This is a genomic window from Pseudoalteromonas sp. PAR1 (genome assembly GCF_947311895.1).
Taxonomy (GTDB): Bacteria; Pseudomonadota; Gammaproteobacteria; order Enterobacterales; family Alteromonadaceae; genus Pseudoalteromonas; species Pseudoalteromonas lipolytica_C.
On sequence record NZ_CAMZMY010000020.1, the window covers coordinates 1 to 57,671 of the forward strand.

General features: G+C 40.3%; 43 protein-coding genes (1 of these 43 running past the window's edge). 37 read left to right on the forward strand and 6 right to left on the reverse strand.

Annotated elements, in window-relative coordinates:
• Window positions 1-234 precede the first annotated feature (234 nt).
• The 19 genes from QL229_RS15520 to QL229_RS15610 all read left to right on the forward strand — a co-directional run bounded on the left by QL229_RS15520 (window position 235) and on the right by QL229_RS15610 (window position 28,978).
• On the forward strand, window positions 235-630 hold the full coding sequence (locus tag QL229_RS15520; RefSeq protein WP_138557581.1) for a hypothetical protein: 396 nt from the start codon (window positions 235-237) through the stop codon (window positions 628-630).
• A gap of 125 nt (window positions 631-755) precedes the next feature.
• Window positions 756-1,217: a GAF domain-containing protein gene (locus QL229_RS15525; RefSeq protein ID WP_135924823.1), complete on the forward strand. Its 462-nt coding sequence runs from the start codon at window positions 756-758 to the stop codon at window positions 1,215-1,217.
• On the forward strand, window positions 1,214-1,492 hold the full coding sequence (locus tag QL229_RS15530; RefSeq protein ID WP_135924820.1) for a hypothetical protein: 279 nt from the start codon (window positions 1,214-1,216) through the stop codon (window positions 1,490-1,492). Before QL229_RS15525 ends, QL229_RS15530 begins: the two co-directional genes overlap by 4 nt.
• 14 nt (window positions 1,493-1,506) lie before the next feature.
• The gene (gene proQ, locus QL229_RS15535) at window positions 1,507-2,157 is read left to right on the forward strand and encodes an RNA chaperone ProQ (protein WP_138557580.1); all 651 of its coding nucleotides are present in this window, start codon (window positions 1,507-1,509) and stop codon (window positions 2,155-2,157) included.
• A gap of 26 nt (window positions 2,158-2,183) precedes the next feature.
• Window positions 2,184-4,208: a carboxy terminal-processing peptidase gene (gene prc / locus QL229_RS15540; protein ID WP_135924815.1), complete on the forward strand. Its 2,025-nt coding sequence runs from the start codon at window positions 2,184-2,186 to the stop codon at window positions 4,206-4,208.
• 175 nt (window positions 4,209-4,383) lie between these two features.
• A complete protein-coding gene (gene nhaC, locus QL229_RS15545; RefSeq protein ID WP_135924812.1) occupies window positions 4,384-5,865 on the forward strand; it encodes a Na+/H+ antiporter NhaC in 1,482 nt (493 codons plus the stop codon).
• Between the two features lie 45 nt (window positions 5,866-5,910).
• Complete coding sequence (gene pepN / locus QL229_RS15550; protein ID WP_281547156.1) at window positions 5,911-8,505, forward strand: aminopeptidase N; 2,595 nt, start codon at window positions 5,911-5,913, stop codon at window positions 8,503-8,505.
• Window positions 8,505-8,726: a DUF2835 family protein gene (locus QL229_RS15555; protein ID WP_135924807.1), complete on the forward strand. Its 222-nt coding sequence runs from the start codon at window positions 8,505-8,507 to the stop codon at window positions 8,724-8,726. The genes pepN and QL229_RS15555 overlap by 1 nt, the downstream gene beginning before the upstream one ends.
• A 310-nt stretch (window positions 8,727-9,036) precedes the next feature.
• The gene (locus tag QL229_RS15560) at window positions 9,037-11,121 is read left to right on the forward strand and encodes a DUF1302 domain-containing protein (RefSeq protein ID WP_135924806.1); all 2,085 of its coding nucleotides are present in this window, start codon (window positions 9,037-9,039) and stop codon (window positions 11,119-11,121) included.
• Window positions 11,122-11,133: 12 nt separating this feature from the next.
• Window positions 11,134-12,498, forward strand: coding sequence for a DUF1329 domain-containing protein (locus tag QL229_RS15565; RefSeq protein ID WP_138557613.1), 1,365 nt, complete (start codon window positions 11,134-11,136; stop codon window positions 12,496-12,498).
• A gap of 124 nt (window positions 12,499-12,622) precedes the next feature.
• On the forward strand, window positions 12,623-13,627 hold the full coding sequence (locus tag QL229_RS15570) for a YCF48-related protein (protein ID WP_138557578.1): 1,005 nt from the start codon (window positions 12,623-12,625) through the stop codon (window positions 13,625-13,627).
• Window positions 13,627-15,951, forward strand: coding sequence for an MMPL family transporter (locus tag QL229_RS15575; protein WP_138557577.1), 2,325 nt, complete (start codon window positions 13,627-13,629; stop codon window positions 15,949-15,951). Before QL229_RS15570 ends, QL229_RS15575 begins: the two co-directional genes overlap by 1 nt.
• A 212-nt stretch (window positions 15,952-16,163) precedes the next feature.
• The gene (locus QL229_RS15580) at window positions 16,164-21,002 is read left to right on the forward strand and encodes an NAD-glutamate dehydrogenase (RefSeq protein WP_138557576.1); all 4,839 of its coding nucleotides are present in this window, start codon (window positions 16,164-16,166) and stop codon (window positions 21,000-21,002) included.
• A 114-nt stretch (window positions 21,003-21,116) separates the two neighbouring features.
• Window positions 21,117-22,127 carry a quinone-dependent dihydroorotate dehydrogenase gene (pyrD, locus tag QL229_RS15585; protein WP_138557575.1) on the forward strand — a complete coding sequence of 337 codons (1,011 nt, stop codon included), beginning with the start codon at window positions 21,117-21,119 and terminating at the stop codon, window positions 22,125-22,127.
• Between the two features lie 119 nt (window positions 22,128-22,246).
• Window positions 22,247-22,777 carry a cell division protein ZapC domain-containing protein gene (locus QL229_RS15590; protein WP_138557574.1) on the forward strand — a complete coding sequence of 177 codons (531 nt, stop codon included), beginning with the start codon at window positions 22,247-22,249 and terminating at the stop codon, window positions 22,775-22,777.
• Window positions 22,778-22,955: 178 nt separating this feature from the next.
• Entirely contained in the window at window positions 22,956-25,073 is a 2,118-nt protein-coding gene (gene rlmKL, locus QL229_RS15595; protein ID WP_138557573.1) for a bifunctional 23S rRNA (guanine(2069)-N(7))-methyltransferase RlmK/23S rRNA (guanine(2445)-N(2))-methyltransferase RlmL, read from the forward strand.
• Window positions 25,066-25,299: a glutaredoxin family protein gene (locus tag QL229_RS15600; protein WP_138557572.1), complete on the forward strand. Its 234-nt coding sequence runs from the start codon at window positions 25,066-25,068 to the stop codon at window positions 25,297-25,299. The genes rlmKL and QL229_RS15600 overlap by 8 nt, the downstream gene beginning before the upstream one ends.
• Before the next feature lie 14 nt (window positions 25,300-25,313).
• Window positions 25,314-27,224 carry an ABC transporter ATP-binding protein gene (locus tag QL229_RS15605; RefSeq protein WP_135924787.1) on the forward strand — a complete coding sequence of 637 codons (1,911 nt, stop codon included), beginning with the start codon at window positions 25,314-25,316 and terminating at the stop codon, window positions 27,222-27,224.
• An 11-nt stretch (window positions 27,225-27,235) separates the two neighbouring features.
• Complete coding sequence (locus tag QL229_RS15610) at window positions 27,236-28,978, forward strand: DUF3466 family protein (protein WP_138557571.1); 1,743 nt, start codon at window positions 27,236-27,238, stop codon at window positions 28,976-28,978.
• 86 nt (window positions 28,979-29,064) lie between these two features.
• Here the strand turns inward: QL229_RS15610 and QL229_RS15615 are convergent, their stop codons facing one another.
• Complete coding sequence (locus QL229_RS15615) at window positions 29,065-29,574, reverse strand: DUF2062 domain-containing protein (protein WP_135924782.1); 510 nt, start codon at window positions 29,572-29,574, stop codon at window positions 29,065-29,067.
• Between the two features lie 360 nt (window positions 29,575-29,934).
• On the opposite strand from QL229_RS15615, the gene QL229_RS15620 reads away from it, so the two are divergent.
• The 7 genes from QL229_RS15620 to tcdA are packed head-to-tail and all read left to right on the forward strand — an operon-like array spanning window position 29,935 to window position 37,000.
• Window positions 29,935-31,818 (forward strand): DNA internalization-related competence protein ComEC/Rec2, encoded by a 1,884-nt coding sequence (locus QL229_RS15620; protein WP_138557570.1) that lies wholly within the window; start codon window positions 29,935-29,937, stop codon window positions 31,816-31,818.
• 59 nt (window positions 31,819-31,877) lie between these two features.
• On the forward strand, window positions 31,878-33,620 hold the full coding sequence (gene msbA / locus QL229_RS15625; protein ID WP_135924777.1) for a lipid A export permease/ATP-binding protein MsbA: 1,743 nt from the start codon (window positions 31,878-31,880) through the stop codon (window positions 33,618-33,620).
• On the forward strand, window positions 33,620-34,597 hold the full coding sequence (lpxK, locus tag QL229_RS15630) for a tetraacyldisaccharide 4'-kinase (protein WP_138557569.1): 978 nt from the start codon (window positions 33,620-33,622) through the stop codon (window positions 34,595-34,597). The genes msbA and lpxK overlap by 1 nt, the downstream gene beginning before the upstream one ends.
• Window positions 34,587-34,784, forward strand: a complete 198-nt coding sequence (locus tag QL229_RS15635; RefSeq protein ID WP_036968654.1) for a Trm112 family protein — start codon at window positions 34,587-34,589, stop codon at window positions 34,782-34,784. The genes lpxK and QL229_RS15635 overlap by 11 nt, the downstream gene beginning before the upstream one ends.
• Window positions 34,772-35,527, forward strand: coding sequence for a 3-deoxy-manno-octulosonate cytidylyltransferase (gene kdsB / locus QL229_RS15640; protein WP_138557568.1), 756 nt, complete (start codon window positions 34,772-34,774; stop codon window positions 35,525-35,527). The genes QL229_RS15635 and kdsB overlap by 13 nt, the downstream gene beginning before the upstream one ends.
• A 3-nt stretch (window positions 35,528-35,530) precedes the next feature.
• Window positions 35,531-36,205, forward strand: a complete 675-nt coding sequence (locus QL229_RS15645) for a TIGR01621 family pseudouridine synthase (RefSeq protein ID WP_138557567.1) — start codon at window positions 35,531-35,533, stop codon at window positions 36,203-36,205.
• The gene (gene tcdA / locus QL229_RS15650; RefSeq protein WP_138557566.1) at window positions 36,206-37,000 is read left to right on the forward strand and encodes a tRNA cyclic N6-threonylcarbamoyladenosine(37) synthase TcdA; all 795 of its coding nucleotides are present in this window, start codon (window positions 36,206-36,208) and stop codon (window positions 36,998-37,000) included.
• A 3-nt stretch (window positions 37,001-37,003) separates the two neighbouring features.
• On the opposite strand, the gene QL229_RS15655 is transcribed toward tcdA, so the two are convergent.
• The 3 genes from QL229_RS15655 to QL229_RS15665 all read right to left on the reverse strand — a co-directional run bounded on the left by QL229_RS15655 (window position 37,004) and on the right by QL229_RS15665 (window position 40,043).
• Entirely contained in the window at window positions 37,004-37,417 is a 414-nt protein-coding gene (locus QL229_RS15655; protein WP_135924768.1) for a SufE family protein, read from the reverse strand.
• A gap of 13 nt (window positions 37,418-37,430) precedes the next feature.
• Window positions 37,431-38,645, reverse strand: coding sequence for a SufS family cysteine desulfurase (locus tag QL229_RS15660; RefSeq protein WP_138557565.1), 1,215 nt, complete (start codon window positions 38,643-38,645; stop codon window positions 37,431-37,433).
• A gap of 111 nt (window positions 38,646-38,756) precedes the next feature.
• Entirely contained in the window at window positions 38,757-40,043 is a 1,287-nt protein-coding gene (locus QL229_RS15665) for a citrate synthase (protein WP_135924762.1), read from the reverse strand.
• A 408-nt stretch (window positions 40,044-40,451) separates the two neighbouring features.
• Here QL229_RS15665 and sdhC point away from each other — a divergent pair, with 408 nt between their 5' ends.
• The 9 genes from sdhC (at window position 40,452) to argA (ending at window position 51,838) form a co-directional block, all read left to right on the forward strand.
• Entirely contained in the window at window positions 40,452-40,829 is a 378-nt protein-coding gene (gene sdhC, locus QL229_RS15670; protein WP_075593614.1) for a succinate dehydrogenase, cytochrome b556 subunit, read from the forward strand.
• Window positions 40,820-41,167 (forward strand): succinate dehydrogenase, hydrophobic membrane anchor protein, encoded by a 348-nt coding sequence (gene sdhD / locus QL229_RS15675; RefSeq protein ID WP_135924759.1) that lies wholly within the window; start codon window positions 40,820-40,822, stop codon window positions 41,165-41,167. Before sdhC ends, sdhD begins: the two co-directional genes overlap by 10 nt.
• Complete coding sequence (sdhA, locus tag QL229_RS15680; protein WP_135924757.1) at window positions 41,168-42,940, forward strand: succinate dehydrogenase flavoprotein subunit; 1,773 nt, start codon at window positions 41,168-41,170, stop codon at window positions 42,938-42,940.
• 10 nt (window positions 42,941-42,950) lie between these two features.
• Entirely contained in the window at window positions 42,951-43,667 is a 717-nt protein-coding gene (locus tag QL229_RS15685) for a succinate dehydrogenase iron-sulfur subunit (RefSeq protein WP_135924754.1), read from the forward strand.
• Between the two features lie 84 nt (window positions 43,668-43,751).
• Window positions 43,752-46,571 carry a 2-oxoglutarate dehydrogenase E1 component gene (locus tag QL229_RS15690; protein WP_135924751.1) on the forward strand — a complete coding sequence of 940 codons (2,820 nt, stop codon included), beginning with the start codon at window positions 43,752-43,754 and terminating at the stop codon, window positions 46,569-46,571.
• Window positions 46,572-46,574: 3 nt separating this feature from the next.
• Window positions 46,575-48,086 (forward strand): 2-oxoglutarate dehydrogenase complex dihydrolipoyllysine-residue succinyltransferase, encoded by a 1,512-nt coding sequence (gene odhB / locus QL229_RS15695; protein ID WP_135924749.1) that lies wholly within the window; start codon window positions 46,575-46,577, stop codon window positions 48,084-48,086.
• A gap of 177 nt (window positions 48,087-48,263) precedes the next feature.
• Window positions 48,264-49,430, forward strand: coding sequence for an ADP-forming succinate--CoA ligase subunit beta (sucC, locus tag QL229_RS15700; protein ID WP_135924747.1), 1,167 nt, complete (start codon window positions 48,264-48,266; stop codon window positions 49,428-49,430).
• Window positions 49,430-50,302, forward strand: coding sequence for a succinate--CoA ligase subunit alpha (gene sucD, locus QL229_RS15705; protein WP_036968616.1), 873 nt, complete (start codon window positions 49,430-49,432; stop codon window positions 50,300-50,302). The genes sucC and sucD overlap by 1 nt, the downstream gene beginning before the upstream one ends.
• 195 nt (window positions 50,303-50,497) lie before the next feature.
• Window positions 50,498-51,838, forward strand: a complete 1,341-nt coding sequence (gene argA, locus QL229_RS15710) for an amino-acid N-acetyltransferase (RefSeq protein WP_135924744.1) — start codon at window positions 50,498-50,500, stop codon at window positions 51,836-51,838.
• A 74-nt stretch (window positions 51,839-51,912) separates the two neighbouring features.
• Here argA and QL229_RS15715 read toward each other — a convergent pair whose 3' ends face one another.
• Complete coding sequence (locus QL229_RS15715; protein WP_138557563.1) at window positions 51,913-52,983, reverse strand: DUF3083 family protein; 1,071 nt, start codon at window positions 52,981-52,983, stop codon at window positions 51,913-51,915.
• Window positions 52,984-53,211: 228 nt separating this feature from the next.
• On the opposite strand from QL229_RS15715, the gene glnS reads away from it, so the two are divergent.
• Window positions 53,212-54,879, forward strand: a complete 1,668-nt coding sequence (gene glnS / locus QL229_RS15720) for a glutamine--tRNA ligase (RefSeq protein ID WP_281547157.1) — start codon at window positions 53,212-53,214, stop codon at window positions 54,877-54,879.
• 90 nt (window positions 54,880-54,969) lie between these two features.
• On the opposite strand, the gene QL229_RS15725 is transcribed toward glnS, so the two are convergent.
• Window positions 54,970-57,363: a TonB-dependent receptor gene (locus QL229_RS15725; protein WP_138557562.1), complete on the reverse strand. Its 2,394-nt coding sequence runs from the start codon at window positions 57,361-57,363 to the stop codon at window positions 54,970-54,972.
• Between the two features lie 154 nt (window positions 57,364-57,517).
• Between QL229_RS15725 and QL229_RS15730 the strand changes: the two genes are divergently transcribed.
• Window positions 57,518-57,671, forward strand: the 5' portion of a protein-coding gene (locus tag QL229_RS15730) for a YaeQ family protein (RefSeq protein WP_281547158.1). The gene runs 374 nt beyond the window's last position; 154 of the gene's 528 nt are visible here — the first part of the coding sequence; it begins with the start codon at window positions 57,518-57,520; the stop codon falls past the right edge of the window.

The following is a 57,671-nucleotide window of genomic DNA, read 5'->3' on the forward strand; positions in this document are numbered from 1 at the left end:
TGGTCGAATGCACCGGTCTTGAAAACCGGCAGGGGTTTGTAGCCCCTCTAGGGTTCAAATCCCTATCTCTCCACCATCATTGAAGCCGCTGAATTTATTCAGCTTCAGCGGCTTTTTTGTTTCTACAGCCTTTCCTCTGTTTTACAAATTACGACTATTGTCGATATTTCGCATTTCAACCACTTAGTCCATGCTTTACGTATCTCGTATTATCTTTGTGAAATTAGGGAATTTATGAAACATCGTTTAGCAAAGAGTGTAGGACTTTCATTATTATCGCCCGTTATCGTAGGTTGTATCCTCGGCCTTTATTATGCTTTTACCTTAGATGGTAATGGGCTGAGTATTTTTTTTAATCTACTTGTCAGTGCAATCGCTAATGCGCACATTGTGGGTCTTACAATGGCAGCGTTTGTAGTACCGGGTTATTTACTTATGTATAAATATGCAAAAGTAAACTATTCGGGTGTTTTGACACTGGGATTATTAGGTGGGGCAATTTTTAGTTACTTGTTAAGTGCAACTACAGGGATGGCATTTGTAATCAATGCAGTTATGTCTGCCTTAGCAGCAGGGCTGTTTTTATTTGGTTTAAGACAGGGGTTAGCAACCCAATCTCCACATCAATAGCAGAATATTTAATCAAGCTAGCTTATTTTAAGGGCAAATTGTTTTTTTTTGCCCTTAAAAGGTTTCATTTATTGCTTACAAAGAGTACCTTTAGCTACTGTATGTTTAATAAGAAGTAGTTTGGTATGCAAAAGCAGGATTTTTACCAGTCATTAGTTAAACAAGCTGAATCACTAATTGCAGGTGAATCAAATGTCATTGCAAATATGGCTAATTTAAGTGCGTTGTTGTTTACCTCTTTAGAGGATATAAACTGGGCGGGCTTTTATCTAATGGATTCTCCCGAAGAATTAGTGTTAGGGCCGTTTCAAGGCAATCCAGCATGCATCCGTATTCCAGTAGGTAAAGGGGTATGTGGGACTGCTGCACAAACACAACAAACACAATTAGTTGAAGATGTTCACGCATTTGCAGGTCATATTGCATGTGATGCAGCATCAAATTCTGAAATTGTTGTACCTGTTTTTAAAGATGGTAAAGTGTTTGCTGTACTTGATATTGATAGCCCGAGCATTGGCCGTTTTGATACTGATGATCAAGCTGGTTTAGAAGCATTGGTAAAATGCTTTGAGGCAAATCTAAAATGAAAGATCTGCTAAATGTGCAAGATTACCTTTTTGCGATTCACGATGTAGGTGATTGGGAAGGGGAAGAAGAAGTTGTTGCTGAAAGGCTCAACGACTTGATTCACATGGCTTGGGATCGTCTACCTGATGACCTTGACTGTGAATCAATTGATGAAATTATTAATGGTATTTGGGAACACCTTCGCGGTGATTTAGCGCTTATTGAAGCGGACTTCGAAGAGTTGACCGACTGGGTAACACACTATGTCGATTCATCACTTGATGAAAAGATGTAATAAAAGGTTCTAACATGGAAACCACAAACAAGCTAAAAGATATTAATGAAGTACTGGATTTCTTATACCAAGAATTTCCGCAATGTTTTAAACAAAAAGACGGCATTCAACCGCTAAAAGTAGGTATTTTTAAAGATATCGCTGAGCGCATTGAAGGTTCTGAGAAAGTAAGTAAAACTCAGGTTCGTCAAGCGCTAAGAAAATACACCTCTAATTGGCGTTATTTAGAAGCAGTAACTAAATCTGAGTTTCGTATCGACCTTGATGGTAATCAAGACGAAAAAGTGGAACAAGAACACGTTGAACATGCACAAAAAGCGTTAGAAGAAAGCCGTGCAAAAATGGCTAAACGCAAAAAGCAACAACGTCCACGCAAAGACGGTGACACAAAATCTTACAAAAAGAATACGGGTCATCATGCAAAATCAGCTGAAAAAGGCGCTAAAGTTAGCAATAAGCCTGCAAAAGCTGCACCTGCAAAACGTTCTGGAAAAGTTGAACCTTTACCTGCCTCTGAGGTCAAGGTAAATAGCAAAGTTAAAGTTAAACTTGGCCAAGCACTTGTTAATGCGGTTATTACTGAAGTGAACAAAGATGAGGTTCATGTTGAGTTAGTAACAGGGATGCAAGTTAAGACCAAAGCAGACAGCCTGTATATCATTTAATAGCTGTAAAAATTAAGGAGTTGTGTATGAGTAATAAGTTTACGCTCATTCCGTTAGTCGCTGCCCTGTTTTCAGGTTCATTATTGGCATCTACAGACAATCTAACTGTTGAAGATTTGCCTATTCTTAAGCAAGAAAGCCAGCATAGTACGGCTAGTAAACGGGTGACAAACTTATTTACTCGTGCACACTACAAACCTATTCGTTTTAACGACGAATTATCTGAGCAAGTTTTTGATCGTTACATCGAATCCCTTGATTTCAACAAAAGTGTTTTTTTAGCTTCAGATATTGCATCATTCTCGCAATATAAAGACCAGTTTGATAATGCACTTTCGACAGGGAAGCTTGGGTTTGCTTTTGATATTTTTAACTTAAGCTTAAAACGACGTTTTGAGCGTTATGATTATTCATTGTCATTACTTGATAAAGAAATGACTTTTGATAAAGAAGATGAATACATGTTCGACCGCGAGGACGCGAGTTGGGCAACAACTCAGGCTGAGTTAGATGAGTTATGGCGTCAACGAGTTAAATATGATGCGTTACGCTTAAAAATGACAGGTAAAGATTGGCAAGGCATTAAAGATGTTTTAACCAAGCGTTACCACAATGCGCAAAAACGCTTAGTACAAACAAATAGTGAAGATGCGTTTCAAATTGTAATGAACTCGTTTGCACGAAGCATCGAAGCGCATACTTCTTATTTATCTCCACGACGTGCTGAACAATTCAAGATGGATATGGACCTTGAGTTAGAAGGTATCGGCGCAGTCCTTAGTTATGATGAAGATTACACAGTAATTCGTAGCCTAGTACCGGGTGGTCCAGCAGATAAGTCAGAGCAAATTAAAGCTGATGACCGTATTATTGGTGTTGCCCAAGAAGGTGAAGACTTTGTTGATGTTATCGGTTGGCGCTTAGATGATGTTGTTGAGCTTATAAAAGGTCCAAAAGGCACCAAAGTACGTTTACAATATCTAAAAGGTGCAGATGCTCACGGCACTCCTAAAGTGGTTGAAATAACCCGTGATAAAATTCGCTTAGAAGACCGTGCTGCCAAATCAAATGTGTTTGAAGCAAAGTATTCAGATTTAACCAGTAAAATCGGTGTGATTGAAATACCAGGCTTTTACAATAACCTATCACAAGATGTAAAAGTTGAGCTTGCTAAATTAAAAGAAGCTAAAGTTGATGGTATTATCATCGACTTACGTCAAAATGGTGGTGGTTCTTTATATGAAGCGACACAACTTTCTGGTTTATTTATAGATCAAGGCCCGGTCGTTCAAATCCATACACTAAATAATCGTATTGAAGAGCAAAAAGACCGTGATGGTGTGACTTTTTATGATGGCCCATTAACGGTATTAGTTGACCGCTATAGTGCCTCTGCCTCGGAAATTTTTGCTGCGGCAATGCAAGATTATGGTCGTGCAATTGTGATTGGTGAGCAAACATTTGGTAAAGGCACTGTACAGCAGCATAAACCGCTTGGCCGTGCTTACGATTTATATGATCATCCATTAGGTAGCGTGCAATATACGATTGCAAAATTCTACCGTATCAATGGCGGTAGTACACAGCACAAAGGCGTGATACCAGACGTATCTTTCCCTTCAGCTATCGATCCTGCAGAATGGGGCGAAAGCCAGCAAGATAATGCACTACCTTGGGATAGTATCATCCGTGCTAAATACAACTCAGTTGATAACCTAAAACCAGCTATCTCTTACGTTAATAAGCTTCATGATGCACGTATTGCAAGTGAACCTGAGTTTGGTTATGTGTTTGATGACATTAAGCGCTATCAAGAAGAGAAAGACCGTAAGACTATCTCACTAGTTGAAGCTGACCGCTTAAAAGAGAAAGACGAAGGTGAAGAGCGTGCGTTAGAGCGTGCGAATGAACGTTTAGTTCGTCTGGGTGAAAAGCCAGTTGAGAAACTAGACGACTTACCTGATGTGCTTGATGATTTAGACCCATTCTTAGAAGAAGCGGCTCTGATCACTCAGGACTATATTAAATATGGTCGTATCGCGAAAAAATAATTAGCAATTTTTTAGCAAAATTGTTCAATAAAAAGGCGCTTAGGCGCCTTTTTTGCTACCTAAAACAGGTCATCTTGTTATAATGAAAAATCTGATAGCCTTAAACTATAAGGGTTTGAGGCTTATGAACAATAATAATTAAACACGCCATATAAGACGTGTAGGAGACTATCTTTTGAATTCAGTTGAAGATAAACCTGTTAAACAGGCCAGCTTTTTGGACGCCCTGATCCCAATTTCAGTGCTGGTTTGCCTGCTAGGTGCAGCAGTTTACTTATTCGGTGATAACTCATCATCGGGTCCAAATCAAATCGCATTATTATTTGCCACCTTTACTGCCGCATTAATTGGCTTAAAAAATGGTTATACCTGGAAGAAACTAGAACAAGCCATGATTGAAGGGATCACTTTGTCTCTTGGTGCAATCATCATTCTTTTGATGGTCGGTGCTTTAATTGGTACTTGGCTACTTTCAGGCACTGTACCAACCTTAATTTACTATGGTTTACAGATCATTAATCCAAGCTGGTTTTACGCAGCAAGTTGTTTAATTTGTGGCATTGTTGCGATGAGTATCGGTAGCTCATGGACTACAGCTGCGACCATTGGTGTTGCACTGCTTGGTGTCGCAACAGGCCTTGGCCTTGAACAAGTTGTTACTGCGGGTGCGGTTATTTCTGGTGCTTACTTTGGTGATAAGTTAAGTCCATTATCAGAAACCACTAATTTGGCTCCTGCTGTTGCGGGAGCTGATTTATTTGAACATATTCATCATATGCTCTGGACAACAGTGCCAAGCTTTATTATTGCGTTAATTATTTTTATTTTTATGGGATTTAATGCAGGTGGTTCGACAGAAGCTGGTCGTATTGATGAAATCGTTAACTTATTAGAGCAAAACTTCAATATTGGCTTTGAGATGCTAGTGCCGTTAGCTGTATTACTTTTCTTAGCAATCCGTAAGATGCCAGCATTTCCTGCGATTTCTATCGGGGCAGTATTAGGTGCGATTTGGGCGATGTTATTTCAATCAGATTTAATAAATAGCCAAATTGATGCATCACAAGGCCACGCGATTGGCTATTTTAAACTAGTTTGGACAACCTTCTTCGACGGTTTCAGTATCGATACTGGCGATGAAAAAATGGACTCACTATTAAGTGGTGGCGGTATGGCAGGCATGCTAACAACAACTTGGCTGATTATGACAGCCTTGATGTTCGGCGCTATTATGGAAAAAACCGGTTTACTTGATATGTTCGTAAAGAGCATTTTAAAAATAGCAAAAAGCACAGGCTCGCTTATTACTGCCACTATCGCAACCTGTATTGGTACCAATGCGGTAGCAGCTGACCAATATATTGCGATTGTTGTTCCTGGTCGAATGTTTAAAGACGAGTACGAAAAGCGCGGTTTGAAGCCAGTTAACTTATCTCGCACATTAGAAGATGGCGGTACAATTACAAGCCCACTTATACCTTGGAATACCTGTGGTGCTTACATGCAGAGTGTTTTATTAATAAATCCATTTGATTACGCTATGTATGCATTCTTTAATTTAATTAATCCATTCTTAGCGGTTGTTTACGCCTATTTAGGTATTAAGATTTTACGTATTACCCCAAAACACGTTAAACAAGAAGCTAGCGCTGAATAATAAACTTAGGCCCTGTATAGTTGCAGGGCCATTTTGGAGCCAGTTATGTCTGCTACGAGTAAACCTCAAGCTCAATATTTAAAAGATTATCAAGCCCCTCAATTTTCAATTCAACATATCGATTTACGCTTCGAATTAGCGCCTTTACAAACGTCAGTACAGTCTACAATGACAATCAATCGTACTGATGAAAGTAATTCGGACCTTGCTCTTGATGGTGTTGATTTAACGCTTATCTCAGTAGTGGTTGATGATAAAGCCTATGATGATTATACACTCGAAGATGAAAAACTAATCATTCATAACCTACCAGAAAACTTTATTCTGAAAATAGAAAACCATATTGATCCGCAAACGAATACTTCACTAGAAGGTTTGTATTTGTCGGGTGGTGCTTACTGTACGCAATGTGAAGCCGAAGGTTTTCGAAAAATTACCTATTACCTCGACCGCCCTGACGTACTTGCCAGTTTTGATGTGACTATTATTGCTGACAAAAAATATACTCACCTGCTCTCAAATGGTAATCAAATTGAGGCTGGTAACTTAGATGACGGTCGGCACTTTGTAAAATGGCAAGACCCATTTAAAAAGCCTAGCTACTTATTTGCATTAGTCGCTGGTGACTTTGATGTGCTACGTGATCATTATACAACCAAGTCAGGTCGCAATGTTGAATTAGCGTTATTTGTTGATAAAGGAAATTTATCAAAAACACCTCATGCTATGACATCTCTCAAAAAATCAATGCGATGGGATGAAGAGCGCTTTAACCTTGAATACGATTTAGATATTTACATGATTGTCGCTGTTGATTTCTTCAACATGGGCGCGATGGAAAATAAAGGTTTAAATATCTTTAACTCTAAATGTGTTCTGGCGAATCAAGAAACAGCAACAGATAAAGATTACCATACAATTGAATCCATAGTCGGACATGAGTACTTCCACAACTGGACAGGAAACCGAGTTACATGTCGTGATTGGTTCCAATTGTCTTTAAAAGAGGGATTGACTGTTTTCCGCGATCAAGAGTTTAGTAGTGATATGGGGTCGCGAGCACTCAATCGAATTGATGCGGTTAAAGTAATGCGAACGCACCAATTTAGTGAAGATGCGGGGCCAATGGCACACCCAATTCGCCCTGAAAAAGTCATCGAAATGAACAATTTTTACACGGTTACTGTGTATGACAAAGGGGCTGAAGTTATTCGTATGATGCATACCTTACTGGGAGAAGAAAAGTTCCAACAAGGTATGTCATTGTATTTTGATCGTCATGACGGACAAGCTGTTACCTGTGATGATTTTGTTGCTGCTATGAGTGATGCATCAGGTATCGATTTAACGCAATTTAAGCGTTGGTATAGTCAAGCTGGTACGCCAAAACTTAATGTAGAACAAGTTTACGATGAACAAAAGCAGACCTTCACACTGAGCATTGAACAGTTTGCTCCTGATAATCAACCTGACAATGCCTTATTGCATATTCCGTTTGCTATTGAGCTTTTAGACAGTGTAGGGCAGTCACTACCTCTTGTGATTAATAACCAGCCACAAGATTCGGTATTAAATGTCACTGAAAAAACGCAACAGTTTGTTTTTGAAGGTATAAAACAGCGTCCAGTCGCAGTGCTGTTAGAGGACTTCTCTGCGCCATGCATTGTTAATCAAAACACTTCTGCTGCTGATCTTTTACATATTATGCGTTTTGCCCGTAGTGACTTTTCGCGCTGGGATGCCCAACAACGCTTATTTACTAATGAGATGAAACAAGCTGTTGCATCTGGTGATGCTAACTTATCAGATGAAATAATTAATGCGCTTAAAACACTTATTGATGAGCGAGATGGTGATCTTGCACTAATTGCAGAACTGTTAAAACTACCCAGTTACGATACTTTAGCCGCGGAATACTCAACCATTCCTGTGGATGACATCATCGCAGTGCAAAATACCTTTGAAGCGCAAATTGCAAGCAGTTTAGCTGACTCTTTTGTTAATTGTTATAACGCTCTGTTGGATGATGGATCAACCTCTGCAACTGCTGTAGCCATACGTGCTCTTAAACAAGTTTGCTTGTACTATTTAGCTAAAACAAATCACAACTCAGTAAATAGCTTAATTAATGAGTCTGCTCACAGTAGTAATATGACGAATGTATTGGCAGCATTAAGTGCTGTTGTGAAAGCTAACCACCCATTGTGTGACACATTACTTGATGAATTTGATGCAAAATGGCGTCATGATGTACTTGTAATGGATAAATGGTTTGCACTGCAAGCGATGAAAGAGACAGCGAGCAGTATTGAAGATATTAAAGCTCTTTATAATCATCCAAGCTTCGATTTTGGAAACCCAAATCGTGTACGGGCATTAGTTGGCAGCTTTAGTCATTTTAATATTACCCAATTCCATCGAGCTGATGGTAAAGGTTATGAACTTTTGGGTGACTTATTAGTTAAATTAAATGATATTAACCCTCAAAATGCATCGCGAATGCTAACCCCATTTATGTCATGGCGACGTTACGACGAAAATCGTTCAGCAGCTATAAAAGCGCAGTTAATGCGTTTAGCAAATTTAGAAGGGTTAAGCGATGATTTATTTGAAAAGGTTGAGAAAGCACTTGAAAGCTAATGAGAGAATACTATTTTGCTTTGTACCTTAGTTATGCTGAATGTCTTGATTACTATCATGGTAAATATAAGTCTGTTCAGGTAACAGAAGATGGCGGTAAAATCGTACGATTCGATGCTCGTTATTTACGCCCGCACATTTCTTCTTTAGGAATAAGAGGGCGCTTTCGGCTAACATTAACCGATGAAAATCAGTTTATAAAATTAGAGAAAGTGAGTTAAAAAAGCAGCTATAGCTGCTTTTTTATTACTCAGTTCCCAGTAAAAAAGCCTCATTTGTAGTTATTTTCTTGCTCTTCAAAATAGTAATTTTATTATATTTTTGTTAATTCGATTTGTTCTATTGTTAATTTACGTGTATAAAATATCTGGTATGACGTCTTACCAATACGTAAACGTCACATTTTTAAATAAATATTAACCGATTGAACGCGTTCTATATTGTATTTTTATTGTTTCGCTTCTATCGTTAGAAAGATACTAAAAACAACAATTTGATCACAGAACAACCCGTTACAGGGGGATGAACACAATGATAAAACGATCGCTTTTTGTTAAAAACAAAATAGCTTTGGGACTCGCGGCGGCTACACTCGGAATCTCAAGTACATCTTTGCATGCAGCAAACTTCGAGTTAGGGGACTTTGACGTACGTTTTGACTCTAACTTTTCTTATGGTCAAAGCATTCGTGTTGAAGACCGAGATTTTAAACATATAGGTAAAAGTAATAATCCTTCATTTGATTGGACGGGTTATCATTCTGCGTTAAATCCTATTTATTCTTCTGCGGATGTTTGGAACCAACCTGGTGCCTACTCTAATAATGGTGATGCAGGGAATTTAAATTTTGATAGTGGCGATTCATTCTCAAAATTATTAAAGGGCAACCACGAGTTATCAATTAGTAAAGATAACTATGGTTTCTTTACACGCTTTATGTATTTTTACGACTTTGCATTGATGGATGGCGATTTTGCATATAGCAATCCTACATCAGGTAACAAAGTAGACCCATGTGACGATGATGACACTAAAGAACAAGTATGTGCTGATTTACGTTTATTAGATGCGTACGTTTGGGCAAACTTCGATTTAAATGAAGGTCGTAACCCTCTGTCTATTCGCTTAGGTCAGCAAGTTGTAAACTGGGGTGAAAGTACCTTGATTTCTCATGGTATAAACGTTAACCCAGTTGATATCGATCGTTTAAAAGCGCCAGGCGCTGAGTTAAAAGAAGCCTTTATCCCTGTGGGTATGCTTTGGGCATCTCTTGGCATTACAGATAACTTAACACTGGAAGGCTTTTACCAATATGAATGGCATGAAACACGTCTTCCAGCTGCAGGTACGTACTTCTCGACTAACGATTTCGCGTCAGAGAATGGTTATCAGCAAAATATTCAACTAGGTTTTACATCAAACCCAGATATCGATTTAGCATTCTTAACAGAAAGCTTAAACAGCTTAGACGATATTGTGCGTTCGCAAGGTGTTGATCCAACATCTGCGCAAGGTCAAGCTATGATGGCGCAAATGTATTTAGCTTATCCGACTAAAGTAGCTCTTAAAGGTAAGGGCAGTGCGGGTAAAAATGAGCCAGATGATGGTGGTCAATATGGTTTACGTTTAGGTATGTTTTTACCTGAATTAAACGATACTGAAGTGGCTTTATACCACATCAATTACCATAGCCGACGCCCAGTAATTTCTGGTCAAGTGTCTAATTTTACAGCTGGTGCTATCGCGGCCGATATTGGTATGTTGTTATCTACAGAAATCACTGAAGATAATGTAACTAGCTTACAAGCATTCACCAAAGGCCAATTAGAATACCCTGAAGATATTAAGCTTTATGGTATCAGCTTTAATACATCATTAGGCGAGACTGCTTTCGCTGGTGAATTTGCATTCCGTCAAGATGAGCCACTACAAATTGATGACGTAGAGCTTCTTTATGCGGGTATGCCAGAACAACTAGCCGTGGCTGGAATTCGACCTGACTTTGCGGGTATTTCGCAAATGAGTTTGGGTGATGCTACAAGTGTTGTAGGTCCTGGTGAAGTGGCGCAAGGCTTTATATTACGTAACACAGCACAATTACAATTTACAGCAACGCATCTATTTGGCCCATCATTAGGTGCAGACAGCTGGGCGGTTGTTGGTGAAATCGGTGGTGTGCGCATTAATAATATGCCTGAATACGATGAGCTGCGTTTAAACGTTGCTGGTACGGGTCGAAGCGGCATTATGCAGGGGCCACTGAGCGATGATTATTCAACCCTTCATATGGGTTTATCGAATGGTCCTGAAACGAATCCGTTCCCAACAGCATCGGCATGGGGTTATCGTTTAATCGCTAAAGGTGATTACTATAACATTTTCAACGGTGTTAACTTCTCGCCACGTTTTGTGTTCTCACATGATGTGAATGGTATTACACCTGATCCGATGTTCTTATTTGTTGAAGACCGTAAATCACTCGGTGTAACGATGAACTTCAACTATCAAAATGCGTGGTCATTCGACTTTAGCTATAACTCTTTCTGGGGTGGTGGCGCGACGAATACATTCTCTGACCGCGATTATGTTTCATTTAATATTAAATATTCAATCTAAGGGTAAATTATGATTATTAGAAAACCTACCCTCATTGCTGCAGCTTTTTGTAGCGTTTTCGCAAGCTCTAGTGTACTTGCAAAAATTACTGCTGATGAAGCAGCACGTTTAGGTAATGACTTAACGCCAATAGGCGCAGAAAAAGCAGCTAACAAAGATGGTTCAATTCCAGCTTGGACGGGTGGTATCATAACCCCTCCTGCAGACTATAAACCAGGCATGCACCACCCAGACCCATTCGCTGATGATAAAGTGTTGTTCACCATCGATAAGTCAAACGTTGATAAATATAAAGAGTACTTGAGCCCTGGTCAGGTTGAATTATTCAACACTTATCCAGACACGTTTAAGATGAACATTTATCCAACGCGTCGTAGTGCGTCTTATCCGCAGTTTGTTTATGATGCGACTAAAAAATACGCTACGACAGCCGAGTTAGTTGAAGGTGGTAACGGTATTAAAAACACAGCTGTGGGTGTACCTTTCCCAATTCCTAAAGATGGTTTAGAAGCAATTTGGAATCACCTTTTACGTTTCCGTGGTTTATCAATTGAACGCTCTGGTGGTCAAGCAGCACCAACAGCGTCAGGCTCATATAATTATGTTGGTTTTGAAGAACAACTTTTAGTTGAATATTCATCACCAGATGCAACGCCAGAAAAACTGCAAGAATCTAATATCTTGTTTAAGTTTAAGCAAAAAGTAACTGAGCCAGCTCGTCTAGCAGGTACTGCGTTATTAGTTCATGAAACTATGGACCAAATCTTAACGCCACGCCAAGCATGGACATACAACTCAGGTCAGCGTCGAGTTCGTCGTGCACCTAATGTTGCATATGATGCACCAGGAACAGCGGCTGATAGCTTACGTACCACTGATGACTTTGATATGTTCAACGGTTCTCCTAACCGTTACAACTGGACATTAAAAGGTAAGCAAGAGCTTTATATTCCATATAACAGCTATAAACTTCACAGCGATAAGTTAAGCTATGATGATATCTTGCAAGCTGGTCACATTAACCCTGAATATGTTCGTTACGAAAAGCACCGTGTTTGGGTTGTAGAAGCAAACCTGAAAGAAGGTACGCGTCATATTTATAAGAAACGTGTTTTCTATATTGATGAAGATAGCTGGCAAGTACATGTAACGGATATTTATGATAACCGTGACCAAATGTATCGTGTAGCAATGGCACATGGTCTTAACTACTATGAAGTACCGACTCATTGGAGTACGTTAGAAGTTTATCATGACCTTAACTCACGTCGTTACCTAGCAATTGGTTTAGATAACCAAGAAAAAATGTATGATTTCTCACAATCATTCAATGATAACGAGTTCACTTCAAGCGCTTTACGCCGCGAAGGTCGTTAAACAATCTAAGGCACCTGACTTCAGGTGCCTTTTGCAATTCGCGTAAGTCATCAAGACACGCAATTGGTTTTCCCAGTGGCTTTTTTGACTTCTCTTTTTATCTTTTCGAAGGCGATTTATCTTTATGAAGTATTTGCTTTATGCCTGTCTTGCTTATAGTGCTTCATGTTTTTCTCAAGACATGCCCACACCGCAACAAGCGATTAGTGCCGTTAATGCAAACAAAACTCTACTCACTGACATCGAATTGGTCGGTGAAAAACTGGTTGCTGTTGGTAAACATGGTGTGGTTATCACTAGTACTGACGCACAAACATGGCAGCAAGCCAGTGTACCAACTCAAGTATTACTCACCGCGGTTGATTTTTATAATGACGAATTAGGCTGGGCTTGTGGCCACGATGCCACTATTATCAACACCGTGGATGCTGCTAAAACTTGGCAGTTACAACAATCTTTACCAAACATGGATAAACCATGTTTAGATATTCTTTTTACATCTGAAAGCAATGGTTATGCAGTGGGTGCATACGGCATGTTTTTTGAAACCACTGATGGTGGCCAAACATGGGAGAAACGTTTTTTAGATAGCTTGTTATTTGAAGATGATCGCGACTATTTGAATGATTTAAAAGAAACAGATCCTGAAGGATATGAGCTTGAGACCGCATCAATTTTGCCGCATTTTAATCGTATAGTGAAAACTAAAGACCGATTAATCTTAGCAGGTGAAATGGGGCTAATGGCCGAAAGTGTAGATAATGGCCAAACATGGCAACGTCTTGAAGAGATTTATATGGGCTCTTTCTTTACGTTTGCGTCAACTGCAGATCAGGGTGGTGAAGACCTAGTTGCAGGTTTGCGTGGCAATATATTTACTCGTCAAGCAAATAGTGATCAGTGGTTACCAATTCAAAACACTAATTATGCCACCGTCAACAGCGCAATAAACCACAATAACGAATGGCTTTTATTTGCCAATAGTGGAGTTATTTTTCATGTTAAGGGTGATCAATTATCAGAAGAGCAAATGGCCGATGGCAAATCATTGCTCGACGGTGTTGTGTTTCAAGACAAACTAATTATGGCTTCAGAAAATGGCATTAAAGTGAAGGAGTTGAATCCGTAATGCGTGGTTTATTAGACTTTTTAGAAAGAGCGGTATTTCGTCATCGCTTGTTCGCAATTATTTCCTTTGCTTTGATCACCTGTTTTTTATTATTCAAAGCAACACAAATTCAATTAGACGCCTCGTTTAATAAAAATATCCCTCTTAATCATGAATACATGAAAGTATACACCAAACACGAAAAGCAATTTGGTGGAGCAAACAGCATTTTGATTTCTGTCTGTGATGCAGATGGTGATATTTTTAATGAGGAATTTTTCACCCAACTTAAAGCAGTTCATGATCAGCTTTACTTTATTCCGGGTGTAAATCGTCCGTTAGTTAATTCAATCTTCGCACCGAGTGCGCGTTTTGTTGAAGTGGTTGAAGATGGTTTTGCTGGCGGTCCAATTATTCCAGCAAACTTTACCGCTGATAAACGTGGTCTTTCGGTTGTAAAAGAAAACATCGAAAAAGCAAAAGTCGTTGGCCGTATGATTGCCAGTGACTACTCGTGTGCAATGGTAACAGCCCAGTTACTCGAGACTGATCCGCAAACACAAGAAAAACTCGATACATTAGCCTTTGCTGAAAAACTAGAAACACAAGTTCGTGAACCGTTAAGTACTGATAAAGTCAGTATCCATATTATTGGTTTTGCGAAAATGGCAGGGGATGTAGCAGAGGGTGCTAAAGGCGTACTGTTATTTTTTGCAATCGCGATTGCTTTTACCTTTGTGATGGTTTGGCTGTTCTGCCACTCTTTAAAACTGACAATTTTACCGATTGCCTGTTCAATCATTGCCGTTGTTTGGCAGTTAGGTTTGTTATCAACCTTGGGTTTTGGCTTAGACCCTATGTCAATTTTGGTGCCGTTTTTAGTGTTTGCGATTGGCGTAAGTCATGGTGTGCAAATGATCAATGACATCGGTAAAAAAGTGACGTCAGGAAGCTCAACCCGGGTGTGTTGTCAGGCAAGCTTTAGAGCACTTTTGATTCCAGGTGGAATCGCGCTGCTATCAGACACAATTGGCTTCTTAACCTTACTCACCATTGATATTGGTATTATTCGTGAACTTGCCATCACCGCAAGTTTAGGTGTGGCTGTGATTATTTTCACAAACCTCGTATTGTTACCAGTGTGGGCATCGTATATGCGCTTTGAAGGCTCAGTGCATATTCAAGCAGGAACACACTCAGACAAACCGAATTTCTTAGATAAATTGCGTGAACTGTTAGTAAAAGCGACGGACCGTAGAACCGCCGGTTTAATTATTGTGCTTACAGCGATATTATTTGCTGTGGGTTATTGGCAAGCTGACAAAATGCGCATTGGTGATTTACACGCAGGTGCGCCGTCTTTGCATCAAGATGCTCGCTACAACCAAGATACCTTCTTAATTTCAGATAAATACACGATTTCATCAGATATCCTAAAAGTGATTGTAGAAGCGTATCCTGCTGCTTGTACTGAGCATGATGTGATGGAGCGTATTAGTCGTTTTCAATGGCAGATGGAAAACGTTGCAGGGGTGCAATCAGCAGTGAGTTTAAGCTCAGTTGCGCAATCTGTGAATGCCGGCTTCAACGAAGGTAACCTTAAATGGCAAAGCCTGCCGCGCAACACGGCAAGTTTAGTGCAAGCAACATCGCGCGTTGAAACAAGCTCAGGTTTACTCGATGGTAACTGCTCTGTAATGCCAGTGATTATTTTCTTAAATGACCACAAAGCAGAAACTATTGACCATGTAGTAGCGAAAGTTAAAGAGTTTGCTAAGGCTGAAGAAACGGATGAGTTGAAGTTTAAGTTAGCATCAGGGCCTGTGGGTGTAATGGCTGCAACCAACGAATCTGTATCAGCTGCACAGCTACCTATGATGCTTTACGTTTACGGCGCCGTAATCCTGCTATGCTTAATTAGCTTTAGAAGTGTTAAGGCAACGGTTGCGGTTGTATTACCTCTGTATATCGTATCAACTTTAGCGCAAGCCTTGATGGTACAACTTGAAATAGGTTTAACGGTATCGACACTACCAGTTATCGCTTTAGGTGTTGGTATTGGTGTTGATTATGGGATTTATATACTGTCATCAATGATGGGGCAGCTAAAACAAGGTGTGGCACTCGAAGTGGCTTATCGCAATGCATTAGCAGAGCGTGGTAGCGCAGTGTTATTCACGGGTATTACCTTAGCCATTGGTGTTAGCACATGGATTTTCTCTGATCTGAAGTTCCAAGTAGATATGGGTATTCTTTTGACCTTCATGTTTTTGGTTAACATGCTGGGCGCAGTACTACTTTTACCTGCAATTGGTAGCTTCCTCTGGACTGACCAGAAAAAATAATGTGAATAATTGTGCTCCAATATGGCCAGTAATGGCCATTTATATCTATATTTTGTGAATAGATGACCAAATAGCTGAAAAGCTTAAAATGATTTCATCGAAAAGGCTGTTTATTAGCTGCAAAAGAGTTAGAATTTACCTGACTCCACGCTAATAAATGGCTGTACAAATATTCTACTAATCGATAAGTAGTATAGATTAAGGAACATACAATGACACGAAATGAAGGGCAAGCCTCGGTTATCTTAGATAATGTCTGTAAGCTGATCCAGAAAAAAGTTCACGCTGATAATGTGTTACTCGTTGAGAAATTCGCCAAAGCCTTGTACAGCAATATGTCTAAAGAGGATTTGGCACATCGCAACGATAGTGACTTATATGGCGCTGCACTAAGCCTATGGAACTCGCTAGAAAAAAATAACTCTGATGACGCGGTTGTCCGTGTCTTCAATCCAGAAGTAGCAAAAGATGGCTGGCAGTCATCGCACACTATTGTTGAAATCATCGCGAAAGACATGCCTTTCTTAGTTGATTCTGTGCGTATGGCCATGACTCGCGAAAACATCTCTTCTCACTTATTACTTCACTCTCCACTGAAAATCCAACGTGACAAAAATGCTAAAATCACGGGTATTTCAAGCTTAAAAGCAGAGCAAGAATCAACGTCAACAAAAACGGTGTTCTTTATCGAGATTGATCGCCAAACAGATGCAAAAGTTATTGAGTCTTTCAAAAAAGAACTTGAGTCTGTGTTAGTTGACGTATCTATCGCTGTAGAAGATTGGCAGCCAATTCGTGAAAAGCTAATTGCTGTAACGAAGGATTTACCTAAGCGTCATCATAATAATAACGAAAGTGAAGTTGCTGAAACGGTTGAGTTTTTAGACTGGTTAGCAAAAGATAACTTTACCCTAATGGGTTATCGTGAGTATGAACTGTCGCCTGTACAGGGTGATTATCAATTAAAAGGTAAAAAAGGTACTAGCCTTGGTCTGATGAAAAACACAGACGAAGAGCACAGCCGTTTACTTTCTGAATTACCAGAAGTTGCACGTCAAGAAGCGCGTAGCAATAATTTACTGATTTTAACGAAAACTAATTCAGTGTCTCGTGTTCACCGTCCTGCTTATATTGACTATGTGGGTATCAAGCGTTTTGACGAGGAAGGTAATGTAATTGGTGAAGACCGTTTCCTTGGTTTATTCTCTTCGAGTTTCTACAACAACAGCGCCGCTGATGTTCCGGTACTGAAAAGTAAAATTAATCGCATTATGGAAATGTGTGACTTTGCTAAAGGCACCCATGCTTATAAAGCGGTATTAAATATCCTAGAAACATATCCACGTGATGAACTTGTGCAAGCACGTGAAGCCGAACTACTTGAAGTTGCTATGGGCGTACTACAAGTACAAGAGCGTGATATGTGCCGTATTTTTGTGCGTAAAGACGCATATGGCCGTTTCTTCTCTTGCATGGTCTATGTACCGCGTGAGCGCTATAACACGGCACTACGTCGTGAAACGCAACGTATCTTAGCTAACGCATTTAATTCTGACGACAAAGTCGAATTTACTACTTTCTTCTCTGAGTCAACATTAGCCCGTACTCATTATACGGTGCGTGTGACTGACAATAATATTGAATATAACGTGAAAGACATCGAAAACAACCTAATTGAAGCTGCCCGTACTTGGGAAGATAGACTCCAGTCTGCACTACTTGAAAGTGCAGGTGAAGCACGCGGTAAAGAACTAAACCGTAAATATGCACAAGCATTTGCAAGTGCATATAAAGATCAGGTTTTACCAAGTGCTGCGGTTGTTGATATCGAGAAACTTGAGCTTCTTAATGACGAAAACAAACTTGAAATGTTGTTCTATCGTCCACAAGAAGAAGCAAATACCAATGTTGTTCGTTTAAGCTTATTCCATAAAGATGAGCCAATCCACTTATCTGACGTCATGCCAATGTTAGAAAACTTTGGCTTACGTGTAGTGGGTGAAACGCCTTACTCAGTTAAAACGACAGACGGTAAAATTAATTGGATCATGGATTTCACCATGCTAATTGACAATAAGGGCATTGCTGACTTTGATAAAGTATCTGCTCGTTTCCGTGCTGCGCTTACTAATGTTTGGAATAACCGTTTAGAAAACGATGGTTTCAACCGTTTAGTTTTAATGGGTGGTTTAACCGGTCGTGAAGCGTCTATTCTTCGTGCATACGCTAAATACATGCGTCAAATTGGTGTAACTTTCTCGCAGACTTACATCGAAAGCACATTTGCAAATTACCCACATATTGCTTCGCAAATCGTTAACTTATTCACTAAAAAGTTCTCAGTTAAGAACCCTGGTAGTGAGAAGACGCTTGAGAAGCTAGTTGCACAAGTAAATCTTGAACTAGAAAACGTAGCAAACCTAGATGATGACCGTATCATCCGTTTATACGTTGATATGATCAATGCAACTCTTAGAACGAACTTCTTCCAAAAAGAAGCGGATGGCCAATTTAAGTCATATGTATCGTTCAAGGTTCAGCCTTCTATGATCCCAGAAATGCCATTACCACTGCCTGCGTTTGAGATCTTCGTATACTCGCCGCGCGTTGAAGGTGTGCATTTACGTGGTGGTAAAGTTGCACGTGGTGGCCTACGTTGGTCTGACCGTCGTGAAGACTTCCGTACTGAGGTACTGGGTCTTGTTAAAGCGCAACAAGTTAAAAACACGGTTATCGTGCCAGTAGGTTCGAAAGGTGGTTTCGTATGTAAACAGCTACCGACAGACCGTGAAGCATTCTTCAAAGAAGGCCAAGAGTGTTACAAAATTTTCATCCGTGGTTTATTAGATATCACAGATAACATCGAACGTGGTGAGATTGTTCCGCCAGTTGATGTTGTTCGTCATGATGAAGATGACCCGTATTTAGTTGTTGCTGCCGATAAAGGTACTGCGACTTTCTCTGATATCGCAAACGGTATCGCAAATGAATATAACTTCTGGCTAGGTGATGCATTCGCATCAGGTGGCTCAGTAGGTTATGACCATAAGAAAATGGGTATCACAGCAAAAGGTGCGTGGGAGTCTGTTAAGCGTCACTTCCGTGAAATGGATATTGACTGTCAAACAACTGATTTCACTGTTGTAGCTATCGGCGACATGGCGGGTGACGTATTTGGTAACGGTATGTTGCTTTCTAAGCACATTCGCTTACAAGTGGCGTTCAACCACATGCACATCTTTGTTGATCCAAACCCAGATGCTGCAACATCTTACCCTGAGCGTGAGCGTTTATTTAATTTACCGCGTTCTTCTTGGGAAGATTACAACAAAGACCTTATTTCACAAGGTGGTGGTGTATTCTCTCGTGCGGCTAAATCAATTAGCTTAAGCCCTGAAATGAAGAAAATGCTTGGCACTAAAAAAGCGAGCATGACACCTAACGAATTAATCAAAGCAGCTCTAATGATGGAGTTTGATTTACTTTGGAATGGTGGTATCGGTACTTACATCAAGAACTCTAAAGAGACTGATGCAGATGTTGGTGACCGCGCAAATGATGCTCTTCGTATTAACGGTTCTGAGCTTGGTGCGAAGATCTTAGGCGAGGGTGGTAACTTAGGTGCTACTCAATTAGGTCGTATCGAATTTGCAGCTAAAGGCGGTCGTGTTAACACTGACTTCATCGATAACGTAGGTGGTGTTGCGTGTTCAGATAACGAAGTAAACATTAAGATCTTACTTAATGGCTTAGTTGCTGAAGGTGACTTAACGCGTAAACAACGTGATGAGCTACTTTATGCTATGACCGATGAAGTATCGCAACTGGTTCTAAAAGATTGTTATCGTCAAACGCATACCTTATCGATTACACAGTCAAAAGGCACATCAACACTTAAAGAAAAAGTACGTTTTATCCATGCCCTTGAAAAAGATGGCAAGTTAAATCGTGCGATTGAGTTCATTCCAACTGATGAAGAACTTGCAGAGCGCGCAGCAGCGGGTAAAGATTTAACTCGTCCAGAACTATCTGTACTAGTTTCTTACGCGAAAATGGTACTTAAAGAGTCTTTAGTGGTTGATGAAATCACTGAAAACCCTTATTACCGTCAGTTGTTGGTTAATTCATTCCCGGTACCACTTCGTGAGAAGTTCAACGATGCAATGGATAACCACCCACTTCGTAAAGAAATTATCGCAACAAAACTTGCCAATAATATTGTTAACGATATGGGCCTTAACTTCATGGTTCGTATGCACGAAGAAACAGGTGCTAACGAAGCAGAAATCGCGCTTTGCTATTCAATTGCAAAAGAAGTGTTCCAGATGCCAGAAACATGGTCATCAATTGTTGCACTTGATAATAAGATCCCAGCAGCTGTACAAACAGAAATGCTCTATCAGTTACGTCGTACGGTTCGTCGTGCAACACGTTGGTTCTTACGTCATCGCAATAAAGCACAAACGATTGAGCAAGCAATTGAGTTCTTTGCACCAACATTTGCTGATTTAAGTGAAAACTTAAATAGCTACATGGTTGAAAAAGAAAGCGAGCGTTTGGTTAAAGCAGCTGAGAAGCTAATTGATAGCAATGTACCAAAAGCACTTGCGACACGAGTTGTGTCTCTATCAAGCCTATTCTCTGTAATGGACTTAGCTGAAATTGCTAATAATTCAGAACGTAGTATTGCTATGGTATCTAACACGTACTTTAAGTTGGGTGCGCGTATGGGCTTACATTGGTTCCTTGACCAAATTACTAACCAACCGGTTGCAAATCACTGGCAAGCACTTGCTCGTGCTTCTTACCGTGAAGAGCTTGATTGGCAACAACGTACATTATCGGCTGTGGTACTTAATAGCTTTGCAGCAGACAGCAAAGACATAGATGCACAAATTGATGAGTGGATGGATAACCAAGATCTACTTCTACAACGTTGGAAACAGATGCTATCTGAATTCAAAACATCGCAAAGCCATGATTTTGCGAAGTTCTCAGTAGCACTTCGTGAACTAATGTTGTTAAGCCACAACTGTGACACTTCCAAATAAGTGAAAAGTCGTTAAAATACATACCCCAGCTCGCTGGGGTATTTTTTTGCCCTTAATTTGCAATGGTCCGTTTATAAGCGGCTACCTTGTTTATTTTTACCTAAGGAACAAACCATGTTTTATGATCTAGCTCGCCGTTTTATGTTTACCCGTGATGCGGAGTGGGCTCATGAATTTGCACTTAATAATTTACGCCGATTTGCTCATACTCCATTGAGTGCAGCGTGGTCTCAATCTGTCCCTAATAAACCAGTTAACTTTTTGGGTTTAGAATTTAAAAATCCAGTAGGTTTAGCGGCAGGCTTAGATAAAAATGCAGAGTGTATTGATGCATTTTCACAAATGGGTTTTGGCTTCGTTGAAGTGGGTACTGTTACTCCTCGCCCTCAAGCTGGTAACGATAAGCCGCGTATTTTCCGTTTACCAGAATCAAATGCGATCATAAATCGTATGGGCTTTAACAACAAAGGCGTTGATAACCTAGTTAATAACGTAAAAGCGGCGAAATATGACGGTATTCTAGGTATAAATATAGGTAAAAATAAAGATACACCAAACGAGCAGGGTAAAGATGACTACATTCATTGTATGCGCAAAGTATTTGAGCATGCATCGTACATCACAGTAAATATTTCTTCACCAAATACTCCGGGTCTTCGTGATTTACAATATGGTGAAGCGCTTGATGACTTGCTACAAAGCTTAAAGAATGAACAACTTGATTTAGCTGCAAAGCATAACAAACAAGTGCCTATGCTTGTTAAGATCGCCCCAGATCTTGATGAAATACAAATTGCGCAAGTTAGTGAGTCATTGATCAACAATAAGATCGATGGTGTTATTGCTACAAACACCACACTTGAGCGTGCGGCAGTACAAGGCCAACAATATGCAAACGAAGCGGGCGGTTTATCTGGCCAACCAGTACGTCAGCGCTCAACCCACGTGGTTAGTGAGCTGAAGCGCTTAACTGATGGTAAGTTACCTATCATTGGTGTGGGTGGTATTGATGATGCAGAATCTGCAAAAGAAAAATTTGCAGCGGGTGCCGACCTTGTACAAGTTTATACTGGCTTTATTTATAAAGGCCCAGAATTGGTAAAAACGATCCTTAACGGCTTATAAGGATCAGTTATCTAAGCATTTGATCATTAATAAAATGTTCTAAAAAAGTATTTTATTAATGGTCAGGCTTAGCTATAATTTATGATTAATCGCACAGAATTCTAAGTTAGGGAGGAGACATGTTACAAGCATCGAAGCAATGGAAATGGCTTGCTTGTGCAAAAAATAATCGTCTTTTGGTTGACCTTGACCAAGATATGCAACTGTGCACACCTTACAAATTACGCCAACTTACTGATGCTGTTTTACAAGAGCCAAACTTCAGTCTTGAAGATGCTGCATTTTATCAGCAAGTTTATCAATATCTTGAAACATTCTCATTATGGAGTCCGGCAGAGCTTTGCCAAATTGCTCTTAACGCTACAGCAGTTAAATTTCATTTGAAGCCAGTACTTGCAAAGAGTTGGTTTTTTCATGAATACCAGGGTAGCCAGCCAAGTGTTGAAGCGGTTGTAAAGTTATACTCTAAGGCACAAGATGGTGAGTTTTTAATTGTTGATCATTCACCAGAAGCATCTGTTTGCATTAATCTGAGCGCACACTTTCAGTTAGACGAAAATCTATCTCTAGAGCAGTTTGAAGCCATCAAGGTTCTAAATAATCGTATCCATCCTGTTTATATTCAACAAAAACAGTTTAAATCGGCATAGGGCGTGTTGACCTTTGTGAATTAAAATATGTTCACTTTAGCGGCAATTTAATCGCGGCGAGAGATTCGCAACCTAGTGGGCTAAGTAAAAATCTAGCTAATATCCCTGCAAATGTTGGCGTTTTTGTTCGCCAAGCTATGCTATAATCCCGCGCAATTAGCATTTAAGGGTTTTTACTTTGCAATTTATCGCACTTACTTCTATCGGAATAGAAAATTTACTTGTTGATGAGCTTACAGCACTTGGTGCAGAAGTCTCTAAACAAACCGTGGGCTCTGTACGTTTTGAAGCAGATAGCTTGTTAGCACAAAAAATTTGTTTATCGAGTCGCTTCGCCACTCGTATCATGATGCTGATAGAAGAGAAAGAAGGCGTTAAAGACAAAGAAAGCCTTTATCAATTTGCACGACTACAGCCTTGGCAAGAGTGGTTTGGCCCAAAACAAACTTTCGCTGTTGATTTTAGTGGTACTAACAACGATTTAAAAAATACCCAGTTCTCTGGTCTTGTCGTAAAAGATGCGATTGTTGATTATTTTTCAGATCTATTTGAACAGCGCCCAGATGTTGATAAGTACAACGCTAATGTGCGTGTTGTAGCAAGATTAAATCGCCAAGGTGTTGCGCTTTATATTGACTATTCAGGTCCACGTTTATCTGAACGTGGTTATCGTCAAGACCAAGGTAAAGCACCGATTAAAGAGCATTTAGCTGCAGCACTTGTAAAGCGAAGTGGCTGGCTTGAAAATGTACAACAACCTTTATTTGATCCATGTTGCGGTGCTGGTACCATTTTAATTGAAGCAGCAAGCATGGCTCGTAATGAAGCCCCTGGTTTATTCCGCGAAGGTTTTGCATTTGAGCGCCTACCAAGTTTCCGCATCCAAAAATACAAAGAGTTAAAAGCAGAACTAACAGCTCAAATTACTGATCCAAAGCTTTGGCTTATTGGACATGATATTGATGCTGGTGTAATTAAAAAAGCACAAGAAAACGCGGAACGCGCAGACCTTGGTAATGTAATTAAATTTAAACAAAGCGATGCAACAAAGCTTACCTCAGTTGCTAAGCTTCCTGGTGTGGTGATTTCAAACTTACCTTATGGTGAGCGTTTAGGCTCGATGGCAGAGTTGGTTAACTTACACCGAAGCTTAGGTGTTGGCTTCAAAAAGCACTTTAACCATTGGAAGCTTGCTTTACTTGGCACCGACGAAAGCCTATTTAAGTTATTAAAGCTTGTTAAATTAAAACGCTATAAGTTCAAAAATGGCCCGTTAGATGTGGTGCTAAATTTATATCAACTTGACGATAAACAAGTCGAGCTAAGCAAAGAAGATAAACCAGCTCTTAATTTTGAAGGTTCAACAGCATTTGCAAACCGCTTAAAGAAAAACAAGCAAAACTTGAAAAACTGGTTAAAGCAAAATGAAGTAAGCTGTTATCGTGTCTACGATGCGGATATTCCAGAATATAACGTTGCAGTTGATGTGTACGATGATTCAGCGGTTATTTTTGAATATGCCGCACCTAAAGAAATCGATGACACTACGGCACAAAAGCGCTTACAAGATGTGATTAGCCTGACCGCTGAGCAGTTAGAAATTGCGCCAGAGAATATCGCAGTTAAAGTACGCAAAAAGCAAAAAGGCGAAGAGCAATATACTAAGGTATCAAAACAAAATCGCACACAAGTAGTCGAAGAGTTTGGTGCTAAATTTAAAGTAAATCTATTTGATTATTTAGATACAGGTTTATTCTTAGATCACCGTTTGGCTCGTCGTTATATTCAACAAAACGCACAAGGTAAACGTTTCTTAAACTTGTTTGCTTATACGGGCAGTGCATCTGTTCATGCTGCGATAGGTGGTGCCAAAGCAATTACTACCGTTGATATGTCAAAGACCTATTTAAAATGGGCGCAAGAGAATTTCGCGCTTAATGACTTGAGCAATACTCGTTTTCGTTTTGAGCAAGCTGACTGCTTGAAATGGCTTGAATACGCACAAGGTCAATATGATTTAATTTTCTTAGATCCACCGACGTTCTCAAACTCAAAACGTATGAAAGACGCATTTGATGTTCAGCGCGACCATATCAAGCTCCTTACTTGGGTTAAAAAGATTTTAAGTCCAAATGGCACGCTTATATTCTCTAACAACAAGCGTGGCTTTATCATGGATGAAGTTGGTTTAATGGGGCTTGGCTTAAAAGCAGAGAATATTTCTGACAAAACTTTATCGCCAGATTTTAAACGCAATAAGCAAATTCATAATAGTTGGCTTATTACACATGGCTAGTTTTACCTTGTATCACACAGATGGCTGTCATTTGTGTGAAATGGCAGATGAATTATTAGTTGCAGCAAACGTTTCCTTTGCTGCAAAAGATATCATGGATAGTGAACAGCTTATCGCGCTTTACCAAACCAGTATTCCGGTTGTTGAAGCTCATCAAGGCGAAAAATTATTTTGGCCTTTTGATGCACAGCGATTAGCGCAATTTATTGCTGATAATAAAGAATAAGAGTAGTAATCACGATGGATTTAATCAGAATAGCCAAAGCGCAACTCGCTTATGGTACGCATCCGTTACTAGATGATGCTGATGCAGTTATTGAGTCGGGTGAGCGTGTATGTATTGTTGGTCGTAACGGTGCAGGTAAATCAACATTACTTAAAGTACTTGATGGCCAAGTTATCTTGGATGATGGTGAAATAAACCAACTAAGTGGTATACGAATTTCGCGTCTAGAGCAAGATCCACCAAAGGGGGCTGCAGGCTCAGTATTTGATTATGTAGCGCAGGGTATGCCAGATATTGCTAACTTATTGATTGAATATCACCAAGTTAGTAATCAGATGCAAACAGACTATAACGATAAGTTACTAAATAAGTTAGAGCGCTTATCAAATCAATTAGAAACAGTTGACGGCTGGCGTTTTGATACGCGTATTCAACTTGTGTTATCGCGCCTAGAGCTAGATCCAGAGGCTAAACTTGAATCATTATCAGGCGGTTGGTTACGTAAGGTTGCTTTAGCAAGGGCCCTAGTTAGTGAGCCTGATTTATTGCTACTTGATGAGCCTACCAACCACTTGGATATGAGTAGTGTTATTTGGCTCGAGCAATTTTTAAAAGAATTTAAAGGCGGTATCGTTTTTATTTCTCACGACCGTGCGTTCATTCGCGCAGTAGCTACTCGCATTCTTGATTTAGACCGCGGAAAACTGATTTCATATCCGGGTGATTATGCAACATACCTTGAACAAAAAGCGCATGATTTAAAGGTAGAAGAAACGCAAAACGCGCTATTTGATAAACGCTTAGCCGAAGAAGAAGCGTGGATCCGCCAAGGTATAAAAGCCCGTAGAACACGTAATGAAGGACGCGTTCGCGCATTAAAAGAGTTGCGTAAAGAGCGCAAGCAGCGAGTAGAGCAGGTTGGTAAAACAGATTTCAACATTGAAACTGCTGAGCGTTCAGGCAAACTTGTTTTTGAAGCGAAAAACATAAGTCATGCATTTAAAGACAAAGTGATCGCTAAAGACTTCTCTACACTTGTTATGCGTGGCGACCGTATTGGCCTTGTAGGCCCAAATGGTATAGGTAAAACAACACTGCTTAAAATTTTATTTGGTGACTTAACACCAGATAGCGGAAGTGTTAAGCAAGGTGTTAATTTAGAATTTGCCTATTTTGACCAATATCGTCAAAAGCTTGATGAAGAAGCCACAGTACAAGACAACGTAGCTGAAGGTAAGCAAGAAGTGATGATGGGCGGGCGCTCACGTCATGTACTTGGTTACTTACAAGACTTCTTATTTCCACCGGCAAGAGCCCGCACACCTGTAAAAGCACTCTCTGGTGGTGAGAAGAACCGCTTGTTACTTGCAAAGCTATTTTTAAAGCCGTCTAATATTTTGGTACTCGATGAGCCAACCAATGACTTAGATATCGAAACATTAGAATTACTTGAAGATATTATTAACCAATATCAAGGTACCGTGCTTATTGTTAGCCATGACCGCGAATTTATAGATAATACCTGTAATTCAGTCTGGGCATTTGAAGGTGATGGTAAGATTACCGATATTATTGGTGGCTACAGTGACTATGAGGCTTATGCTGCCTACTTAGTTGAGCAAGAGAAACAACAACAGCAACAAACTAAGCAAGAAAAACCCGTGGTGCAAAACCAAGATAAACCACAAAAGAAAAGTAATAAACTCTCTTACAAATTAAAACTTGAATTAGAGGAATTACCCAGTAAAGTGGAACAACTTGAAAAAGCGCTCGATGCTCAGCAAGTTGTGGTCAATGACCCTGACTTTTTTAAGCAAGATGCTGCAATTACATCAGAAGCATTGAACCATTTAGCCCAGTTAGAGTCTGAGCTTGAAGCCGCTTTTGAGCGCTGGGAAGAACTCGAAGATTTAAAGAATCAGTAGTAAGGATTAAAATGAAATATAAATTACTCGCTGCCAGTATTTTAGCTACTCTAAGTACCTCAGCGATGAGCGCGACCTATAAATTAGAAGAGTTAGGTGGTCTGGAAGGCTCTAAGCATAATTATATAACGGATGTTAGTGAAAACGGTCATATCATTGGTCTTGCAAATGGTACCTATAAACTACCTGTAGACGTTTCTTATATCGATTTTGATGCAAGCAACATTAAAAACGCCTACGACCGAGAAAAAGCGCGATTTGAGTCAATTGACAAAGAAATTACGTTTACATTAGATGATATCCAAAATAACGATGCAGTGAATACCAATGCTGATGCACACGCATTTATGATTTGGTTTTTATCTACTGATAGTCGTCCTAATGATTCTGAGTATCAAAAAATATCGAGTGCAATTGCCACTACTTATACTGCTGAAGGGTCTCAAGAGCAGGTTTTATTTGATGAAGCATCGCTTGATTATGATGGCTTAACTCGCTCAACATCAAACCTTCTATCTGCTGTTGCTGACGATGGCGTGATGGTGGGCTGGGGCAGTGCGCCTTACGAAAAGACCGCCTTTACCCAAACAGATGAAACCGAAGAAGAAACTCACTTCTTACGTGACTTTATAAGTCGCGGTATTGTTATTGGTGCTAATGGTGTCGAAGTACCTTTAGTTCCTGAATTTGATGAGCACGGTGGTATTAGTGCCGCATATGACATAGTCAAAACCAATAGTGGCTACGAAGTAGTAGGTACCGTATCTACCGGTATTCCAGTTGATCCTCAAGATGATATTGACGATCGTTGCGATAACGAAGATGAGCCAGTTTCAGATTGTGTTGAAACGCTTAATCGTAGCTTTAGTACGGGTATTTTCGATAAACGAGCCGTTAAATGGACCTTGGATAACGACCTAAATATTATCAATACGGAAATATTTGGCTTAGGTCTTACGCCAAAAGATGACGAAGATTTTGCATTTAGAAGCAGCGCTTTTGTCATTAATGAAAATGGGGTAATAGCTGGTACTTCAGATGTTCGCTATAAAGATCGAGATATTCGTATCACTATGCCGGTTATTTTTGAGAATGGTGAAGTAAAAGAGTTTCTTGACCAAGAAGATGATTGGACCTCGGGTCAGCCTTTAGCTATCAATAATGACGATGTTGTGGTTGGTTATGCAACCAAAAGAATCGAAGGTACAAACCGTACTAAATTTTTCTATTACGACAAGAAAAGTGACAGTGTTGTTTTCCCGACAGATTATTTCTCAAGTTCTAGCTCAATCGCTAATGACATAAATGATAATGGTGTGATTGTTGGTGAGGGTGAAACCGATATCTACAATACGTCTACACGTCGTCGTGAAGGCTTTATGTACACTATCGGTGAAGATAAAGTCGTAAATTTAAACGATTTATTACCTTGCTATGAAGAAGATGGTGAAACACGATTTAAATACGTTGTTGCTGAAGCCAAGTCGATTAACAACAATAATGAAATATTTGGTGTTGCTACCAAAACGGTAGAAAAAACAGATTCATTCGGTAACACGGTAGTCGATCTTAACGGTAATGTTGAATATGAAAGTATTGCAGTACCTGTTAAGTTGACACCAATTAGTGGTTCAATTGAAGAGTGCCCTGCAGAAGAAGTTGAGCAATATGAGCGTCAGTCTGCAAGCTTCCCTTGGTATGCATTAATCTTGTTACCATTTGCAGCGGCACGTCGCTTTTTTAAAGCAAAGTAGCGTAAAAAATAACTTTTCAACTACATTAAAAAACCCAGCTTACAGCTGGGTTTTTTGTCTATACTCATATTTGAATTGTCAGTTTTTTATTTTTGATGTCGATGTAACCATGCTTTTCTTACAGAGCGCTTCCAAAGCATATCTGTTACGAAATAGCCAAGTATAGCCGCGGCTGTTGCACAAATAAGTGAACCAACTAAGAAAGCCGGACCAATGGTTGTTAAGCTTTCTAAAAACCATTGCCAGCTAGGCTCAAAATGGAAGTGTTGTGTAGGTTGCGCTAAGGCAATTGTTCCAACAATATACGAGCAGTAAAAAATAGGAGGCATTGTCAGTGGATTTGTGATCCACACCGTAGCAACAGAAATAGGCAAGTTTACACGAAATGGAATGGCCAGGGCGGCTGCTAGAACCATTTGAAAAGGAACAGGGATGAAAGCAAAAAATAAACCTACAGCAAATGCTCCTCGAGCAGAACGGCGATTTAAATGCCATAAATTGGCATCATGTAATAAACGGCCAAAAATTCTTAAGTATTTATGATCTCTTACCTTGTTGTGATCAGGTAAAAACCGTTGGATCGTTTTCTTAGCCATTTAAAGCAACCATTTACATCTGTTTGGTTATGCAGTGGTTTTATATTGGGTTGTTTTATTACCCTTTATACAGCAAACACTGCAGTGTTTTATCTAATAAGTTTTGCTGTTATTTTAGCAGCTGCCTATTTTAAGCCTTTTTTGCCAATATTGTCAGGGTTTATTTGCGGTATTTTTTTAGTATTTTTTCATTACTTAGTCTTTTATTCTCAAAGCGAATGCGACTTAAGACCTAAAAAACCAGTAATTGCTAATTTTCAAGTGATTTCAATACACTCAGCCCAGTCTCCTTTCTACGTTAAAGCAAGCCTGAAAAGCATACAGGGGTGCAGTCTCTCTAAATTAAAACCACCTTTAGCAATGATTAGTGTTAGCACAGCGCAAAAACTGATGGTTGGTGATGAAGTGAGTGCGCGAATAAAGCTTAAGCCGTTTAGAAGCGTAAAAAATTATAATAGTTTTGATCGTGAACGACATGCGTTTAGACAAAGACTTTTTTATAAAGGGCGCACAGTTTCTAAAATACAGATAGAAAATCAGACTGGTAAACCTACTAGTACTGAGGTATATCGCAATTATATATCGACTATAACTACTGGCAGCCAATTACAATGGCTTTACTATGCTTTGCTAACTGGCGATAAAAGCAAAATATCGCAACAAAATAAACAACAACTACGTGAATTAGGTATAAGCCATCTCTTGGCAATCTCAGGACTACACATCGGGCTTGTATATGCAATCGGCTTTTACTTTAGTAAATATATCACCCGTATAATGCGAATACCTGTGTCTCAAACCCGTCAGATTAATAGTTGGTTTATGCTGATAGGTTTTTGTTTTGCAGCTACCTATGTATATCTAAGTGGTTTTGCCGTGTCAGCAGTGCGCGCATTGTTGATGTTAGGCTGTTTGCTATTTATCTACATCTTAAATAAGAATCCATTGCGATGGCGAACAATTCTTTATGCTCTTACACTAGTGCTGATTATTGATCCATTTACGTTATTAAACCCCGGTTTGTATTTTAGTTTTATTGCTGTTGCTATTATTTTTCTTGTTATTCGAAGCTCTCTTGGCAAAAACTTAGGTTTTTACAGACGTGTTATACAGCTTGGCTTAATACAATTAGCGTTATTTATAGGCCTGTTGCCATTGTCACTGTTTTACTTTGATGGCGTAAGTACGATTGGCTTGCTGGTAAATTTAGTCGCTGTGCCAATAATTAGTGTCATTGTTTTACCATTCTTAGTTTTGTACAGTTTTTTATCCTTACTTTTAGATTTACCGCTACTTTTATATGGCTTAGATTTTGTTTTAAATTACCTTTATCAATCGATAATGTTAGTCCCAAAACAATGGCGCTGGCTTGAGTTCGCATTTGTTGAGTTCAATACCTTAGTTTTGATTTACAGCACTCTGTTATTGTTTCTTTGTTATCCTTATCGAGCATTTGCCATTATTCCTGTATTGATTGTAACTTTTGATTGGCTTTTGTCGCCGAAAAGCACTTTTCAGTTAGATGTATTTGACGTTGGTCATGGCTTAATGGTGATGCTCAGCAAAGAAAATAAGGCGGTGGTCTATGATTTAGGGCCACGTTATTTTGGTCGATATGACTATATTCAGTCAGTTTTATTAGCAAACATAAATGCGCTTAAGCTTGAGGTGATTGCCACTATAGTAAGTCATCAAGATAATGACCACATTGGAGGTCTTCACTCTTGGAATGAAAATGGCTTTGGAGCAACGTTAAAGTATTTTCATCCGCATGGCGTGAATGCTCGTTGTGAGCCAAAGCTTTTAAAAATCGGCAATGTTAGTTTAACTAGCTTTAGTATGCCTGGTGATAATAACAATGATCAATCTTGCATTTTGAGGGTGAAGTCGGGTGAGTATATTGTGTTATTAACCGGCGATATTTCTGCTGAAGCAGAGCAACAACTCATTACCAGGCTCCCAGACCTGCAAGCGACAGTACTCGTCAGCCCTCATCACGGTAGTAATACATCGTCAAGTCAGGCGTTTATTGAGCAGGTGCGGCCTAAACTGGTTATCCACTCAAGTGCATACCAAGGGCAGTGGCAGTTTCCTCACCCTGAGGTTGTAAAACGTTATCAAGACCGTGATATAGCGCAGTTAAGTACAGCAGACAGTGGCCATATTAGAATCAAATTCTATAACGATACCTTTTTAGTTGAATCAGCTCGCGAGCATGAAAGTTACTGGTTCGAACAAGATTGACGTTTTGTTTTTACCCCCATAAGGCTACAATAGTCGAAGTCTATGAATAAGAGAGTGTTATGGATCAAACTACATCCCAAATTTATAAGCGATTAATCAGTTATGTGGGTGATTATAAATTAATCGCGTTTTTCGCCATTGTTGGCATGGTTGGCTATTCTGCCATGGATGCACTGTTTATCAATTTAATGAAACCTTTTATTGATGAAGGCTTAAATGCTCGTAATACTGATGTATTAACTTATGCACCATTCGTTGTTATCGCGTTAGTGCTTGGTCGAGGCATGTTTAATTACATGTCATCTTACTGCTTGAGTTATGTTGGCTCCCAAGTTGTTAGAACTCTTCGCCAACAATTATTCGAACATATATTACATTTACCTGTGTCTTTTCATGACAAAAATTCTAATGGTGATTTAATTTCTAAAATCACTTTCGATACAGAGCAAGTACAACAGGCAATTACTAAAGCGCTGTTAATTGTGGTGAGAGAAGGGGCGTTTGTTGTTTTTTTACTTTTCAATATGTTTTATACAAGTTGGAAGTTATCGCTGATTTTCTTGGTTATTATTCCGCTGGTGGCAGTGATTGTTGCATTTGTATCGAAACGCTTTCGGATGATCTCTAAAAAAATTCAATCTGCGATGGGGCAAGTTACTCGTAGTTCAGAGCAGATGCTCTCTGGGCATAAAGTAATCCACGGATTTGGTGGTCAGCAGCAAGAGATTGCTCAGTTTTCAGCGATTAATAACCATAATCGTCAGCAACGCATTAAAATGGATGCAACAAAGGCGTTAAGTGTTTCGGTTATTCAGATCTTAGCTGCGAGCGCAATGGCAGTGATTTTATGGGTCGTGTCAATGCCATCAATGATAGACACAATCAGCTCTGGTGATTTCGTATTACTAATATCATCAATGATGATGTTATTACGTCCACTTAAGCAACTTTCAAATGTAAATAGTGACTTACAACGTGGTATTTCTGCAGCACAAAGTATCTTTTTGGTACTTGATGAAGATGTAGAAAAAGACACTGGCACCTATAGTATTGATAAAGTGACAGGGCACATTGAAATAAACAACGTTACTTTCAAATACCCAACTAAAGATGAACCAGTTTTGAAAAACTTGTCGCTAACGATTAATGCCGGCGAAAGCATTGCATTAGTGGGGCGCTCTGGTTCTGGTAAATCGACCATTTCAAATTTATTGCCACGTTACTATGAACTAGAAGGTGAAAGTGAAATTTTACTCGATGGTGTCAATATCGCTGACTACAAGCTAACGGATCTTCGTAAGCAATTTGCATTGGTTTCACAGCAAGTGGTGTTATTTAACGATACTATTGCAAATAACATATGCTATGGCCTTGAACGTGAACTCAGTAATGAAGAGTTAATGGCGGTTGCCAAACAAGCCCATGTTTGGGAATTTGTTAAAGACTTGCCAGAAGGTTTAAATACCATGGTGGGTGAAAACGGCGTGATGTTATCTGGCGGTCAGCGTCAACGTATCGCGATTGCACGTGCCATTTTAAAAGATGCACCTATTTTAATTCTCGATGAGGCGACATCAGCTCTCGATACTGAGTCTGAAAAGCTGATCCAGCATGCACTTGATAGCTTAATGAAAGAAAAAACATCAATTGTGATAGCACACCGTTTATCAACAATAGAAAACAGTGATTGTATTTATGTTATTGATCATGGTCAGGTTATCGAAAAGGGCACGCATAGCGAGCTGCTTGAAAAAGACGGCACCTATTCCGCTCTTTGTAAAATGCAATTTGGTGAGCAGTAGTGAGTGTTATTGAAAAAAGCTGGTATAAAAGACCAGGTTTACTCAGTGTTTTACTCTTACCTTTGAGTGTGCTTTTTTGGCTAATCTCAACACTTCGTGTATTGCTATACAAGCTTAATATTCTGAAGGCTTTTAAAGCGCATGTACCTGTTATAGTGGTTGGTAACATAGGTGTGGGTGGCAACGGCAAAACGCCATTTGTAATATGGCTTGCTGAGTTCTTAAAACAACAAGGTTTAAAAGTGGCGGTGATCAGTCGTGGTTATGGTGGTCAGTCTGACTCGTATCCATTGTTAGTTACTGATGAGACGACTACAACACAAGCGGGTGACGAACCTGTACTTATTAGACGTCGTTTAGGTTGTGTTGTTATGGTTGGACCTGACCGTCAAGCCAGTATTAAAAAATTAGAACAGCACGATATTGATGTCATCATTTCTGATGATGGTATGCAACATTACAAAATGGCCCGAGATATAGAATGCTGTATTGTTGATAGTGAACGCCAGTTTGGTAACGGTTTATTAATGCCAGCAGGTCCACTTCGTGAAACCAAAGCGCGCTTAAAATCGGTTGATTTAGTTATTGAAAATGGCGGCAATGCACAAAGCCGCTATGATTTAGCATCGAGCCCATTTCGAACCGTGAGTGATTCAAAACTCGCCAATTCAGTTCAAGATAAAGGCCACGCCGTCAGTGCTATTGGTAACCCGAAACGCTTTGAGATAAGTCTAGAGCAGCAAGGCATTAACTTGCTATCGACCCATCATTTTCGTGATCACTATGCCTACCAAGCAAGTGACTTTACCATGTTTGGTGATGACGCTGTTTTTATGACAGAAAAAGATGCAGTTAAATGCTTTAGCTTTGCCAAGCCAAATTGGTATTATTTGCCTGTTGATGCAAAGCCGACAACAACGGTTATCGAAAAACTAAATTTATTATTAAAACAAAAAGGGATCCTCAATGGCCTTTGATACAAAATTACTTGAAATTATCGCCTGTCCAGTGTGTAAAGGTAAATTACGTCTTGATAAAGAAAATCAAGAGCTGATTAGTACAGCAGCGAAACTTGCTTATCCAATCAAAGACGATATCCCAGTGCTTTTAGAAAATGAAGCACGTGAACTAAGCCAAGAAGAGGTTGATAAGTGGAATTCGTAGTTGTAATTCCTGCCCGTTACGCATCGACACGTTTACCAGCTAAACCACTTGCTGATATATGTGGTAAGCCAATGATCCAACATGTTTATGACAAAGCAGTTGCTTCAGGCGCATCACACGTTTATGTTGCCACCGATCATCAAGCAGTATTTGACGCTGTTAGTGAGTTTACAAGTAATGTTCTAATGACGCGTGAAGATCATCAATCAGGGACAGAACGTTTAGCTGAAGTTGTTGAACAACTCCAACTTGAAAGTGATACCATTGTCGTTAACGTGCAAGGTGATGAGCCTTTATTAGCTAGTGAAAATGTCTCGCAAGTGGCTAAACTGCTCGCTGATTCTGACGCGCCTATGGCAACATTGAGCACAAGTATTGATGATATCGACGATATATTTAACCCTAATTGTGTAAAAGTGGTTAGCGATGCGCACAACAATGCAGTGTATTTTTCGCGTGCAACCATTCCTTATCATCGTGATGCGATGATGAGTAATCAAACTGATAAAATCAATCTTGATGATTATGCCCGCCATATTGGTATTTATGCTTACCGAGCAGGGTTTATTACTCAATATATTGAGCTGCCAGAATCTCCGTTAGAAGTCCGTGAATCTCTAGAGCAGCTTCGTGTGCTTTATCATGGTTATAAAATCAAAATAGCTAAGGCATTATGTGCTCCACAAGCAGGTGTAGACACGCCAGAGGACTTAGCCCGCGTCATTGCAGTGCTGAGTAAATAACCAATGCACGATGTAAATACAGTTCATCTTCATGCAAGTGAAGATGACTTTTTTGTATTTTATAAACCAGCAGGTGTAAGCTTTCATAGTGAAGAATGTGCTGGTTTTGTTGTACTTGCAGAGCAACTTGTAAACGAAAAACTATATCCTGTACATCGCCTTGATAAAGTCACCTCGGGTTTAATTATTTTAGCCCGTCACAAAGAAGCAGCAGCAGAGTTCACTGCACTATTCAGTGCCCATCAAGTGCATAAATTTTATCTTGCACTCAGTGATGCAAAACCAAAGAAGAAACAAGGTTGGATAAAAGGGGATATGGAAAAAAGTCGTCGGGGCGCTTTTAAATTGCTAAAAAGCCAAACCAACCCGGCTGTTACCCGCTTTTATTCAAAAAGTATTCGCCCTGGGCTACGTGCCTACCTATTAAAACCTTTTTCGGGTAAAACACATCAACTAAGAGTCGCGATGAAAAGCTTGGGTGCGCCAATTCTTGGTGATAGCACGTATGCAGGAAGTAAAGACGAGCGCACAAATTTGCATGCTTATGCACTACAATTTAGCTATAAAGGGCAGCTTAAAGAGTATCGATGCGATTACACTTTGGGTGCTCATCTCAATGAAGTTTTTAACTCAGACGAATTCAAAGAGTGGACAGCTCCTTGGACGTTGGATTGGTAAATGAAAGAAACAACACAAGACATCCGTTTTGGTGGCATTAAACGTTTATATGGTCATCAGCAATTTGATTGGTTACAACAAGCACATTTTTGTGTCATTGGTATTGGTGGTGTAGGTAGTTGGGCCGCTGAAGCGCTAGCTCGCACGGGTGTAGGACAACTAACCTTAATAGATCTTGATGATATTTGTGCAACTAATGTTAATCGTCAAATCCATGCTATGACTGGCACCGTAGGTGAAGCAAAAGTTGAAGCGATGAAAACACGTTGTGAGCTGATAAACCCAGACATCAAAATTAATGTTATTGATGACTTTATAACGCTAGATAACATTCGTGAGCATATTCAAGGCTTTGATTATGTGATTGATTGTATTGATGCAGTGAAAGAAAAGGCCGCGTTAATCGCACATTGTAAGCGTATAAAATTACCCGTTATTACAACCGGTGGCGCAGGCGGACAAACTGATCCGAGCCAAATTAGCTTTGGTGATGTAGCTAAGACAACCCATGATCCTTTGCTTGCAAAAGTACGGTATATTTTGCGAAAACAGTACAACTTTAGTAGCAATCCAAAGCGTAAATTTAACGTAGATTGTGTTTATTCAACTGAACAGCTTGTATATCCAACCTCTGAAGGTGAAGTTTGCCAAGCAAAACAAGGCGCAGATGGTTCAATGAATATGGATTGTAACAATGGTTTTGGCTCAGCCACAATGGTAACAGGAAGCTTTGGCTTTTTTGTCGCAGCCAAAGCAATCAGAAAATATTTAGATAAAAAACAGCGTTCTTTATAACATTTAGCGGTTTTGCTCAGCCATGGTTTGAATTTTATCAACCATGGCTTTGATGCCATTGCCGCGAGAAGGGCTTAAATGGCTAATTAGACCGAGTCGTTCAAATTCATCATAGGCATTTATTTGTGCTGCTTGTTCCGGTGTTAGACCATTGTATAAGGCTAAAATTAAAGCCAATAGTCCTTTAACGATACGGGTATCTGAATCACCAGCTAAAACAAGGCTATTTTCTGTATGATCAAAGTCGATATATAGCCACACTTTACTTTCGCAGCCTTTAACTAGGGCATCATCTACTTTAAGCACTTCTGGCATAACTGGTAATTGCTTACCTAATAGCATTATCTGGCGGTATTTTTGCTGCCAACCTGCAGCTGTTTCAATGTTTTTACTAACGGCTTCAAACGTTGAATTCATAACTTATCCAAATTTAATCTAATAACTCAATACTGCTTTTAAGAGCATCAATAAACGCATCTACATCATCTTTATTGTTATATAACGCAAAGCTTGCTCTTACTGTACCAGGAATGTGCAAATGGCTCATTATAGGTTGTGTGCAATGGTGGCCACTGCGCACGGCAACGCCAAACCCATCAAGCAGAGTGGCTAAATCGAAGGGATGTTCATCGCGATAATTAAAACTAATGTTACCGATGTTATGTATTTGGTTTGAATAGATATTAATACCATCAATAGCTGATAATTGTTTTATCGCATAGTCAAAAACTGTATGCTCATGTTGACGCATTTGCTGAAAATCTAACGATGTTAAATACTTTATTGCCTCACTAAAGGCGATTACACCCGCAATATTAGGTGTTCCTGCTTCAAATTTACCCGGTGCATCCCGAAAAGTGCTTTGCGTGAGGCTCACTGTTTCGATCATTTCGCCACCGGTTTGATAAACATCGAGCGAATTTAACAGTTCAAATCGGCCATATAGACCACCTAAACCTGTCGGCCCGAGCATTTTATGGGCAGAAAATACGTAAAAGTCACAAGAAATTTCTTTTAGATTAGGGCGTAAATGCATCGCAGCCTGCGCACCATCAATGACAGAAATAGCATTAATGGCTTTACATGCTGTAATGATAGGCGCTAAATCAGTGATATTACCTAATGTATTTGATGCATGAGTAACAGCAACTACCTTAGGCTGATACAGTTTTATAAACTCACAGCACTTTACGCTATCAATGACCAAGTCATCTTCAATAGGTAAAATAATCAGTTTTGCACCGGTACGCTGTGCTAGTTGTTGCCATGGCACTATGTTGGCGTGATGTTCAATCGCAGAGATTGCAATTTTATCGCCTGGTTTAAGCCGAGAAGCCAGACCATTTGCGATTAAATTAATCGATTCAGTCGCTCCTTTGGTCCACACTAACTCATTGGCTTTAACAGAAAAATAATCTGCAAGTAGCGTTCTGGTGTGTTCATATTGGCGGGTCGCGTTTTCACTGAGTGTATGACGGCCACGATGCACATTGGCATTCTCATGACTATAAAAACGGGCAAGGGCATCAATAACTGCTTGTGGCTTTTGTGAGGTCGCTGCTGAGTCTAAATACACCAGAGGCTGCTCATTAACCGTTTCATTCAGTAATGGAAAGTCAGCGCGTATTTTTGCAATATCGAACATGGAAGGCCTTAAGCTACGAGAATGCGACGATTTTAATTACTTTGCACAAATAGACAAGTGCAGGGCAACAAAAAAGGCCGCATAGCGGCCTTTTTTAAACGCAAATTCGTATTAACGCTTGTCTGTTGGTACGTAATCGCGTGAAGTTTCACCAGTGTATAACTGACGAGGACGGCTGATCTTGTGACCAGGTTGAGAAAGCATCTCATCCCAGTGAGAGATCCAACCAACAGTACGTGACATTGCAAAGATTACAGTGAACATGCTTGTTGGAATACCGATAGCTTTTAAGATGATACCTGAGTAGAAGTCTACGTTAGGGTAAAGTTTCTTCTCAACGAAGTATGGGTCTTCTAGTGCAATTTGCTCAAGCTTCATTGCGATATCAAGAAGTGGATCTTGAATATTTAACTCAGCTAGTACTTCGTGACATGTTTGACGCATTACTGTCGCACGTGGATCGAAGTTTTTGTATACACGGTGACCGAAGCCCATAAGACGGAATGGATCTGACTTATCTTTTGCTTTAGCAACGTATTCGTCGATACGGTCTACTGAACCGATTTCTTCTAACATGTTAAGACATGCTTCGTTAGCACCACCGTGCGCAGGACCCCATAAAGATGCGATACCAGCCGCGATACACGCGTAAGGGTTTGCACCTGATGAACCAGCTAAACGTACAGTTGAAGTTGAAGCGTTTTGCTCGTGGTCTGCGTGAAGCATGAAGATTTTATCCATTGCTTTAGCAAGAACAGGGCTAACTTTATATTCTTCAGCAGGTACTGAGAACATCATGTGTAAGAAGTTTTCAGCAAAGCTTAAATCGTTACGCGGGTGTACAAACGGTTGACCTACGTTGTATTTGTAAGCCATAGCAGCGATTGTTGGTAACTTAGCTATTAGTTTGATTGCACTAGTTTTACGTTGTGTCGCATCAGTGATGTCTAAATCTTCGTGATAGAAAGAAGATAAAGCACCTACAACACCACATAGCATCGCCATAGGGTGAGCATCAAAACGGAAACCTTGGAAGAAGTTTGCGATTTTAGTATCAAGCATAGTGCTATGCGTGATTTCTTTTGCAAACTCATCGTATTGTTCTTTAGTTGGTAATTCGCCGTTTAACAGTAAGTAGCAAACTTCGATGTAGTTAGACTCATCAGCTAGTTGCTCAATTGGGTAACCACGGTGTAGTAATACACCTTTACCGCCGTCGATATAAGTGATTGAAGATTCACAAGAACCGGTCGACATGAAACCTGGGTCGTAAGTGAAGTAGCCATGAGAACCTAACGTACGTACGTCGATTACGTCTTGGCCAGCAGTGCCTTGGTAAATTGGAAGTTCGATTGGATCAAGACCATCAATATGGACCGTGGCTTTATTATCCGCCATCTATTTATCTCCTATTAAGATAACAACTCTGATTGTTATGTTCTGAATCTGTTTAAGCACATTCTTTTCATTTTAACGTGAAAGAGGGGTGTAAAGTCAATTTTTATAAACATTATGCATAAATGGATAATAAATATTCTGCCAGGATTAAATATTATACCATTGGCTAATTCGCAAACGACTCTTACTAAACAAGAATTGTAAAAAGACCTTTGGCTATATATACTATCCAAGGTTTTATACCGTATTGTCTGTAGGTAAACTTTATTTTTACATTTAAGTTTTGCATAAGTGTGAACTTTTTGTGTATCAACACGGTTTACTTAGATAGTTCCATCGAAATTCATTTTGATGGGTTTAGAAAAACAAGTAGATGAGCTCCTAAGTGGGCAAGATGGGCAAGTAACTGTGAAAAAGCAAAGACCTGTAAATCTAGATCTAACAACTATATCTATGCCGGCAACGGCTAAAGCATCAATTCTTCACCGCGTCACCGGTGTGGCACTATTTTTTGCTTTAACGTTTGTCATTTGGGCTTGGTCTGAGTCTCTTTCTTCTCCAGAAGGTTTTGAATTCGTCAAGGGTCTGTTCAGCGGATTCATTGCCAAATTCATAGCGTGGGGTACCATTTCTGTGTTGGCATATCACCTAATCGGTGGTGTTCGTCACATCATTATGGATATGGGTCACTGGGAAGAACTTGAATCAGGTAACTTCAGCGCTAAAGTTGCGATGGCTTTAGGTGTTGTAGCTGCAATTCTAGCAGGAGTGTGGATATGGTTTTAAATCAAGCAACTCTTAAACGTGATGGTGTACAAGATTTTGTATCACTTCGTACAACAGCATTAATAATCAGCGCATATGCGATTTTTATTATCGGCTATTTTTTATGTACACCAGAAGTCACTTTTGAAGCCTGGCAAGGCCTATTCTCTAATCTAGCAATGAAAGGGTTTACACTAATTGCCCTTGTTTGCATTATGGTTCACACCCGTATCGGTCTTTGGCAAGTTCTAACTGACTATGTCAAAAATGCGAAATTACGTGCTGTTTTAGGCTTTGTATTAAACCTTATGGCCGTTGCTTACGTAGCAATTGGTCTAATCGTTTTATGGGGTGTTTAAGTGAATTATTCTGTTCGTGAATTTGACGCAGTAGTAATTGGTGCAGGCGGCGCGGGTATGCGCGCAGCACTTGCTATTACTGAATCAGGCAAAACCTGTGCACTTATCTCTAAAGTTTTCCCTACACGTTCTCACACTGTGTCAGCACAAGGCGGCATTACTGTTGCGTTAGGTAACTCGCATGAAGATAACTGGGAATGGCACATGTACGATACTGTTAAAGGTTCTGATTTTATCGGTGACCAAGACGCTATCGAATATATGTGTAAAACAGGCCCAGAAGCTATTACTGAATTAGAAAACATGGGCTTACCATTTTCTCGTTTTGAAAATGGCCGTGTTTATCAACGTCCTTTCGGCGGTCAGTCGAAAAACTTTGGTGGTGAACAAGCAGCACGTACTGCAGCAGCAGCTGACCGTACGGGTCACGCACTGTTACACTGTCTTTACCAGCAAAACGTTAAAAACAAAACAAACGTATTTTCAGAGTGGTATGCACTAGATTTAGTTAAAAACAGCGATGGTCATGTTGTTGGTTGTACAGCAATCGACATTGAATCAGGCCAAGTTGTTTACTTCAAATCAAAAGCCGTTGTTTTAGCAACAGGTGGTGCAGGTCGTATCTACGCATCAACAACTAACGCACACATCAATACAGGTGACGGCGTTGGTATGGCAACCCGTGCTGGTGTTGCATTGCAAGATATGGAAATGTGGCAATTCCACCCAACAGGTATCGCAGGCGCTGGTGTACTAGTAACTGAAGGTTGTCGTGGTGAAGGTGGTTACCTTCTAAACAAAGACGGCGAACGCTTCATGGAACGTTACGCGCCAAATGCTAAAGACTTAGCATCTCGTGACGTTGTTGCTCGTTCAATGATGACTGAGATCCGTGAAGGTCGTGGTTGCGATGGTCCTTACGGTCCACATATCAAGCTTAAACTTGACCACTTAGGTGAAGAGACGCTTAATTTACGTCTTCCTGGTGTATGTGACCTTGCGAAAACATTCGCACACGTTGACCCAGCTAAAGAACCAATTCCAGTAATTCCAACATGTCACTACATGATGGGTGGTGTACCAACTAACGTAAATGGTCAAGCATTACAAATCGATGCAAATGGTCAAGAGAAAGTAGTTGAAGGTTTATTCGCTGTGGGTGAAATTGCCTGTGTATCTGTACACGGTGCTAACCGCCTAGGTGGTAACTCACTTCTTGACTTAGTTGTGTTCGGCCGTGCAGCTGGTAACTTCTTAGGTAAATACCTAAATGGTGTTGAAGCAGGTAAAGATGCGTCTGAATCAGACCTTGAAGCATCTCTTGCGCGCTTCAACCGTTGGGAAAGCTCTAAAGCTGGCCAAGGTGAAGACCCAGTTCAAATTAAGAAAGACCTACAAATGTGTATGCAGCTTAACTTCTCGGTATTCCGTGAAGGTGATGCAATGGCTACAGGTCTTAAAGAACTTAAAGAAATTCGTGAACGTCTGCAGTACGCTCGTCTAGACGACAAGTCAACAGAGTTCAACACTGCGCGTATCGAATGTCTAGAGTTAGACAACTTAATGGAAACAGCTTACTCAACTGCAGTAGCTGCAAACTTCCGTACAGAAAGCCGTGGTGCACATTCTCGTTTTGACTTCCCAGATCGTGATGACGATAACTGGTTATGTCACTCTATCTTTAACCCAGTTACAGATGAAATGACAAAACGTGAAGTAAACTACGCGCCGAAACTGCGTGAAGCTTTCCCACCTAAAGCACGTACATACTAGGAGCGAGACGATGGCACAAGTACAATTTTCCGTTTATCGTTACAATCCAGATGTTGATAATGCACCACGTATGCAGGACTTCACGCTAGAAACGCAAGAAGGCCAAGATATGATGGTATTGGATGCTCTAATGCAATTAAAAGAGCAAGATCCAACATTATCATTCCGTCGTTCATGCCGTGAAGGTGTGTGTGGTTCTGACGGTATCAACATGAATGGTAAAAACGGTTTAGCATGTATTACTCCTTTATCAACGCTACTTAAAGGTGGCAAAGGTAAAATCGTAATTCGTCCATTACCTGGTTTACCTGTGGTACGTGACCTTGTTATTGACATGAGTCAGTTCTACACTCAATACGAAAAAGTTAAGCCTTATCTAATTAATGACACGCCAGCGGCGGGTGAGCGTCTTCAATCTATCGAAGAACGTGATAAGTTAGATGGCTTATATGAGTGTATTTTATGTGCATGTTGTTCTACATCGTGTCCTTCGTTCTGGTGGAATCCAGACAAGTTCATCGGTCCTGCGGGTCTTCTTCATGCGTATCGTTTCTTGGCTGATAGCCGCGATACAGCGACTGAAGAGCGTCTTGCAGATCTTGACGATGCGTTCAGCGTGTTCCGTTGTCACAGTATTATGAACTGTGTTAGCGTGTGTCCTAAAGGTCTTAATCCGACTAAAGCAATTGGACAAATCAAATCAATGCTTTTAAACCGCGCTGTTTAAAGCTTGAATATGTAAGGTGGTTAAGTGATTAACCACCTTGTTTTTACAACAATTAATTTCTGCGCTAAAGAAAAGGGCTTATAAATGCACGAAGGTGTGATGAAGGCATGGCTAGAATCTTCTCACTTAAACGGCGGAAACGTTGCTTACGTAGAAGAGCTTTATGAAGCGTACTTAGATGATGCGACTTCTGTGCCAGAAGAATGGCGAGAAGTGTTCGAACAATTACCAAAAGTAGATGGTGTGGATGTTGACGTAAAACATTCAGAGGTTCGTTCACAATTTGCGGAGCTTGCTAAAAACAAGCATAGAGAAGTAGTGGTAGCAGAGGGTGGCTCTGGCGATCCTAAACAGGTCAAAGTGCTACAACTTATTAATGCTTTCCGTTTCCGTGGTCACCAAAATGCTAACCTAGATCCATTAGGTATCTGGGAACGCGAACGAGTTCGAGATCTTGAACTTGAATACCACGATTTATCTGAAGCTGATTTTGACCGTGAATTCAATGTGGGTTCGTTTGCCGTAGGTCGCGACACCATGCCTTTAGGTGAGCTATACCAAGCACTTAAGACCACGTATTGTGGGTCAGTTGGTGCAGAGTATATGCACATCACTTCAACTGAAGAAAAACGTTGGTTACAACAGCGTTTAGAATCAGTGCAATCACGTCCAACGTTCTCTAAAGAAGAAAAGCTACGTATCCTTAAAGGATTAACAGCTGCAGATGGCCTTGAAAAATATTTAGGGGCTAAGTTCCCTGGTGCAAAACGTTTCTCACTTGAAGGTGGTGATGCGTTGGTACCAATGCTTAAAGAACTAATTCATCGTGCAGGTGAAAGCGGACAAAAAGAAGCTGTTATTGGTATGGCTCACCGCGGTCGCTTGAACGTGCTAGTGAACGTTTTAGGTAAAAACCCATCAGAATTATTCGATGAGTTCGCTGGTAAACACAAAGATACTTTAAGCTCAGGTGATGTTAAATATCACATGGGTTATTCATCTGACTTCGCTACAAAGGGTGGCAATGTGCATATGGCACTTGCGTTTAACCCATCTCACCTTGAAATCGTTAACCCAGTAGTTATGGGTTCGGTACGCGCTCGTTTAGACCGTTTAGGTGATAAGTCAGGTATTAAAGCATTACCAATTACTATTCACGGTGACTCTGCAATCGCAGGTCAAGGTGTTGTTCAAGAAACATTTAACTTATCGCAAACTAATGCATTTAGTTGTGGTGGTAGTATCCGTATCGTGGTAAACAACCAAGTTGGTTTTACAACGTCAAAACAAGCGGATGTTCGTTCTACACCATACTGTACTGACATTGCGAAAATGGTTCAGGCACCTATTTTCCACGTTAATTCTGACGATCCAGAAGCGGTTGCATTTGTTACTCAAATCGCACTTGATTTCAGAAATCAATTCAAGCGTGACGTTGTAATTGATTTAGTATGTTATCGCCGTCATGGTCATAACGAAGCGGATGAGCCGAATGCGACTCAACCACTTATGTACCAGAAAATCAAAAAACACCCAGTTCCACGCCTAATTTATGCTGACCAACTTGTGTCTGAAGGTTCATTTACAGAAGATGAAGTCAAAGCACTTGCTGATGAGTACCGTAACGGTCTTGATGGCGGTAACTGTGTTGTTGAAGAAATTCAACCAGAAACATCTCACTCTTCAGATTGGGCTAAATTCGTTGGTCACGATTGGGATGTTGAGTACGATGCAAAACTTTCTGTTGAAAAACTAAAAGAACTTGGTGAAAAAGTATCAAGCTACCCAGAGAGCCACAAAGCTCAGTCGCGTGTTAAGAAAATTTACGACGACCGTAAGCTAATGGCATCAGGTGAAAAACCGCTTGATTGGGGTATGGCTGAAACGCTAGCTTATGCTTCACTTGTAGATGCGGGCACAGATATCCGTTTAACAGGTCAAGACTCAGGCCGTGGTACTTTCTTCCACCGTCATGCTGTTATCCATAACCAAAAAGATGCATCAACCTACTTGCCGCTGCAAAACATCAGCGAAAAACAAGGTTCATTTGAAGTATACGACTCAGTACTTTCTGAAGAAGCGGTACTTGCATTTGAATATGGTTACGCAACAGCTGAACCAACTTCACTTGTAATGTGGGAAGCACAATTTGGTGACTTCGCTAACGGTGCACAAGTTGTATTTGACCAATTCTTAAGTTCTGGTGAACAAAAGTGGGGCCGTTTATGTGGTCTTACATGTTTACTTCCACATGGTTATGAAGGTCAAGGCCCAGAGCATAGCTCGGCACGTCTTGAGCGTTTCTTACAATTGTGTGCTGATCACAATATGCAAGTGTGTGTGCCTTCAACACCAGCGCAAGTTTATGCAATGCTTCGTCGTCAATCTGTACGTCCTTTACGTCGTCCATTGATTGTTATGACACCTAAGTCACTACTTCGTCATCCGCTGGCAACTTCAACACTTGAAGAATTATCTGAAGGTGTGTTCCACAATATGATCGATGAAATCGATGATATTGCAGCAGATAAAGTAGAACGCGTTGTATTCTGTAGTGGTAAAGTTTATTACGAGTTACTACAAGAGCGTCGTAAACAAGAATTAAATAACATTGCTATTGTTCGTGTAGAACAATTATATCCATTCCCACACGCTGAGATGGATACAATCATGCAACGTTACCAACACGTTAAAGATTTTGTTTGGTGTCAAGAAGAGCCGCAAAACCAAGGTGCATGGTATTGTTCTCAACATCATTTTGTTGATGCAATTCCTGAAGGTGCTAAATTAACTTACGCAGGTCGTAAAGCATCAGCATCACCAGCGTGTGGTTACATGTCAGTGCATAATAAAGAACAACAAGCGCTCGTTGCAGACGCGCTTACTATTGAAAAGAAAGGATAAGCAATGAGCACAGAAATTAAAGTTCCTGTACTTCCTGAGTCGGTTGCTGATGCTACTGTTGCAACATGGCACGTAAGTGTTGGCGACAAAGTAAGCCGCGACCAAAACTTGGTTGATATCGAAACAGATAAAGTTGTTTTAGAAGTTGTTGCACCAAACGATGGTGTAATCACTGAAATTTCACAAGAAGAAGGTGCAACGGTACTTGGCGAGCAAGTAATTGCATTACTTGGTGATGCAGATGCTGCACCAGCAAGTGACGACTCTGCCAAAGAATCTGCACCAGCAAAATCAGAAGACGCGCCAGAGGCGCAATCAGCACCAGCATCAGAAGGTAAAGAAGTGGACATTAAAGTACCTGTACTTCCAGAATCAGTCGCAGACGCGACAATTGCTACTTGGCATGTTCAACCAGGTGAAGCGGTAACTCGCGATCAAAACCTAGTTGATATCGAAACTGATAAAGTTGTTCTTGAAGTGGTTGCTCAAGAAGACGGTATCATGGGTGAGCACATTCACGCTGAAGGCGAAACAGTACTTGGTGAGCAAGTAATTGGTACAGTTAAAGCGGGCGCAGCACCAGCTAAAGCACCTGCAGCAAAAGCTGAAGAGGCTACTGCAAGCGAATCAAATGATAGCTCTGATGTGTTAACACCATCAGTTCGTCGTTTAATCGCTGAGAAAGGTCTTGATGCATCTAAAATCAAAGGCACAGGCAAAAACGGTCGTGTGACTAAAGAAGATGTTGATACATTCTTAAAAGCACCTGCAGCAGCACCAAAAGCTGAAGCAGCGCCAGCAGCACCTATGGGTGACCGTACACAAAAACGTGTTCCTATGACACGTTTACGTAAAACTATCGCTAATCGTCTTCTTGAAGCGAAAAACTCAACTGCAATGTTAACTACATTCAACGAAGTTAACATGAAGCCAATCATGGATCTTCGTAAGCAGTATCAAGAAGTGTTCGAAAAGCGTCATGGTATCCGTTTAGGTTTCATGTCTTTCTACGTGAAAGCAGTTACTGAAGCACTTAAGCGTTTCCCTGAGGTGAATGCATCTATCGATGGTGATGATATCGTTTATCATAACTACTTCGACATCAGCATTGCGGTTTCAACTCCACGTGGTCTTGTTACACCAGTTCTTAAAGACTGTGACAAGCTATCAGTGGCAGAAATCGAAAAAGGTATCCGTGAATTAGCACTTAAAGGTCGTGACGGTAAACTATCTATCGAAGATATGACTGGTGGTAACTTCACAATTACTAACGGTGGTGTATTCGGTTCATTACTTTCTACACCTATCATCAACTTGCCACAGTCTTCAATCTTGGGTATGCATAAAATCCAAGATCGCCCAATGGCTGTTAATGGTAAAGTTGAAATCTTACCAATGATGTATTTAGCGTTATCTTACGATCACCGCCAAATCGATGGTAAAGAATCAGTAGGCTTCCTAGTAACAATTAAAGAGTTACTTGAAGATCCAACTCGTTTACTACTAGATGTTTAATTTGGTTGTATAAAAACTAAGCTGTGAACCCTGTTCACAGCTTTTTTTTTGCGCCTTTGGTCTAACTGGGGTTTTCATGTGGAGCCTTGGGATTTATACTAAGTGCGCAATTTGGGATAGCTGTTTATTTTGCATAAATATTCAGCTCTTTTAGTATAAAAAATTGGATAAAGCATCATGAATTTGCATGAGTATCAGGCAAAACAACTTTTTGCCGAATATGGTTTACCAGTTTCTCAAGGTTTCGCTTGCGATACACCTGAAGAAGCTGCAGCAGCTGCTGAGAAAATCGGCGGTGATATGTGGGTTGTTAAAACACAGGTTCACGCAGGTGGCCGTGGTAAAGCTGGCGGTGTTAAGCTAGTTAAAACAATCGACGAAGTAAAAGAGTTCGCTGCGAACTGGTTAGGTAAAAACTTAGTTACTTACCAAACAGACGAAAATGGTCAGCCAGTAGCTAAAATCCTTGTTGAAAGCTGCACTGACATCGCTAACGAATTATACCTTGGCGCTGTAGTAGATCGTGCTTCTCGTAAAGTTGTTTTCATGGCATCTACTGAAGGTGGTGTTGAAATCGAGCAAGTTGCAGAAGAAACTCCAGAACTAATTCACAAAGCTGAGATCGATCCACTAGTTGGTCCACAAGCATACCAAGCTCGTGAATTAGGCTTCAAACTAGGTTTAAACCCTACTCAAATGAAACAGTTCGTTAAGATCTTCATGGGTCTTGCTAACATGTTCAACGATTTCGATTTCGCACTATTAGAAATCAACCCGCTAGTAATTACAGACGAAGGTAACCTTCACTGTCTAGACGGTAAAATCGGTGTAGATGGTAACGCGCTTTACCGTCAACCTAAAATCCGTGAAATGCACGATCCTTCACAAGAAGATGCACGTGAAGCTCACGCTGCAAGCTTCGAGCTTAACTACGTTGCACTAGACGGTAACGTTGGTTGTATGGTTAACGGTGCAGGCCTTGCAATGGGTACTATGGACATCGTAAACCTACACGGTGGTAAGCCAGCTAACTTCCTAGATGTTGGTGGTGGTGCTACTAAAGAGCGTGTATCTGAAGCATTCAAGATCATCTTATCTGACGACAACGTTAAAGCTGTTTTAGTTAACATCTTTGGTGGTATCGTACGTTGTGACATGATCGCTGAAGGTATCATTGGCGCAGTTAAAGAAGTAGGCGTAAACGTTCCTGTAGTAGTACGTTTAGAAGGTACTAACGCTGAACTAGGTCGTGAAGTACTTGCTAATTCTGACCTTAACATCATCGCTGCTGAATCACTAACAGACGCAGCTGAAAAAGTTGTTGCTGCTGCGGAGGGCAAATAATGTCTGTATTAATCAATAAAGATACAAAAGTTATCTGTCAAGGTTTCACAGGTGGCCAAGGTACTTTCCACTCTGAGCAAGCGCTTGAGTACGGTACACAAATGGTTGGTGGTGTAAGCCCAGGTAAAGGCGGTCAAACGCACCTTGGTCTTCCAGTATTCAACACAGTACGTGACGCTGTTGAAGCAACTGGCGCAACTGCATCAGTTATCTATGTACCAGCACCTTTCTGTAAAGATGCAATCTTAGAAGCTATCGATGCTGGCATCGAGCTTATCGTTTGTATCACTGAAGGTATCCCAACACTAGACATGGTTGACGTTAAAGTTAAGCTTGAGCAAACTGGTGTTCGTATGATCGGTCCTAACTGCCCAGGTGTTATCACTCCGGGTGAAACGAAGATCGGTATCATGCCTGGTCACATCCACAAGCCTGGTAAAGTAGGTATCGTATCACGTTCTGGTACTTTAACTTACGAAGCGGTTAAACAAACTACTGACGCTGGTTTCGGCCAATCAACATGTGTTGGTATCGGTGGTGACCCAATCCCTGGCACTAACTTCATCGACGTTTTAGAAATGTTCGAAAAAGACGAGCAAACTGAAGCAATCGTAATGATCGGTGAAATCGGTGGTACTGCAGAAGAAGAAGCTGCAGAATACATCAAGCACAACGTGACTAAACCAGTTGTTTCTTACATTGCAGGTGTTACGGCTCCTCCAGGTAAGCGCATGGGTCACGCAGGTGCAATCATCGCAGGTGGTAAAGGTACTGCTGATGAGAAATTTGCTGCATTAGAAGCTGCTGGCGTAAAAACTGTACGTTCACTAGCTGACATCGGTGCTGCACTTAAAGAGAAAACAGGCTGGTAATCAGTTTTAATCTCTTAATAAAGGCTCGCTTATGCGGGCCTTTTTTGTATCTGAGAGTTTCCTAGTTTGTGCACGAAAATTCTAGCTGTAAATTGAGAATAATAATGCTTTATTTGTGAATAAAAATTCCATACACTGATACCTTGTTTATTTGTTTTTATATAAAACGCTGTTATTAAAAAAGGTAAATATCACGTGCGTACCACAGAATTGGTAGATGGATTTCGCCAGTCAACTCCTTATGTTAATGCTCACCGAGGTAAAACTTTCGTTGTAATGCTCGGCGGAGAAGCAATTGATCAGCCAGGTTGTCGTAGCATCATTAATGATGTTGCATTATTAACGAGCTTAGGTATCAAAATTGTTTTAGTGTTTGGTGCAAGGCCACAGTTCAATGCGGCACTGCAAGAATTTGGCATAACTAGTCAGTTTCATAATGAAATACGTGTTACTGATAACGCGACTTTTGATGTAATAAAGAAAGTTGCGGGTGCAATGCAGTTCGATATTACTGCACGTTTATCGACCTCGCTAAGTAGTACTCCTATGACTGGCTCATACTTGAATGTGGTCAGCGGTAATTTTGTTATCGCTCAGCCTTTAGGAGTTGACGAAGGCATTGATTATCATCACTCAGGCCGTGTAAGACGTATTGATGTTGAAGGGATTCGTCATCAATTAAACAATAACAGTATCGTACTCCTTGGTCCGATTGCCGCCTCAGTGACAGGTGAAAGTTTTAATTTAACCGCTGAAGAAATTGCAACTCAGGTTGCATTAAAACTACGTGCCGACAAAATGCTTGGTTTTTGTAAAGAGGCCGGTATCTTGGATGAAAACGGTGAAGCAATTGCCGAGCTTATGCCAAATGAGGCAGAATCTGTCTTAGCAAACTACCGTAATCAACCTGATTCATGTTTAAGTGCAACGGTATTCTTACAAGCGGCCATTGATGCATGTCGTGGCGGCGTACATCGTTGTCATCTTGTTAGTTACAAAGAAGATGGCGCATTATTACAAGAGCTTTTCTCATTAGATGGCATTGGTACGCAAATCGCGCCGCAAAGCTCTGAACAGTTACGTAGTGCAACAATATCTGATATTACCGGGATTATTAATCTGATCAGACCGCTTGAAGAGCAGGGCTATTTAGTTAGGCGTTCTAGAGAGCAGCTTGAGATAGAAATAGAGCAATTTACTGTCATTGAGCGTGATGGTTTAATTATCGCCTGTGCCGCTTTATACCCATTTGCTGAAGAACAAGTGGGGGAGTTTGCAAGTCTGGCTGTTCATCCACAATACCGAGATGCAGATAGAGGGAGTTACCTACTGCGTTTTATTATTAATAAAGCTAAACGTGCTGGTTACTCGCATTTATTCGCTTTAACCACACGCAGTATTCATTGGTTTTTAGAACAAAGCTTTGAATTGGTGACCGTTGATGAGTTACCGGCGAAGAAAAAGGCACTGTATAACTATGAGCGCCGTTCTAAAGTACTGCGACTGGACCTTACTAAACTAAGTAAAAACCGTTGATAGTACAACTGAGTGGGTTGCTATAAAAAAGGTGACGCATGTGCGTCACCTCTAATTTTATATATTGTATTTAATTAATACTCATAGTTAATGTGCTGATAAAAGCGCACACGTAAATCTTGGCGCGTTGGATTAAAGGCCAGCTCGTCAGTTACTTCATTAATTGCGCTTTGCACTTGATTCATAAACTTACCATAACCAATGTCATGCTTGTCTTTATCGGCTGCGGCAATTACAAAATGTAAAGAATCAACAAGTTGATTTGCATCCCAATAATGTTGTAATTGCACTTGCTCTGAGCTGCAATCAAAGGTTAGCTTTTGCAGTTCACTGTTACTTTGTGCGTTATCAATATTGCTATTACGAACAATAGGGCGGGTACCATTAGCGATAAAAGCACCAAGGGTTAGCGCTCGTTTTTCGCAAGCTCGTTTAAATGCATCAAAAATATATTGATAAAATTGCGTGTAATTCTCTTCATTCAACATATGTTGAAATTGCGTTTTAATCGCGCGGGTTACTGGAATAGAAAACCCAGCATAAGTCATTTCACTGTGCTGTGTTGGTAAATGACATTGGCGAGATAGATAGCGTGGATATAAGCTACGCAATTTATAGCCATAGCTTTCTTTGTGACCTTTTGCTTTAGCAAATAAATCATAAGTAAGATGCTGGTGATCGCGAATTTTAAGTGGAGGTTGACCGCTTAATAGCTTTTCTTGTAATGAGTTTATTACGCGCTGTACGTTATGGTGAAAACTTGCTGCATTAGCACGAATATCTTCACCTGTAGCCAAAAATAATAAACGAATTTTTTTGCATTTTACTTCATCAGCGGCAAACACATTATGTGCTTCGTGGTATTGTGGGTTATAGAAAAATAAAATCTGCTTAGCGGTTTCTAAACTATATGCCTCATCATGGTAACGAACGACAGGTAACTTATCGTTAGCGATCAGATGTACATTGTGCAGTTCATATTCATCACATAGTGCAAATAACTCCCTTGCAAGACGCTTATAAGCACAGCTTACATTACTAAACTGAGCAAAAAACTCATCAGTAGGTTTAAACTCAACTAGCACATACTGGTTAGCACGCGCAGAGCTTGGAATATAGACTCTATGTTGATTGAGCGAAGCCATCTTTTTTCCTTATTGGTAGTGAAACTGACGGCACTATATCGCTAGTCAATGATCATTTTATTGCGTTAGAACAATTTTTTTACCGATTTTGCAGCGTCTGTAAACAATGTATTCAATAATCGGCTTATTATCTTCAATAAACATGGTTCAACTACTGTATGTTAGGGTTTGTTTTTGTAATAATGCATTAGTTTTGTCACCATGCAATATTTTGAGGATTATGCTCCTATGGCGGAAATTGAGAATCGCCCAAGTAACTTTATTAGAACGCTTATCGACGAAGATCTCGCAAGCGGTAAGCATGCGACTACACACACGCGTTTTCCACCTGAACCAAACGGTTTTTTACACATTGGTCATGCAAAGTCTATCTGTTTAAATTTTGGTATTGCCCAAGATTATCAAGGTCTTTGTAACTTACGTTTTGATGATACGAATCCAGAAAAAGAAGACATCAATTACGTAAATTCAATTAAAGAAGATGTGCAGTGGTTAGGTTTTCAGTGGGATGGTGAAATTAAGTATTCATCTAACTATTTCGATGCGTTATACGGCTATGCTGTTGAGCTTATCGAAAAAGGCCTTGCGTATGTGTGTTTCTTATCGCCAGATCAAGCACGTGAATACCGTGGTACTTTAAAAGAGCCAGGTAAAAATAGCCCGTACCGTGATACGCCAGTAGAAGAAAATCTAGCGCTATTTGAAAAAATGCGTAATGGCGAATTCAAAGAAGGCGAGTGTGTACTGCGTGCTAAAATCGATATGGCAAGTTCATTCATGGTATTGCGTGATCCGATTTTATACCGTGTACGTTTTGCTCACCACCACCAAACAGGTGATAAGTGGTGTATTTACCCAATGTACGACTTCACGCACTGTATTTCAGATGCACTAGAAGGTATCACGCATTCATTATGTACGCTTGAGTTCCAAGATAACCGTCGTTTATACGATTGGGTATTAGATAACATCAGCCTTGAGTGTCACCCACAGCAAATCGAGTTTTCACGATTAAACCTTGAATACACCATTATGTCTAAGCGTAAATTAAACGACTTAGTGGTTAATGGTCATGTTGAAGGTTGGGACGACCCACGTATGCCAACGATTGCTGGTCTGCGTCGTCGCGGTTATACACCTGCATCAGTACGTGAATTCTGTTCTCGCATCGGTATCACCAAGCAAGAAAACATGGTTGAAATGGGTATGCTTGAAGCGTGTATCCGTGAAGATCTTAATGAGCATGCACCGCGTGCAATGGCTGTTCTTGATCCGGTGAAGATTGTTATCGAAAACTATGATGCAGATAAAGTAGAGACTTTATCAGTTGCCAATCACCCGAATAAAGAAGAGATGGGCCGTCGTGATGTGCCTTTCACACGTGAGATTTATATTGAGCGTGAAGACTTCCGTGAAGAAGCAAATAATAAGTTTAAACGTTTAGTACTTGATAAAGAAGTACGTTTACGTGGTGCTTATGTAATTAAAGCTGAGCGTGTTGAAAAAGATGAGAACGGTGAAATCACCACTATTTTCTGTTCTTACGATCCAGAAACGCTAGGTAAAAACCCAAGCGATGGCCGTAAAGTTAAAGGTGTAATCCATTGGGTATCAGCCAGTGAGTCAATCACCGCTGAAGTACGTTTATACGACCGTTTATTTAACGTACCAAACCCAGCTGCTGCTGAAGACTTCAATGCAACGCTAAATCCAGAATCACTCGTGGTTCTTGCTAACGCGAAACTTGAACCGTCTCTTGCTAATGCACAAGCAGAGCAGGGCTTCCAGTTTGAACGCATGGGCTATTTCTGTCGTGATAACAAAGCCGACTCACTAGTATTTAATCAAACTGTGGGTCTTCGTGATTCATGGGCAAAGATTGAACAAAAGGGCTAAACTTTTAACTAATTGTTTAAGTTTCTAAGCTTAATAAAAAACCCTTTCACTTTTAAAGTGAAAGGGTTTTTTTATAACTATTAAAAGTGATTAAAAATAGCCGCGAATACCTAAGCTAAAGTTGCGACCAGGTAGTGGTGCTTTTTCTTTAATAAATGAACTGTGAACGAAACCTAGTTCATCCGTTAAGTTATCAGCATTAATGTACAGCTGCGTATCGACAGGGCCTAAATCAAGTTGGTAATTTGCCGATGCGTCAAACAGGGTATAACCGTCAGTTTTTGTTTCATAAGCGGTAATATCTGACTGCTCAAAATAATGAGTGCCTGCTAGGCTAAATTGCCAACCGCCAACAGTATACTGTAGTTCAGAACCAAGTTTGTTTGCTGGAATACGTGGTAGGTAACCTTCGCCATCTTTTAATTTAGCAGTTGTTGAATCACCAAACACTTTAACCAATGTGCTAGGTGACACTTGGTAGTGGACGTCAAACTCAATACCGTAAAGTTTTGCATCTTTACTTGCAAATTGATACACCGCCATTGCGTCTTCGTCAGCCTCTGCTGCTGACTCTAGACCGTGCTCTTCATCGAATACGAGCCCAGTACTTTGCTGGTAATAGTAGTTTTCAATGTCGTTGTAGAAAAAGTTAACGGTGTAACCAAAGTCACCAATAAAGCGGCGGAAACTTAAATCAAAGTTGGTTGCAGTTTCTTGATCGATATCTTCAGGCTCAAAGTGTATTTCGCCGTCTTCGATATGATAACCAAGGCCTAACTCATATGTGCCAGTTGCAATGTGTACACCATTTGAAAGTAGTTCAGCACTAAGAGGCGCGCGCTCTGAACGAGATACGCTAAGCGCAACACTTTGGCCTTCTTGATATTGCCAGATTGCACCTGCAGAAAAACTTAGATTTGTGAAATCTTCGCTGTAATTGATGATTTCTGCTTCTTCGTCATCGTGACCTTCTTCCTCTTCATGAGCGTGGTCATGATGATGCTCTGCCATACTAACAGCCGAGTCAATTTGGTAATCCTCAATACGTGCGCCTAATTCAACGGTTACATCACCAAATTGACGCTCTTCAAGCATGAATAGTGCATTGGTTTTAGTTACACTTGCTGGTGTAAAGGCTTCTTCACCATCAGCATCGTAGTCTGATTCTGTGTAGTGGTAGCCAGCCATACCGTGCCAAAGGCCTAATTTATGTTCAACGGTTGCACGTGCTTCAGTGGTTTTGTTAGAAAACACAGTGCCAACTGCACCATCTTCAATTTCGGCATGTTTATAGTCTGTGTAACCCACACGTAGTGAGATATTTTCAATCCAGTTATCATGTAGCGCATAGCTCATGTAACCTTGCCAGCGATCTTGCTCTAATTGCGCGAAGACAGACTCTTCGTGTTCTTCTTCACCTTCGTGTTCATCATGCTCTTCGTGATGATGGTGTTCATGAGCGGGAATACCGTAATCTGTTTCGATACGACCATATGACACACCTAGTGTTAGGTGATCGCCAACATAACTCGTACCAAAATTAACATTTTGGCTATCGATAAAGGTGTTTTCTACGCGGTTAGCGGTTTCGTGCTCTTCATGATCTTCACCCTCATGTTCCTCATGCTCTTCAGGAAGCTCGAATGTTGGTGTTTTATAATCATGACCTTTGCGCTTTGTGCCATCAAAATGGAAGTTGAAACCTTCATTACCGGTTTCAAGTTTTGCGGCATAAGTATTGGTGTTCGATACTGTGTCATGGGTGTATTGCGCAGCGCCTGTTAAAGTGTCGATATTGTCGGTAGGAATACGATTATCAACAACATTTACCACACCACCTATCGCACCTGAGCCGTAAAGTAGGGTAGCAGGGCCTCGTAACACTTCAATTTGTTCAGCGGCTAGGCTGTCATTTGATGTTGCGTGATCTGGGCCTATACGTGATGCATCACTGCTATCAAGGCCATTTTGAGTGATTTTCACACGCGGACCATCTAAGCCGCGAATGATTGGGCTTGATGAAACTGGGCCAAAATAACTAGCATTCACACCAGGTAGGCCTTTTAGTGTTTCGCCTAGGGTCGGCTTAGCCTTATTTTTAAGATTATCACCAGCCAATACGTTAACGGGTGAGATCATTTCAAGACTATTTTTATGAAGCGCAGAAGCATAGACAACAACTGTTTCTACCGATGTTGGCGTGAGAGTAATAACTAGATTTTGATTATCACCATTAATTTCAACACGTTTATCGATAAAATCATCTTTGCTGATGTGTAATTGGCCTTTGTTATCCACATCGATTTTAAACTGGCCTTGTTTGTCAGTGACAACGCTTTGTGACTTACCATGAACGTGAACTTCAGCGTTACTGATAGGTTGCTGATTTTTATCTAATACCTGACCTGTGATCACAGCAGCCATTGTTGATTGAGAGAACAGCGCAGCGGCAACAGCACTAGAAAGAATTGAAATTTGCTTCATTATTACTACTTCTAAGTTTGTTGTTGAGTGTTGTGATATAATATAACACTGCAATTTTTTATCTGCAATAACGTTATACTATAACTTTTAACTAAGTCGCGAATTTTACACCGTAAACTATACTTAGAATGTTTCAGTTAGATGGACATTCGTTATGTCTGATAAGAATCGTGTTTTTAAAGCCAATTTTACTATTGCAGATTTGCGCGAACAGCGAAATCACCAAGAGGTTTTCACCACGGCATGTGATAGGCAAGAAAGCTATGAACATTTTGTGTTAAAGCTTTTAAGCTACTGCTTATTTTCTC

What these genes read in the sequence shown, in the direction of transcription:
- QL229_RS15520 (WP_138557581.1), top strand. Translation starts at nt 235, where the DNA reads ATGAAACATCGTTTAGCAAAGAGTGTAGGACTTTCATTATTATCGCCC.
- QL229_RS15615 (WP_135924782.1), bottom strand. Translation starts at nt 29,574, where the DNA reads ATGGCTAAGAAAACGATCCAACGGTTTTTACCTGATCACAACAAGGTA.
- QL229_RS15530 (WP_135924820.1), top strand. Translation starts at nt 1,214, where the DNA reads ATGAAAGATCTGCTAAATGTGCAAGATTACCTTTTTGCGATTCACGAT.
- QL229_RS15575 (WP_138557577.1), top strand. Translation starts at nt 13,627, where the DNA reads ATGCGTGGTTTATTAGACTTTTTAGAAAGAGCGGTATTTCGTCATCGC.
- QL229_RS15600 (WP_138557572.1), top strand. Translation starts at nt 25,066, where the DNA reads ATGGCTAGTTTTACCTTGTATCACACAGATGGCTGTCATTTGTGTGAA.
- sucD (WP_036968616.1), top strand. Translation starts at nt 49,430, where the DNA reads ATGTCTGTATTAATCAATAAAGATACAAAAGTTATCTGTCAAGGTTTC.
- pepN (WP_281547156.1), top strand. Translation starts at nt 5,911, where the DNA reads ATGTCTGCTACGAGTAAACCTCAAGCTCAATATTTAAAAGATTATCAA.
- odhB (WP_135924749.1), top strand. Translation starts at nt 46,575, where the DNA reads ATGAGCACAGAAATTAAAGTTCCTGTACTTCCTGAGTCGGTTGCTGAT.
- msbA (WP_135924777.1), top strand. Translation starts at nt 31,878, where the DNA reads ATGGATCAAACTACATCCCAAATTTATAAGCGATTAATCAGTTATGTG.
- QL229_RS15580 (WP_138557576.1), top strand. Translation starts at nt 16,164, where the DNA reads ATGACACGAAATGAAGGGCAAGCCTCGGTTATCTTAGATAATGTCTGT.
- QL229_RS15560 (WP_135924806.1), top strand. Translation starts at nt 9,037, where the DNA reads ATGATAAAACGATCGCTTTTTGTTAAAAACAAAATAGCTTTGGGACTC.
- proQ (WP_138557580.1), top strand. Translation starts at nt 1,507, where the DNA reads ATGGAAACCACAAACAAGCTAAAAGATATTAATGAAGTACTGGATTTC.
- prc (WP_135924815.1), top strand. Translation starts at nt 2,184, where the DNA reads ATGAGTAATAAGTTTACGCTCATTCCGTTAGTCGCTGCCCTGTTTTCA.
- QL229_RS15690 (WP_135924751.1), top strand. Translation starts at nt 43,752, where the DNA reads ATGCACGAAGGTGTGATGAAGGCATGGCTAGAATCTTCTCACTTAAAC.
- QL229_RS15715 (WP_138557563.1), bottom strand. Translation starts at nt 52,983, where the DNA reads ATGGCTTCGCTCAATCAACATAGAGTCTATATTCCAAGCTCTGCGCGT.
- glnS (WP_281547157.1), top strand. Translation starts at nt 53,212, where the DNA reads ATGGCGGAAATTGAGAATCGCCCAAGTAACTTTATTAGAACGCTTATC.
- pyrD (WP_138557575.1), top strand. Translation starts at nt 21,117, where the DNA reads ATGTTTTATGATCTAGCTCGCCGTTTTATGTTTACCCGTGATGCGGAG.
- QL229_RS15555 (WP_135924807.1), top strand. Translation starts at nt 8,505, where the DNA reads ATGAGAGAATACTATTTTGCTTTGTACCTTAGTTATGCTGAATGTCTT.
- QL229_RS15645 (WP_138557567.1), top strand. Translation starts at nt 35,531, where the DNA reads ATGCACGATGTAAATACAGTTCATCTTCATGCAAGTGAAGATGACTTT.
- sucC (WP_135924747.1), top strand. Translation starts at nt 48,264, where the DNA reads ATGAATTTGCATGAGTATCAGGCAAAACAACTTTTTGCCGAATATGGT.
- QL229_RS15610 (WP_138557571.1), top strand. Translation starts at nt 27,236, where the DNA reads ATGAAATATAAATTACTCGCTGCCAGTATTTTAGCTACTCTAAGTACC.
- QL229_RS15725 (WP_138557562.1), bottom strand. Translation starts at nt 57,363, where the DNA reads ATGAAGCAAATTTCAATTCTTTCTAGTGCTGTTGCCGCTGCGCTGTTC.
- QL229_RS15590 (WP_138557574.1), top strand. Translation starts at nt 22,247, where the DNA reads ATGTTACAAGCATCGAAGCAATGGAAATGGCTTGCTTGTGCAAAAAAT.
- QL229_RS15655 (WP_135924768.1), bottom strand. Translation starts at nt 37,417, where the DNA reads ATGAATTCAACGTTTGAAGCCGTTAGTAAAAACATTGAAACAGCTGCA.
- QL229_RS15620 (WP_138557570.1), top strand. Translation starts at nt 29,935, where the DNA reads ATGATTAGTGTTAGCACAGCGCAAAAACTGATGGTTGGTGATGAAGTG.
- QL229_RS15525 (WP_135924823.1), top strand. Translation starts at nt 756, where the DNA reads ATGCAAAAGCAGGATTTTTACCAGTCATTAGTTAAACAAGCTGAATCA.
- QL229_RS15605 (WP_135924787.1), top strand. Translation starts at nt 25,314, where the DNA reads ATGGATTTAATCAGAATAGCCAAAGCGCAACTCGCTTATGGTACGCAT.
- QL229_RS15665 (WP_135924762.1), bottom strand. Translation starts at nt 40,043, where the DNA reads ATGGCGGATAATAAAGCCACGGTCCATATTGATGGTCTTGATCCAATC.
- tcdA (WP_138557566.1), top strand. Translation starts at nt 36,206, where the DNA reads ATGAAAGAAACAACACAAGACATCCGTTTTGGTGGCATTAAACGTTTA.
- sdhD (WP_135924759.1), top strand. Translation starts at nt 40,820, where the DNA reads ATGGTTTTAAATCAAGCAACTCTTAAACGTGATGGTGTACAAGATTTT.
- QL229_RS15635 (WP_036968654.1), top strand. Translation starts at nt 34,587, where the DNA reads ATGGCCTTTGATACAAAATTACTTGAAATTATCGCCTGTCCAGTGTGT.
- QL229_RS15570 (WP_138557578.1), top strand. Translation starts at nt 12,623, where the DNA reads ATGAAGTATTTGCTTTATGCCTGTCTTGCTTATAGTGCTTCATGTTTT.
- QL229_RS15660 (WP_138557565.1), bottom strand. Translation starts at nt 38,645, where the DNA reads ATGTTCGATATTGCAAAAATACGCGCTGACTTTCCATTACTGAATGAA.
- QL229_RS15685 (WP_135924754.1), top strand. Translation starts at nt 42,951, where the DNA reads ATGGCACAAGTACAATTTTCCGTTTATCGTTACAATCCAGATGTTGAT.